Raw genomic sequence first — 57671 nt, 5'->3', positions numbered from 1 at the left:
TGAGGCAATGACGACACCCGTTATGGTTAGATCAGATGTTGTCGTTACAAATCCGCCAAAGGTTAAGATGACTTCAGAAGGCACCGGCGGAAATATATTTTCCAAAGCGATTAGAAGGAATATCCCACCGTACCCAAAATTGTTGATTATCTCAATCAGCCAGTTCTCCATGTGAATCTCCTTTAAATCAAATTCATATTTTCACAAACTATTAATCCATACTTCAAAACCTTGAAGATTTTTTTCTTTTCTCTCCCCTTACACGCAGAGTTTAAAACCACTTTATCTACTCGTCTATTGTTACCCAGGTCTGTGAAAAGAGCAATATACTTTTTGACGGAAATTCAGAGGTGCTTTACCGCTTTAAAGCCCTAATAGAAACAGTCCCTTTCATTACTGCAACGCATTAAAGCGCTAAGAGGGACTGTCCCTCTTAGCGCTTCAGTGTGGTAAAGGCTGCCTGCTCGATCGGCAGCCGGTTCAGCATCACCAGATATCAAGGTCTGCGGCTTGTGTGATCATCCTGTACATTTCCTTCGTCGGCTCCATCGGCTCGACTCCCAGCTCGGCAGTCAGCACTTTTTTACATTTGCCGTACCACTTGATCGCCTGCGGTCTGTTGTTCTTTTGATAGTAACAGTACATCAGCAGCCGGTATGCTTCTTCCCATGTATCTTCCTCCATCAGGATCCTTTCGCACCAATGGATGCACGTTTCGAAGTCCGACAGCCGGACCGACACCTGAGCGAGCATTTCAGCAGCCCGCAGGAACAGGACCTGCAGGCGCTCCCTCTCTGTCAGGCACCAATCGGCAAATCGGTGGTCCGGCAGATAATCTCCCTCATACAGCTTCAAACCCCTCTCCAGCAGCTCCTTTGCCTGAAAAGGGTCTTTCTCTGTCAATCCTTCTGTCACCCACTCTTCAAACAGAATCGTATCTAATTGAAAAACAGCATCAGGATTGATTCCATAGAAAGATCCATTTCTTCTGATAAAATAGGATTCTTCTCTTGCCTTGCGATGCGGCTCAATAGTCTTCAAGAGGGAATTCAAAGAAACTTTGAAACTGCGGTTGGCCGCATCCTCATCCTGCCCAGGCCAGATTTCCCGGAAGATTTCCTCGCGGTCAATCAACTTATTTTTATTTGTTATAAAAAACTCGAATAACTCTTTCGCCTTTCCCCTCTGCCAGTCACTCTCCCCGATGATTCGGCTGCCCAAATGGATCCTGAATTTCCCCAAGGTATCCACCCTCAATGTATATCCTGGATGATTGTCCATGCTGCCTATCCCAAGTTCAGAAATGAACGGACTGTGGATATTATTCTTTTGAGCTTTCACCAGCATGGGGACAAAGTTCTGGATATCGGCCGGTCCAAATGTTGTCCGCCTCTTCAAGAAATACTGATATTCCCCTGCCAGCATCTCATTCAGGAACTGCCTCATTTCACGGGAGAAGACCTCTTCTTTTCCTGTTTCATAGGCAGCATAAGCTTTCCAAAAGGAAGTGAGCATCATGCCGTAGCGGTCTCCGCACCCTTCAAACTGATTCCTTACTTCAACCAGTACATCATAGGCAGTTTCATATTTTTCACAATAGATCCCGGCAATCCCCATACAAAGCTGGATCAGTGTGGATAACCAGACATCTTTCACTTTCTCCGTTTCATACAAACCTTTCTGGCCTGCTTCTATCGCTTTTTCATAAAGCCCCTGATTGCCAAATAGAATGCACAACCCCATATATGGTTCAGCCTTCCCTCTTGGCACATCAATGGTATCCATAATATCAAGGGCCGTGTTATAGCATTTCTCCGCCAGAATTGCTTCATAGCGCTCGATCAGCTGGACGGCATGCCCCATTCTCATCCAGCCGCACGCTTCCACAAATGGAGACTGGATATCCATTCCAATCTTCATTCCTTGCTCGGCGTATTTTTTGCTCTCTTCTGCCCGTCCCCTGAAAGCCTCAATAATCGACAACAGGATTTCCGTTTCTCTATGAGACTGTGACAAGTGAACGATTCCGGTCTCATTTGTGCTGTTCTTTCTTTTTAAAAGAAGATCTCTTGCCTTATTGAGCCTTCCGGTCCGCAAGTAAATCCGCGCCTTCAAATTTCCTTCTTCCAATGGCAGGTTCAAGGCTTCGGCTCTTTCATACCACTTCTCCGCCTTCACGGCTTTTCCGGAATTGAGGAGGTTTTCTGAAAGAAGATGGTACAGTTCCGCCATTTCTTCCTTGCTCTCATTTGAATTTTCCCGTAAGCTTATCGCCCTCTGCAGGACCCGTTCTGCTTTATCCGGCTGGATTGTATCAAGGTATATCCTGGCAATTCCTTCCAATGAAATACTCATCAAATAATGATCCTTTATCTCTTCTCCAATTTCGATTGCCTTTTTGTAGCAGGATTCCGCCCACTCGTAGGAAGAGCGCAGCCTGCTGATTTCTCCTTGATAAAACCAAAGAACCGGATATTCATTTTTTAGATTTTCAGGAATCGGTTTCAGATAATCTAACAGGGTTTGCAGCTTTCCTTTTTGCAGCAGGTCCTTTCCGCTTTGGCTGATAACGTGGGCAGCCCTCTCGTATTCACTCACTTCCAGGTAATGATAGACCGCATTCTCGATATTTTCTTTTTCAAAAAAACGGGCAGCGTCCCGGTTCAGCCTTGCATGCTCCTCGGCATTCTTCCTTTTCAGCTGATTTTGCAAAAACTCCTTGAAAAGGGCATGGTAACGATACTTCCTTGCATCGATCTCTTGAATGAATACATTCTGCTGAGACAGCTTCACCAATATGGAATCCGAATCTGCAATGCCCAGCACGGCATCGCAAACCATTGGAGTGAGTTCATCAAGGATGCTTGTTTTCAGTAGAAAATCCTGATGTCCAAAAGGCTGTTTCGATAATACTTCCAACGCTAAAAAGTCAAAGAGGTCCTGCAAGGTTTCCGAACGATTTTCAAGGAAACTTCCAGAAAAATCTCCATTCCGAAAACTTCCGGCGAGCATGTGCACGGCAATGGCCCAGCCTTCCGTCAGGTGATGAACCCGCTCCAGGTCCCGGCTGTCTATGGTAATTTCATAACTGTCTTCAAGAAGATGTTCAATTTCAGCCGAGCTGAGCATAAGGTCTGCCTGGGTGATTTCAAGCAGCTCACCCTTTACCTTCAGCGATGTCAATATGCCCCAAACAGGCTTGGTGCGGCTGGAGATCACCACATGCAGATTAGAAGGGATGTACTCCAGGAAATGCTTCATCCACTTCTCGATAGTCAAAGATTTCTGAACATGATGGTAATCATCCAGTATGATAACGACCGGGGATTGTAAACCAAGCGTTTCATTCACAACCATCGAAATCAGCGACCACAATTGTTCATCGCTGATATGGTTGTGAATCATTTGAAGTTCAGCCAGGATTGCGGCCCCGAAACCTGGATACTTGGCTTTAACAGCATGGACGAACTTGGTTAGGAACGGAATGATGTCATCATCGTTTGGGGAAATGGAATACCAGCAGGAGTTAATCTTGATGTCATGAGCGAAAAGTGTAAGAGCGGTACTTTTTCCATAGCCTGCCCTTGCATGAAGAATGGTCAGGGGATATTGAGGAATGGAGGCGAGTTTCTTATGTAGGTTGGCACGCCTAATGAAGCTTTCTTTCACAGGCGGCGGCATCAGCTGGCTGTGGATTACGGGTATGACTCCCATCTCTTTTCCTCCTTTCTTATTAATATTTCAGACTTCTGTAAAATTGCAGACCTGTACCTTCTTTTAAAATGGCTCTTTTCGTAAACTTTGTGGCTATTTGATATTAATTGCGAAAGATAGAGCCATAATTAACCCGGAAAATCCTGTTAAACAAAAGAGAATAGAGCTTCTCTCTTCGTTTAGATCGAAAAAGCCTAGTATCCAGGGGGGAAATCCGGCTTTTGGGATTTTTCTGAAAGCAACAATGTATAAGAAAATAGCCTTTAAAATATATGCGCAACTTCGCAGGCCTGTACCGAAAGTTTACTTTCTTGAGTAATTCGATAAAACCCGTTTAAATTCCTTTATAGAGCTATTTGATATTAGTTTTAAAAATATCGCTCTATTCACAGAAACCTTATAAAAAGAATGGGGAGAGGAGAATTTAGATATCGGTATATTTGCAAGTAGATATGAACGTACCATTAAGTCATGGAGCCGCGAAGTTAATGGCATGATTAGCCAGGAAACGTACCATTAAGTCATGGAGCCGCAAAGTTGATGGTATGATTTGCTGGGAAAGTACCATCAAGTCATGGAGCCTCGAAGTTAATGGCATGATTAGCCGGGAAACGTACCATCAAGTCATGGAGCCGCGAAGTTAATGGCATGATTTGCTGGGAAACGTACCATTAAGTCGTTCGAGCCATGAAGATAATGGCATGATTAGCCAGGAAACATACCATTAAGTCATGGAGCCGCGAAGTTAATGGCATGATTTGCTGGGAAACGTACCATTAAGTCATGGAGCCTCGAAGTTAATGGCATGATTTGCTGGGAAACGTACCATTAAGTCATGGAGCCTCGAAGTTAATGGTATGATTTGCTGGGAAACATACCATTAAGTCATGGAGCTCCGAAGATAATGGCATAATTTGCTGGGAAGCATACCATTAGTCACAAATAGAGCTTTTGTAAAATAGAGCGGCTTATTTAGACGCCCCAACTATGGTCGTCTCCGCTATTGCTTCACCAGAAAAAGAACTTACTAACTTTGAACGTCATTGCCATCGACTTTCCTGACTCTCCCTCTCACACAAAAAGCACCCGCCCACATTCTAGTGTGGCGGGATGCTCCGTTACGTCACCTTATCCAGTCTCTTCCTCAACTCATTTTTATCGATTTTGCCCACATGGGTTTTCGGGAGCTCTTCAATGAAATAGAAATTTTTAGGTATTTTGTATTTTGCCAGTTTTTTTCTGCAGTAATTCGCAAGCTCTTCTTCCGTAAGACCGGTGCTGCTGCCAGCCGTAATGAAGGCGACTACTTTCTCTCCCCATTTATCGTCGGGTACGCCAAGGACAGCGACTTCTTCCACAGAATCATAGGATTCGAGCCAGTTTTCAATTTCCAAGGGATAGACATTTTCTCCTCCCGTGATGATCATATCTTTTTTCCTGCCGACGATATAGTAGTAACCCGCTTTATCCATCATAGCCAGGTCCCCTGTCTGAAACCAGCCGTCCCTCCATACTTCCTTCGTCTCTTCTTCTTTGTTCCAATAGTATTCAAAGAGGTGGCTTCCGCGCAGATACAGCTCGCCCACTTCATCAGGTCCCGCTTCATCTCCGGTTTCTTTCACAACCTTCACGGCATTGAACAGCATCGGCTTCCCTACTGATCCTCTCCGCTGAAGGGCTTCCCTCGGGTCGATGTAAAAGTTATTCGGTCCCGCTTCAGTCAACCCATAGCCTTCTTTGAATGCCAATCCCTTGCTGCTGAAAATATCATAGATGCCCATGGGACAAGGGGCACCTCCAGACAAAAAGACCTTCATATCCGGAAACTTAGCGTTCTTGAATTCCTTTGTCCTGGTCAGCATGTGATACATGGTCGGAACAAACAGGACGATGGAGCACTTGTATTTAATAAGATCCTTCACTGCCTGCTCTGGTTCGAAGCCTGGGGATAAAACAACCGTGCCGCCGGCAATTAGAACGGGGATCGACAAAGCATTCAGTCCTCCGGTATGAAACATCGGGATGCATGTCATCGTGGTGTCCCTATCTGTGAGATTCCAGCTGACGATGGTGTTAACGGCATTCCACATGATCGAACGATGAGAGAGTACCGCGCCTTTTGGGTGTCCTGTAGTGCCGCCGGTATAGATCATGGCAAGTGGATCGGACTCCTGCAGAAGCGGTCCGCCCAGCCTATCAGCAGCTGGAAATTGATCCAGGTAGTGATTCGAGTCCACTTCTATTAAATAAAAATCCTCCTGAAGCCCGCTTGCCTGTTTGATGAAACAGGACTGCACCCCCATGATCACTGGTGCTGCGTCAGACACCACAAACTGAAGTTCCTCGGTGGAAAGCCTCCAATTCAACGGCACAAAAACCGCTCCTATCTTTAAACAGGCAAACAGAAAATCGAAATAACTGATATGATTTTCAGCAAATAGTGCAATACGGTCCCCTTTTCCGACCCCCTGTGCCAGAAACAGGCCGGCAAGCCGGGATGCGCGTTCATCCAGTTCTTTATAGGTCCAGGAATCCTGTGTAACGGAATCAATGACGGCGCGTTTTTCTGGAAATAAATCAGACCTGCTCTTCACCCAATCGATTTCATAGCTCACTCCAATCTCTCCTCTTCTACATCATGATTCCTCCATCGACATGAAGAACATGGCCATTCACATAATCCGATTCGCCGCTTGCCAGGAACAGATAGGCATTGGCGATATCCTCGGGTTTCCCGAGGCGTCCCATCGGAACCTGGGCTTTCATTTTTTCAATCACTTTTTCCGGCACTTCGGCCACCATGGCTGTTTCAGTAAAACCAGGCGCCACGGCATTGACATTGATGCCTTTTCTGGCAAGCTCCTTTGCCCATGTTTTCGTCATACCGATCACTCCGGCCTTGGCTGCGGCATAGTTTGTCTGTCCGACATTGCCATAGGTACCCGTTACAGATGAAGTGTTGATGATTTTGCCGCTGCCCTGATTGACCATGTAAGGCAATACGGCCTGCGTGCAATGAAATACTCCCGTCAAGTTCACATTGATGACTTGCTGAAACTGCTCGGCTGTCATTTTTGAGAGCATTGAATCTCTTGTGATGCCCGCATTATTGATGAGAATATCGATGGTTCCGAATCGGTCGGTGACCGTTTTGACAAGGCTGTCAACACTTTCCCTGTCCGAAACATCCACCCTGACAAAACGACTCCTGGATTCGCTTCCTCCGCTTTCTTGCCTGCCTCTTCGTTAAAATCGGCGATCACAACGTTTGCTCCTTCCCGCTTGAACGTTCGGGCCGCTTCAAGTCCGATGCCGTTAGCCGCCCCGGTGATCACAGCTGTTTTGCTTCTCAGTCTGCTCATGCTTTCTGTTCCTCCCTCTCCAAAAATTGCTCCATATGCCGCAAGAGCCCATCCAAATCATCAATCAGCGGTGAATGCCCGCAGTCCTTCATTTCTATGAACTTCACCCTGCCTTCAAAATCCTCAACCAATTCCTTGGTCATTCTCTCTGTGACCACAAGATCCCGGTCTCCCCTTAAAGCAAGAACTGGGATGTCAATGGTGTCGACTTCATGGTTCCCCTTCGTTAATCCGTTATCATGCCTGCTGATATTGAAGATATTCAAAGCCTGATAGACATCGGCTAAATTTCGCTGTGTGCACATATCATCGAGATATTTTTCGTATCTTTCCGGTTCTGGTTTTTCACTGGTATAGATGAGTGCATCCCATATCGCTCTCAGCAGTTGGTGGTTCTTCTGGTCATATGCACCTTGAACAGGGATTGTCTTCCCGCGATCGCACTTCACTTCATCCAGCGTTTTCAACCTTTTTTCAGGATCAGGAAGCCCCTGGTCATTGCTTCCGAAAAACGGGTAGCCCCGTGTAGATGCAGAGGCGACAAGCACAAGCTTGCTGCAGAAGCCTGGATAATCAATACAGAACTGCTGGCAGACGGCTCCTCCCAGCGACCACCCAACCAGGGCAAAGCCGCTCAGGCCCAGAGCATCAGAAAACCCTTTTAGATCATCGGAAAAATCTTTGATGGAATGGATCGGCCTGTGGTAAGAGGAGGCGCCGAAGCCTCTCAGATCAATCGCATATACTTTATATCTTTCATCCATATTCTCAAGTACAAGGTCCCAGTGAGCAGACGAGGTCATGTTGCCGTGAACAAGCACAACCGTTTGACTGCCTCCTTCACGCTCCCTGTATCCAATCGTTTCCCCATTCTGTAATTGCACTTCCTTCAACGTGATTTCCGCCATAATTACCCCTTCCTTTCATCCCCAGCGAATGACGTTTGCTCCCCATGCATAACCGATGCCCGCGCTGACCAGGACAATGATATCCCCCTTTTTCAGCATCCCTCTCTCTTCTGCAAGCTGAAGGGAAATGATCTGGTCCATCTGTCCGATATGCCCATAGTCTTCAAGATAGATAGATTGATCAGGGTGCACCCCCAGTTCATTCAGCACAAAATGATGGGCGGATCTTTTCATGTGCAGAATCGCGACGTAGCCAATGTCATCCTGAGTGCATCCGCTCTTTTCAAGCGCTGTTCTAATCACTTTCAGGAAATTCTCCATCGACTTCTTTTCCAGGCGCGCCTTCATGCCTTCCGGATCCAGCACATCCAATTGGTAGAGCCCTGCTTCCAAGCTCTCTGCAGTCAAAGGGCTTTTCGTGCCGCCAACCGGAACGACCACATCTTCTGAAAAGGATCCATCGGTTATGATATGGCTGCCGAGAATGATGTTTTGATTAGTATCCCTTTCGATAATCATCGCCGCTCCACCTGCTCCGAGATTATACATGAATCTTGTCCTTGGATTCTCGTAATCTATGAAATCCACATTCCTGTAGCCCCCGGCAAGCAGTACCGTTTTAATAGCGGGATCAGCCATCATCATATCCTTGGCCATCTTCACCGCCAGGATCGTCGTCCCGCAGCGAAGCGCCATATCAAAGGCAAACGCGTTGACGGCACCAATCTCCTCCTGAAGCTTTATGGCTGCGGTCCAGAGAGGATACTCTTTGTACTCCTCGCCGATATAGATCACCATATCGATTAAAGCTGGATCCACACCTGTTTTTGCGATGGCATCCCGAGCAGCCTCGATTCCCATCTGGCAGGTATGGTCATCCGGTCCCGGCAGCGGCTTTTCTTTGATTCCCAGTTTCTCTATGACAATGTTCTCCGGCATCCCTGCTTTTTCCGCAAGGTCCGCCGCCGTCATTTTCCGCTGGGGAATGTACACACCCAACCCTTTGATTCCGGCATTCATTTCCGGTCCTCCTCTGATGTGATTTTCAATCCTTCGACTGTTTGTTTCATATGGTTCATCGCATCCTCAAAAGAATCAAAGGATATTTCGTTTTCTCCTTGAACATGCGTCAACTTGATCCTGTAATCCCGCTGGTGAGAGTCAATCACGTGGCAGCGGACTATGAACGATGTGATAAGCTGGTTCATCATATCCCCCTCTAACCGGCTATATTCTTTTCAGATTTCACTGGTTTTTCACGCTTTCTTACCGTTCTTTTTTGAATAACCCTTGCAATGTGCCGGCGATTCCTTTTGGAAAAAAGATCACCGCCAAAATATACACGGTTCCAAATAGAATGATCCATCTTTCAAAAATCCAGTGAACTCCTGAGAGATCCGACAGCCAGTGATGGGCGAACTCGACCAGTGCCGCACCGATGATCGGACCAATCAATGTACCGACTCCCCCGATGATGGTCATCAGCAAGGCATCCAGTGTGACATCTGTGGCAAATACACTTGTATCAACGAATCGGAGTGACAGCATATATAACACCCCGGCAATGCTTGCGACGACTCCTGAAACGACACTGACAATTACTTTGTAATGAAGCACTTTGTAGCCGAGTGACTCTGTCCGTCCCTCATTCTCCCGGATGGCAAGAAGCACCCTCCCGAGCGGTGATTCAGTAAATCGTTTAAGACCGAAAAAGATAAGAACCATCACAACGAGGCAGGTCAGGTAAAGAGTCGTCCGTTCCTTGAATATATCGGGAATTGAAAACGTAAACCCATCTGCTCCCCCAGTTACACTCCGCCACTTTTCGGCGGCTACCAGGAACAGCCCGGCAAGCGCTAATGTGAGCATCGCATAAAAGTGGCTTTTCAAGCGAAGCGTCAGGACACCCACGATGAAGCTGACAATGGCTGCCACCACGACCGCGATGACAATCCCAAGCAGCAGTGTCAACAGTGTCGGTTCCTGCTTATTAAACATGACCGCTGTGGAGTAGGCTCCGATGCCAAAGAACATTGTGTGTCCGAACGAAACAATTCCTGTATAACCGAGCAGCAAATCATAGCTCATTGCGAAAATGCCGAGAATGAAGATTTGCATGATCAGGAACAAGAGGCTTCTTCCCGTCACCATAAAGGGCAGGATCGCTAACAGAAGGGCAATGACAAGATAGATCCATGTACTGTGGTTCATGCGCAATGACTGCATTGTTTCACCCCTTCACCATAAATAGTCCCTGCGGCCTGAAAATCAAGACGACGGTCATAAGAAGCATGTTGACAGCCAGCGACAGCGCCGGTACATAGTAAGCCATGTAGGCTTGAGCAAGACCGACAAGAATCGCTGCCAGAAGTGATCCAGGGAAGCTTCCCATCCCGCCAATTACAACTACAATGAAAGCGAGAATCCCGAACTCCAGCCCCATTTCAGCGTAGATGACACCTGAATACGGAGCCATCAGCATTCCGCCAAGTGCGGCCATGGCTGCCCCTGCCATAAAAACAATTGTGAAGACCACCCGGATGTTGATGCCCAGCGTTTGAACCATTTCCTTGTTCATGACGCCAGCCCTGACAATCAAGCCGATCCTTGTTCTTTTTAAAATAAAGTAAGTAATGGCAAACACGATCAGTCCCACGAGGATGATGAACAATCGGTATTTAATCAAGATGACATCCCCGATCATAAAGCTTCCTGCAAGAAATTCAGGAGGTGCTGCCGCTTTCTGGTCCGGCCCGAATACTACTTTTATCAGTTCAGAAAGGACCAGCATCAGTCCAAGGGTGATCAAAATCTGCTGGGTGTGATTACCGTATACCGGACGGATGATCAGATACTCAGTTACAGCTCCAAGAATGAGACCGGTAATGATCGCCGCAATGATTCCGACCCAGAAGGATTCTGTCAGGTTATAGGCCCAGACACCGCTGAACGCCCCCCAGACGAACAATCCTCCATGAGCAAAGTTCAGGACATCCATCAATCCGAAAATGAGGGTAAGCCCGGCAGCGAGCAGAAAGATGAGCATGCCGGTTGCCAACCCATTGATGGTTAAGCTGAAAAGTAAATCCATGTCTCCACCTCCTAAGCGATTCCAAGGTATTTTTTCATTAAAACTTTATCCTGCTTGAGCTCACTCATCATGCCGTTATGGACCGTCTGCCCATCATCAATGATGTGGAAGCTGTCACCGATTCTGCTGGCCATGATAAAGTTTTGCTCCACAAGGACAATAGTCGTTTTTTCCTTCATCTGCTGAATCGTTTCCATCACTTTTTCCACCACGATCGGTGCCAGCCCCTTACTCGGCTCATCAATCAATAGTAGTTCATTGTCATTGACATAAGCTCGGGCGATGGCGAGCATCTGCTTCTGCCCGCCGCTCAACTGGCCGCCCGGCTTTTTCCAGAATTTCTTGAGATCCGGGAAAAGATCCAGGACCCATTCCAGAAGCTTTGCTGTCGTCTCATCCTCTTTTTGCATGGCCACACGGAGGTTCTCCCCGACAGTTAAATCCGCGAAGACTCCTTGATCTTCCGGGACATAGCCGATCCCCTTCTTTGCGACCATATACGGCTTCCACTTTTTAATTTCTTCTCCTTTGAACTGGATGCTTCCGGCAGTAGCCGGATTCAATCCCATAATCGTCCTCAGGGTCGTTGTCTTTCCCGCTCCGTTCCGGCCCAGCAGCACGGTTACCTCCCCTTTAGGAACTTCAAAAGAAATATCATGTAAAATGTGAAACTGGCCGATATGTGTTTGGACATTATTCAACTCAAGCAAGGTGTTCATCATACAACCCTCCCAAATAAGCAGACTGCACCGTTTCATTCTCCATGATTTCTTCAGGGCTGCCTTGGGCGAGCAGCTCTCCGTGAAACAAGACGAGCACCTCATCCGATAAATCGAGGATCATATCCATCTTGTGCTCGATCAGGACGATCGTCCGCTCTCCCTGCTCCTTGATTTTTCTGATCACTTCCAGAATGGCAGGCACTTCTTCGATGGACATGCCTGCCGTCGGCTCATCAAGCAGCAGGACATCGGTTTCGAGCGCGAGCAGCATCGCGATTTCCAGCTTTCTTTTTTCTCCATGAGCCAGATTGACGGCAATCGTATCTGCTTTTTCTTTTAACAGAACTACTTCCAGCAGATCCAATGCTTTTTCCTTCATTGCTTTATAGTGTGTGTAGTGCGCAAAAATCTGATAGCGGACCTTCTTCTGTGATTGGACAGCCAGCCGCACATTTTCAAGAACGGTCAGGTTTGGGAATACATTGGTGATCTGGAAGGATCGGCCGATTCCCCTCCTGGCCCGTTCGGTCGGGGATAAGGATGTGATGTCCTCTCCTTTATAAATGATATTCCCTTCGGTCGGAGTCAGCTGCCCGCTTAACAGGTTGAACAGGGTTGTCTTTCCGGCACCGTTTGGACCGATAACGGATGTGAATTTCTTTTCCTTGATAGATACAGTGATCCCATTAACAGCACGATGGCCGCCAAAATCGATTGACAGGTTTTCTGATTTCAGAATGTCTTGCATGGAGTTCACCTCGTTTCTTTAGTAAAGGCTGTTATTGTAAGGATTTTTTGAAAAAATGGTTACTTTTTAATGCTGTTAAATTCCTCCGCCTTTTACCTAGCGGGGGTTGGAGTGAAAGACGTGCGGCATCCTGCGGCAATAACTTGCATCTAGTTCAAGCGCCTAGCCCCTCGGAGTCAAATAACTCATAAAATAAAAGGAAAAACTGACTTTTGGTCGTTTCAGAACAATTACCTGTCGGGGCTGAGAAAGGCGCATACATTTTTTATGCAGACCAAGCTGAGGAGGCCGTGCCCCGCACCGCAGAGTCATGGGATTGGAATGGAAATCCATTGCTTTCAACTGCCGCAATCTTTGTGAAAGACTCTAAGAATCGCTACTTCAGAATGCTATTTTTCTTCTCCCCATTTTCACATAGGAGGATTGGAGTGGAAGGCGTGCGACCTCCTGCGGGACTAGCGGGACAGGTGAGACCCCGCAGGCGAAGCCGAGGAGGCTCAACGCCCGCCCCGCGGAGTCGCGCGCCTGGAGCGGAAATCCATTACAGATTATACTGTTTGATAGACAGCATAATTGATATTTTTTATGTCTATTTCTTCTAGAATTATAAAAACCAGCATGCATTTTGGGTGTCTTTACTTTCCCTTTTCCTTTGAGAATGCATACCCTCGCCAAATAATTGGCAAGGGTATCTTTTTAAAGGATTATTGATTTAAGATTGGCGGTTCTGTTTCTTCAGGTGTCAGAACCCGCTTCAGGACTGGTACCGGATAATCGAAACCATCCTTTTCCTCCAAGGTGATGGCGTACAGGGACTGCATAGCCTGATGGTCTTCGGCGCGGAAGGTCATCGTTCCTTTAGGACTCTCAAAGCTCATCCCTTCCATTGTCTCGATTAATTTTGCCGAATCTGTATCACCTTCCGATTGCTTCAGTGCCTCCACAATCGAGATGGCAGCACTCATTCCCCCTGGAGTGAAAAGGTCTGGAACCTCTCCGTCAAAACGTTTCTTATGTTCTTCAACAAGCCAGTCATTGACTTCGTTATCAGGAAGGTCATGATAATAAACGGTGAAACCTTCCATGCCCACAAGCGGTTTCATTGTGGCAAGTGCGGCAATATCAGGTGCACCTGTGGAAATTTTGATGCCCTGTTCCTGTACTTTCATGTCAGCAATCTGGTTCCAAGGGGAGTTGGCTCCTGCCCAGATGACAAACAAGTAATCCGGTTTTGAGTTGATGATTTTCTGGATGTTTGCCGTAAAATCTGTAGCGGCAGGATCTGCATATTCTTCATGCACAATGTCCGCCCCCAAGTCTTTAGCGGCTGTCGCGAAGGCAGCTACACCGTCACGTCCAAATGAGTTATCTGGAGCAAGCGTGACAATCTTGACACCTTCCTTGGCGATGGCCGCGGCACCTGCCACTGCATCCTGGGAAGAGTTGCGTCCTGTCCGGAAAATATATTCGTTGAATTCAGATCCCGTAATACTGTCCGCGACCGCCGGTTCAACCACCATAATTTTCTCGTACTCCTCCGCCAGCGGCGTTACGGCCAATGTATCCCCGGAACTTGAAGAACCGACCAGGAAGTCGACTTTATCTTCTTCCAGCAATTTAAGGGCTTTTTGTCTCGCTACCTTAGGATCTGTCTCCGTGTCCTCATAGATGATTTCAATTTTCTTTCCTGCTACTTCACCGGTTCCGTCTGTGGCAAAATCAATTCCAAGTTCAAAGCCTTTCTTCGTCTGATCTCCGTAGGCTTCAAGAGCTCCTGTCAATGAAGCAAGTACTCCGACTTTCACCGTTTCCTGCGCTTCGTCTCCTCCGCTCCCGCTGTCTGTTTCAGTTCCGGAAGCCTCTTCATTATTTCCGCAACCAACCATGAACACTGCGACAAGCAAAGCCATCAATAATGCAACACCATACCGCTTCCAAGCCATACATGTTTCCCCCTCTTTCAAGATAAGATCAACCGCTGTCCTCATCATAAATAATGGCAGTTACAATTCAGTTACAAATAGGGTGGTCGTGGTCGCTTTAAAAAGTTAAAACAGAAAAAGACTTCCCGGTTAAAGGAAGTCTTTTGCAAATAACTATTGTTAAGCAGGGCAGGATGCAGCACCGGCAATTACCGGACGGGCATCTTTGCGTCCTCTTATTTTTTTAAAATCCCAAACGGCTTTCCGATTGGCAGGAAAACCCGTCCGAAATGAGTATTCAACACGATTGCGGCAGAACCGTAGAATGACAGCAAGGCGATGCACATTTCCGCAACAGCCGCCAGCATATGAGTTGCATCATGGAAGATTCCGAACGAACTCAGGGAAAGCCCGATAAATAAGAAATCGATAAAAACAAAAATGAAGAACAGTACTTTATGTGTCTCCAAAGCTCCAATTGTCATAAAGACACTGAATATCAAATATCCGATGAACGCAAATCCTAATTGCCGGGGATCAGCGTTGGCAGCCAAAGTTTCACCAAAGGCTCCTAATTGGATCAGCCAGGACATGCCTACACCGAACCAGAACAGTCCGAATGCTCCAAAGGCTGTTGTTCCAAAGATATTATTATGTTTAGCATCCAGCAATGCCGCGATTAACTGTGCCAGTCCGCCCAAGAAAAAGGCCCATGGCAGTATGAGAGAAAGTCCTTCTGTTAACCCCAGCTTTTGGGACGATGCCACGAATGTCACCATTGCAAGCCCGAACAGTCCCAGGGCAGATGGATCTGCTGTTGTGATCTTTACATGTGTTTGATTCTGAGTATCCATATTTTCCTCCTAAAAAAAGCAATACTTATGTAATCTACTGGATTTGCTTATAGGAGTCAATGGAATAATTCTGCCAGTCTTGATCTGCTGCTTGGTTTTTTATATTGCGAGAGGCAGTTTTAAATACAGCACTTTTTCACGCTATTCGTACCATTACAGCTGAATCTCTTTGAGATACTGGTACGTTTCCAGGCTATTCGTACCATTACAGCTGAATTTCTTTGAGATACTGGTACGTTTCCAGGCTATTCGTACCATTAAAGCTGAATTCCTTTTAGATATTGGTATGTTTTTCAGCTAATCGTACCATTAAAACTATATTCCTTTTAGATAATGGTACGTTTTCCGGCTATTCGTACCATCAAATCCGAATTCCTTTTAGTTATTGGTATGTTTTTCAGCTAATCGTACCATTAAAACTATATTCCTTTTAGATAATGGTACGTTTTCCGGCTATTCGCGTCATCAATGCTCTAATCCTATTAGATAATGGTACGTTTTCCCGGCTAACAACTTTAAAGTGTTAAAGCCGGCGCTCCGCAAGCCTGTTATATTGTTAATCAAACGTTTGATTAACTTCCATGAAAGCTGATTCCTCCAATAAAAGCCCGCCTGAACCAGATGATGGCGGTTCAGGCGGGCTGCTGATTATTCTTTTTAGATATCCATTTCCCAGCGCTCTTTCTGGGTTTTCTTCAGCTGCTCTTCTGTCTCTTTTGGATGTACTGTACGGAATTTATGGTGATCCGCCGGGATGATTTCGATCATTTTTTCGATCATATCTTCAGGGTCGAACTGGTCTTCGAGAGCTTTTAGCTGTTCCTTGATGTCTTCAATCGGGGTCAGGTATTTATCTTCATCGAACCATTTGAAAATTTCCTCAGCACTTCGTTTGTTGAAGCCTGTTTCAAAGGCACCTGGATTGATGGTTGCGACCTGCACATCGAAATTTTTCAGTTCATTTCTCAGTGTCTTGGCAATACCTTCGACGGCATGCTTTGTGGCGGAGTAGGGGCCGACATACGGTGTTGCTGAAATTCCAGCCATGGAACTCATAAAAATGATTTTTCCGCTTTTCTTCTTCATGAATTTCTGAGCGGCTATCTGAACTGTTTCGAGAGTGGCAAAAACGTTGACTTCAAATAATGCACGGAACCTGTCCATCGGCACCTCTGCCAAAGGTCCGCCTTCGTTGATGGCCGCGTTTGCCACGAACACGTCAAAGTCATATTCCTCGATTTGGGCGCGGTCCCTTGGATTTGTGATGTCCAGCTTGAATACTTCCATATCCAACCCCAAATCTTCTGCTTCTCTCATGAGGTCCGTTTTCTGTGGTGTTATCTCAGTCGTTGCAATGATGCGGTGGCCTTTCTTTGCAAGCCCAATTGCTGTGCCGCGTGCCAGCCCGCTTCCTGCTCCGGTAATGAATATAGTTTTGCTCATTTAAGAATTCCTCCTATTTGAGTGTCCTTTTTCATCTTCCCGGAATCATAGTTGGTGAAACTTTTTGAAGCGCACGGAGTTTAAACGATGGTCATTACAGGGAATATGTTAGAAATTATCTTCAGGAGGAAGACTTATGGAGCTGCATAATGGAAGTCTATATTGGCCGACTACCTTTAGTCATACTGAAAGAAAAGAGGAAAACCCACCTGCTGATGAGAGGTATGATGCAGTGGTCATAGGCGCGGGAATGTCCGGTGTCTTGTGTGCCTATACCTTAGTTGAAGCAGGTTTGAAAGTCGCATTAGTTGATAAGCGAGAGGCAGGCGCCGGAAGTTCTTCTGCCAATACAGGCCTTTTGCAATATTCGAATGATATCATGCTGCATGAATTGATCGATCAGATTGGAGAGAATCGTGCAGTCCATTTTTACAAACTTTGTTTGGAAGCCCTTGATGATTTGGAAGAAGCAGCTGATTCAATACCTTTCAATGTATATTTTAAAAGAAGAAACAGCATCTACTTTGCAAGTAAGGAAGAGGATGCCAGTAAGCTTCTTGATGAATATGAAGCTCTGAAAAAGCATGGTTTTCCTGTGAATTTTTGGACAACCGAGGCACTTACGGAGCATATGACGTTCTCAAAACCGGCAGCACTCGTGACACAGCGGGATGCGGAAGTAAATCCTTACCGGTTTGTTATGGGACTCTTGAAGAACTTGAAGGATCAGGGTGCCCGCCTTTTTGAACATACAGAAGTAACAAGCTGCGTTGAAGAAGAGGATTGTATTATACTCGAGAGCTCCCGTGGAAGCCTGACAGCAAAACATGCAGTATACTGCACAGGATATGAAGCCTCTGGTGCCGGTGAATATGTCAGCGCCAAAATCAACCGCTCATTTGCCATTGCCACTGAGCCCATTGATGACCTTTCTTCGTGGTGGGAACGTGCATTAATTTGGGAAACAGCCAGACCCTATTTTTATATGCGGACGACTGACGACAACAGAATTATTGCAGGCGGTCTTGATGAGGAAATTCCTCAGGCGCCTGAGAGCCGTGAAATTATTGAGAAGTACGGCAAAAAGATTTCTTCTGAAATCAAGAAGCTGTTTCCTGGTCTCGAAATCTCCATCTCTCATGCATGGGGAGCAAGCTTCGCCGAATCGATGGATAACCTTCCATATATCGGCAGGGTCCCTGGGAAAGAAAAAACCTATTGCCTCCTGGGGTACGGTGGAAATGGGACAGTGTATAGTATGCTCGGAGCGAAGATAATAGCAGATTTAATTCAGGGAAATGTCACTGAAGGTGCAGACATCGTTAAGCTGGAGCGATAGAAAATCTACATACAGAAGAAGTATTATCCTTATTCCTATAACACGTTAAAGCACGAAGAGGGACTGTCCCTTTTAATGCTTCAAAGTAGAAAAGAGATGGATCGCTGACAGGCGGTCCACCTCTTTTCTTAGTGTTCGGTATATAAATTAAACGCTTATTTTACAAGATACACCCGAGCTTCGTACGGGCGGAGTTCCACTTTGCTGATGTCTTCTTCACCATCAACGTCATAGTTGCTGATGAACAGCTCTTTAATGCCGCTTTTCAGTTCTGCAGGCAGTTCGAACACTGGGGAATCCTCTGAGAAGTTCAGCATGACGATCATTTTCATACCCTCATACTCTCTTACATACGCATAGATCTTGTCATGGTCCGGCATGATGAGGTCATATGAACCGTATACCATGATTGGGTTTTCTTTGCGCAGTTCAATCAACTTTTTATAGTAATGGAAAACTGAATTTGGGTCCTCCACAGCCTGCTTTGCGTTGATTTCCTTATAGTTCGGGTTTACCTGCAGCCAAGGCGTTCCTGTCGTGAAACCGCCATGCTCACTGTCATCCCATTGCACCGGGGTTCTTGCATTATCCCGGCCTTTTACATGGATGGTCTCCATGACTTTCTCATGATCTTCCCCATTTTCAATGACCTTTTCACGATACATATTCTGGATCTCGATATCCTCGTAATCATTAATAGAATTAAACTTAACGTTCGTCATCCCAAGCTCCTCGCCTTGGTAAATGTAAGGAGTTCCTTTTAGAGTATGAAGGAATGTCGCCAGCATTTTCGCTGATTCCAGGCGGTACTCTTTATCATTTCCAAAGCGCGACACCATGCGCGGCTGATCATGATTGTTAAGGTATAGACTGTTCCAGCCTTCATGCTCCAGTCCTTTTTGCCACTTAGTGAAGCTGTCGCGGAGATCGCTTAATTTCAGGGGACGAAGATCCCATTTACCGCCAGGGCCTGAGTCAAGGTCAACGTGTTCAAATTGAAAGACCATGTTCACTTCTTTTCTGTCTTCGGCTGTATACAGGTTCGCTTCTTCCACGTTTGCGCCCGGCATTTCACCGACTGTCATGACATCATAACCGGAAAGGGCCTTTTCATTCATTTCCTGCAGATAGTCATGAATCTTCGGGCCGTTCATATAATATTCGCCGCCTGGAGCATATTTCCGCCCTTGGGGTAACGCGGCATCCGGCAGGCCGTCCACTTTTGAAATAAAATTGATGACATCCATGCGGAAGCCGTCGATTCCTTTATCCAGCCAGAATTTCATCATGTCATAGATTTCTTCTCTCAGTTTGGGATTTTCCCAGTTTAAATCGGGCTGCTTCTTACTAAATAGGTGAAGGAAATATTCTTCTGTCTGTTCATCATACTGCCAAGCAGATCCGCTGAAGCAGGATTCCCAGTTGTTCGGTTCTTTTCCGTCTTTTCCTTCTCTCCAGATGTAGTAATCACGGTAAGGATTGTCCTTCGATTTTCTTGATTCCACGAACCATGCATGTTCATCAGAGCTGTGGTTCACGACAAGATCCATGATCAATTTAAGCCCGCGCTTATGCATTTCTTTCAACATCCGGTCCCAATCGTCCATCGTGCCGAATTCGTCCATGATTCCGCGGTAATCGCTGATGTCATAGCCATTATCATCATTCGGAGAGTCGTACACAGGTGATAACCAGATGACGTCAATTCCCAGATCTTTCAAATAATCCAGTTTTGAAATGATTCCGTTAATATCGCCTACACCGTCACCATTCGAATCCATGAAGCTGCGAGGATAAATTTGATAAACGACCGCTTCTTTCCACCATTGTTTGCTCATATATTGTGTCTCTCCTTTTCTAGTAAATAATGAATTTATTATATCATGCAAACGGTTGCATTAACAGGCAGGGCACCCTCAAGTGCATCGGAATTCACCTGGGGTGCCGTCCAAACTTTTATCTTTGAGATTGTTACGCAGAGGTTGCGGCCGTTAAAAAATGGATTTCCGCTCCAGCCGCACGACTCCGCGGGGTCTCACCTGTCCCGCTAATCCCGCAGGAGAACGTACGTCTTCCGCTCCAATCTCTCTACATAAAAGGAAGAAGGTAAAACGGCACTTATAAGCTACAACCAAGTAGAGAAATTCCCATGAAGGTACCACCGTCACTATCTATTATAAAAAAGCTATTGTTATCCTCCCCAAAATATTAATAGAAGTTAAGAATTTAAAGAAGATAATCTATGTCTAGACCATTTTTTATACAAAGAGCCTTCTTATAAAGACATTATCAAACCTGATAAATCCGCGCCTCATAAGGAGAGAGCTCCTGTCTCTCGGAATCATCATAGTTTCCTATCAGCAGCTCAGCGTCTTTCAAAGAAAAGAAGGGACTCCAGTCTCTTTCCGCGGTTTCTTCTGAGATGTTCAAGAGAACCAGCCACTTCGTCCCTTCATACTCCCGGAAATAGGCATACACTTGTTCATCGTCTTCCAGGATCGGCTTATAGCTTCCATAGGTCATGACTTCATTGTTTTTCTTAGGTCAATCAGTTTTTTGTAAAAATAATAGATAGAGTTCGAGTCTTGGAGAGCGTTCTCAACATTAATTTCTTTATAGTTTGGATTGATATTGATCCATGGTTTTCCGTCTGTAAAACCGGCATTATCGCGATCATTCCACTGCATTGGCGTCCTCGAGTTATCGCGTGCCAGTGGGAGCAGCTCCTCGAATACCGCCTGAGGATCTCTTCCTTTTCCGACTTCTTCTTTGTATTTGTTTTTCATGGCAATGTCATTGTAGTCTTCAATGGATTCAAATCGCACTCCTGTCATGCCAATTTCTTCGCCTTGGTAAATGTAAGGCGTCCCCGGCAACGTGTGAAGCATCGCGGCAAAACACTTCGCAGATTCTTCACGGTGATTCGTGTCATTTCCAAAACGGGTCACCAGGCGTGTATGATCATGATTATTTAAAAATTGCGAGTTCCAGCCTCTGCCCCACAGTGACTCGTACCATCTTTTCTGAATGGATTTGAATTTCAGCATGTCCCAGTTTTCCATGTAATCACATACTTCAAAATGAAACAGGGTATGAAGTTCCTTGCGGTTTTCTTCCACATACAACGGACCTTCCTCGGCTTTGACAAATGCCAGCTCGCCGACTGTCAGCAGGTCATAATGCTGAAGCACCTTTTCATTCATTTCCTTCAAGTATTCATGGATACCAGGATTGTTGCCAAGATAGGATATATCATAAGGATTTTCTGCATCAGGGAAGCCCTCCTGCTTGGCCAGGATCGCAATCGCATCCATCCTGAATCCGTCGATTCCCCTATCAAGCCAGAATTTCATCACATCATAGATTGCTTCCCTTACCTCTGGATTCTTCCAGTTCAAATCAGGCTGTTCTACCGCGAAAGAGTGGAAATAGTACTGTTCGGTCCTCTCATCATACTCCCAAGTGGAGGGGCTGAAATAGGAACGCCAATTGTTCGGCTCGTCGTGCCAGATGTACCAGTCCCGCTTAGGGTTATCCTTGGAGGCGCGTGACTCCAGGAACCAAGGATGCTGATCGGATGTATGATTGACGACCAAATCCATGATCATTTTCATCCCGCGGGCATGAATCTCATCAATCAGCTTTTGAAAAATTTCCATCGTACCTGCTTTTGACATGACCTCGCAATAATCGGAAATGTCATAGCCATTATCAACGTCCGGTGACTCAAAGCAAGGATTCAGCCAAATGACATCCACTCCAAGATCCTTGATATAATCCAGCTTTTCTATGACACCTTCCAGATCACCATATCCGTCACCATTGCTATCTAAAAAGCTGCGCCAGTATACCTGGTACACAACCGCTTCTTTCCACCATGTCTTATTCATTTCTGACTTCTCTCCTTATCTATACCTTTTTCAATATCGCTAGTATACTATGGAAACGTTTGCGAGAGTAGAGAGAAATTATGGAGAGGTTAACTGCTTTACCATTTTAAACGGTTAAAAGGGACAGTCCCTCTCAATAGTTTAAAGCGGGAAAGCATCCAGCACACAAAAAAGACAGCCCGCGTTAAACCGGCTGTCTCTTCCTTTTCTATTAAGCTTCGGGTTCAAATGTCTGGCAGTCCGTTTCTTCACTTTTCCTCGGTTTGCTGCTGCTATGGCTGCTGACGAAAATCTGGTCAGCCGTGCACTTCCGGCCATCTCTGTTGTATACACAGTTATTGACTTCACATAAAACATCCTGTGCCATAACTGTACACCTCCTTATTTTTAGTAGAACGTATTCTCTAAGAAATAGTTGGAGAAGATTGTACCTTTAAGTGATATATACCCATCTTCAAGATTATTAACCTATTTAATGGGTTTTCAATTAAAAGGGACTTCCTATATGTCAGCTGGTTATTTCTCGATTTCCTCCAAATCTTCAATCAGCCGTTTCATCTCAGCTATTTCCTCACGCTGCGCCTTAATGATTTCCTTTGATAGTTCTTTTACGCGTGGATCATCTATGTCGGCACGCTCACTCGTCAAAATCGCGATGGAATGGTGTGGAATCATCGCTTCCATGTAATCCTGGTCATCGACGGTCGCCTGGCTTCGCAGAAGGGAAAGCGCGGCAATGAAAAGGACGATGCTTCCTGCCGCTATCCCGATGTTTGCCTTCTTATTCTTCAGCATATGAGTCATGAAGGCCAGCATGATGACAGCCATGGTTGCTCCCATTAATAACGCCATAAAGGCCCTTGTTTCACTGAAAAAAATATGGTCGATTTTATAAGTGCTTAAATAATTGAACAGGAACATGACAATGGTCGATGTCAGCACCATCGCTCCAAACCTTAAATAGGGTTTCATTTCTCTCACTCCTTTGAAATCTGGTCTTTTATACTGCTACCCGGATCTTTAAGGAGTATTCATCTGAGAGTTTAACACTTTAAAGGATTAAAAGGTACAGTCCCTCTCAGCCAATTAACGCATTAACGCGCCGCAAGGGACAGTCCCTTGCGGCGCGTTAATATACCTTAGTGAAGTCAAGTTCCATCTTCGCAATGCATAGCTTGTCTTTTACTTCAAGGGCCCTTCTTCACCAAGATGCCTCTTCACTTCTTCAAGCGTCGGCAGGGCACCCATCGCTCCTTTTGTTGAAGCGGCAAGCGCACCGGAAACCGCGGCGAACGAAGCCATTTCAGCGGCTTCTTCGACAGTCAAGGTTTCAATGTCCCCCTCATACCCATGAAGCTGAAAGAGCATGCCGGATACAAAAGCATCGCCTGCACCGGTAGTATCCACAGCCTGTACCTTCATGGCCGGAACATGTATGCGTCCATCTTTAGTAAAAACGTGACACCCTTCAGCTCCCATTGTAATAATCATCAATGGAATGTTGTAAGGCTTCATTTTTACAAGACCAGCTTCAATATCACTTTCACCCGTTATGAACTCCAATTCCTCTTCAGAAATTTTTAGAAAGTCCGCCTGAGCCAGCATACTTTCAATGGCTGCTCTTGCATTTTCCTGTGTATCCCATAACCCCAGCCTCAAGTTGGGGTCATAAGAAACCAACATTCCATTTTCCTTAGCCAGCTTCACTGCATGATGCGTTGCTTCTTTAGCCGGGCTGCTAATCATGGAAATTGAACCAAAGTGAAGGATTTTGTGTGAAATAAAGTCCTTTTCATCAATTTCTCCAGCTTCAAGAAAACGGTCAGCACTTGGATCTATATAAAAGTCGAAGCTTCTTTCTCCGTCTTCGGCATTGGTGACGAACACCACACCTGTCCTTGTGTCCGGGGTCAAGTACATCTGCTCCGTCCCCACACCGTATTCATCCAGAGTCTTTTGTAAAAATTCTCCCAGTACATCCTTTCCTACCTTGCCTAAAAATGATGACCTGGCACCCAGCCTCGCCAGTCCTACGGAAACATTGGCGGGTGCGCCCCCAGGACTCTTTTGATACGAAATATTATTTTTATCCAAAGGGATAAAATCAATGAGCGCTTCTCCAAGCGAGATGATTCCATTTTTCATAAACTCATTCCTCTCATTACTTTTTTATGTACAGGAAGGGACTTGCCCTGAAATGAGACCAACCCCGATTCTACTATTATTATGAATTATTTACATTATACTTTCCAGCCTAGGAAACCGTCCGTACGTTCAGAAACTTTAGCACTCTAACGCTTTATCATACGACCAGGAACAGTCCTCTTTGCGCACTAACGCAGTAAAGCACTGAAAGGGACAGTCCCTTTCAGTGCTTTACTAAAATACTATTGAACCGTATATCCGCCATCCAGCACGACGGCCTGCCCTGTGATTCCCCGGGCTCCTTCTCCGCACAGGAAAATCGTATAATCAGAGATTTCTTTTACAGACAGCAGACGTTTCTGCGGGACAAGCGGGTAGATGACATCTTCGAGCACTTTCTCAAGCTCCACGCCCCTTGTTCTTGCCAGATCACCAAGCTGTCCCCGTACGAGCGGGGTATCTACATATCCCGGACATACAGCATTTACGGTCACCCCGTGTTGGGCCGCTTCCAAGGCTGCCACCTTCGTCAGCCCGATCACGCCATGCTTTGCCGAGTTATAGGCCGCTTTTCCGGCAAATCCTATCAGCCCATTAATGGAGGACATGTTGATGATGCGCCCGAATCCCTGCTTCTTCATGACCGGCAAGGCATGCTTGATCGCGACAAAAGGAGCTGTCAGCATCACCTTTATCAGAAACTCGAATTTCTCTGTAGGAAAATCCTCTATGTTAGAGACATATTGCAGACCGGCATTGTTGATAAGTACATCCAGCCTGCCGAATTTTTCAACTGCCGCTTCTATTGCGCCTATAATATCTTCTTCAGAAGTCACATCGCATTTGACCCCGATGGACTCAAAACCAGCGGCGGCCAACTCCTCAGCAGACGCTTTCACTTTATCCTCCTGCAGATCAGTCAAAACTACCTTGCTGCCCTGCATCGCGAAATCCTTCGCAATCTCATATCCGATTCCCTGGGCAGCACCCGTAATTAACACCACTTTATCCTTCACCATACTGCTTCAACTCCTCCAAAAAGGGTTTTCGCTGAAAATTTCTCCTCAAGAGAAAACCACTCTTTCTAAAAAATTAAATGCCCACACCCAACGAGAATAAGAGAATCGCAATGGCCAGCCCGATGAGCGGGACAATGACCGTCACAGCCCCGACCGCACCATAGGCAGCCGCATGGGTTTCATTACAAATAGAGCGGATGGTTGTCACGACATATCCATTATGCGGAAGCGAATCCAGCGCACCGGAAGAAATCGCGACCGTCCGGTGAAGGGCTTCCGGATTGACACCCATATCCATATAATGCGGAGCAAGGATCGGAAGCGCGATCGCCTGGCCTCCGGATGCCGAGCCTGTCATACCCGCAATAACACTGACCGCGATCGCTCCCCCGATCAATGGAGAACCAGGAATGCTGGTCATCACATCAACGGCTGTATCAAAAGCAGGAACCGCTTTCGCAACGCCCCCGAAACCGACAACAGCCGCCGTGTTTCCAATGGCAATCAAAGCCCCGACGGTACCTTCTGAAACAGCACCCCAGAATCCTTTAAAATATTTGCGGTTTAAAAGATAAGCAGAGATGACCCCGCCCAGAAGCGCAATGATCAAAGCAGATTGTTTTAAAGAATCATGGAAAATAAAAGCGATGACGAGCACTACCAGCAACGGAACAAGTCCCATCAGCGGGTGAGGCAACTGTCTTTCTCCATCAATAACAGGATCTTCTTCCCGCGCCTCAAATTTTTCACCTTTTGAAACGGCCTTACTAATCATTCGTTTCAGCCACCAATACCCGAACGCCGCCATAAACACTGCAACAATGATACTGACTTCCAAGCCTGCATATGGACTGGTACCAAGATAGTCAATTGGAATCCAGTTCTGGATTTCCGGAGAGCCTGCGGAAGTCATGGTAAACGTAACCGAACCTAACGCCAGTGCGGCGGGAATGAAACGCCGCGGCAGGTCAGCTTGCTTAAACAGGCTGAGCGCCATAGGATAAACCGAGAAGGCAACGACGAATAAGCTGACTCCCCCGTAGGTTAAAACCGCACAAGCCAATACGATCGCAAATACAGCGAACTTCATCCCCATTTTATCCACCACAAAACGTGAAACACTGTCGGCAGCACCGCTGTCTTCCATTACTTTTCCAAACACTGCGCCAAGCAGGAACATCAAATACCAGGAAGCAATAAATCCGGTAAAGCCCGACATATAGTTGCCGACCAGATTCGCTTCCCCTTCTCCTACAAGCTGTGGAAACAGCGGCAATCCGCTGAGTACACCCACGAACAATGCCGAAATCGGCCCGACAATCAAGATATTCATACCCCTCATGGTTAAAGCAATTAATAATACAAGTCCCCCGATTAACCCAATCATGCTTAACATGAAAGTTCCCCCTTTGTTTGTAGAACACTAATGTTTTCTGAGAAAATCCATCACCATCTCTGCGTCTCTCAAAGAGCAGGACCAACCTGCCACCGACGCAGATGCTGCATAAAAAATTATGATTTCACTTTGCTAACGTCGAGCTCAGGTCCTGTGGTACTTATGATATCCTCCACAGTGAACCCTTCCATTACTTCCACCAGCTTCAGCCCGCTATCCGTCACATCGATGACTGCCCTTTCGGTGATAATGCGGTCAACCACTCTTTTGCCAGTCAAAGGCAGACTGCAATCGCTTACAATTTTAGGATCGCCGTTTTTGGAAACGTGCTCCATGATGACAATGATTTTCCTCGCCCCATGAACCAGATCCATGGCGCCGCCCATCCCTTTGATCATCTTCCCGGGAATCATCCAATTGGCAAGATCTCCATATTCAGAAACCTCCATTCCTCCTAGAATGGCAACATCCACATGTCCTCCCCGGATCATGGCAAACGATTCTGCAGAATCAAAATAAGAAGCACCCGGAATCGCCGTGACCGTTTCCTTTCCTGCATTGATCAGGTCCGGATCCACCTCATTTTCCCTTCGGAAAGGCCCTATTCCGAGCAGCCCGTTTTCCGATTGCAGCACCACTTGTTTTTGACCTGAGATATAATTGGCGACAAGGGTAGGCATGCCGATGCCCAAGTTGACATAGTCACCATCATTGATTTCTTTTTCAGCTCTCCTTGCAATCCTTTCTCTTACTGCCGCCTTATCCATTGCTTCGCCTCCTTACCTGCTCACCGTTCTTTTTTCTACCCTTTTTTCCTGGACAGACTCTATCATTCTCTGGATATAGATACCTGGTGTATGGACTTCATTGGGATCAATGCTCCCTATTTCAGCGAGTTCCTCCACCTCGGCGATCGTGACTTTCCCCGCTGCCGCCATCATGGGGTTGAAGTTTTGCGCTGTTTTATTGTAGATCAGGTTGCCCGCAGAATCTCCCTTGGCTGCCCGGACGAGGCTGAAGTCAGCCCTCAATGCCTCTTCTAGAACATATTCCTTTCCATTGAAGAATCTCTTGTCCTTCCCTTCGGCCACCACAGTTCCAACCCCTGCTGGAGTGAAAAATGCAGGTATGCCGGCACCGCCCGCACGGATCCGTTCTGCCAGCGTCCCCTGGGGCACCAACTCTACTTCCAGTTCCCCTGACAATACCTGTCTTTCAAATTCTTTGTTTTCACCGACATATGAGCCGATCATCTTTTTGATTTGTCTTTTTTGAAGAAGCAAACCCAGACCCCAGTCATCCACTCCGCAATTGTTCGAAATGACCGTCAGCTCTCTTACTTCTTTTTCTACCAGTGCGAGGATTAATTGTTCCGGAATGCCGACCAGCCCAAAGCCGCCGACCATCAAGGTCATCCCGTCACGAATGTCCTCGACGGCATCTACAGAACGGCTGTATATTTTTTTCACGGCTGCAACTCCCTTCTTGTATAAAAATAGTACTCATCCACTTTAATGCAAGAAGCGTGCCAACTCTCTCCTCCTTATAAAACCTCATGGAAGCTTGTCCTTCTGTCCGGAAATCTGGAAAAAAATCTATTTAAAGACTTGAAAAGTTTTCAAAATGTTCACATTTGTAAGAACAAAACAAAGATGTCCGGAATACTGGACACCTTTCCAGAATTCCGGACACCGCTATTCAATCCTGAATTTATTGATTTTTTCATATAAACTGGACTTGCTGATTCCCAAGGCTTTTGCTGCTGAGCGTCTATCGCTGTGGGATTTCAGTGTTTGTTCAATAACCTTTTTCTCTGTTTCCTCTAAAATTTCCTTTAAAGATTTTTCGTCAAATTTATACGTCTGATCTCCTTTAATATAGGCAGGCAGGGATTCTACCGTAATCATTTCCCCTGAGGTGAAATAGGTGGATGCCTCTATCACATTTTCCAGCTCCCGGATATTTCCCGGCCAGCTGTACTGGTTAAAAATCTGCAGTACTTCCGGCTGCAGCCCCTTCAAGCGTTTACCTGATTTCTCCGCCGACTTGTCCATGAACTTTTTTGCCAGAGCCGGGATGTCGTCCACTCTCTCCCTTAAAGAAGGAACGGTGAACGGAATCACGTTGATTCTGTAATAAAGATCTTCCCTGAACCGCTTTTCCTCCATCATTTTTTCAAGCGGGCGGTTCGTTGCCGCAATAATTCTCACATCCACCTGCTCCGTTCCGGTAGCTCCCACCGGTTCAACCTCCCCCTCCTGCAGGACACGAAGCAGTTTTGCCTGCATATTCAAGGGCATATCCCCTATCTCATCAAGAAACAAGGTTCCTTTGTCAGCCAGCTGGAATTTCCCTTTCTTTCCGCCTTTGCGTGCTCCTGTAAAAGCCCCTTCCTCGTATCCAAATAGTTCGGATTCAAGGAGCTGCTCTGGGATTGCGGCACAGTTCACTTTGATAAAAGGCTGCTGGCTTCTTTCACTTAACTGGTGAATGCTGTGTGCGAACAATTCCTTTCCTGTCCCGCTTTCCCCCCTGATAAGAATGGATATATCACTGGGTGCGACCGTCTGCACCTTTTGCTTCAATTCCAAAAGGCTCCAGCTGTCCCCGCTGATATCAGATAAGGTATATTTCGCGCCATTATTGATATCCTGGATGTAGCTTTGAATTTTGGACAGCAGATTTTTGACATGAGAACTCATCTGCTTCCATTCACTCGTATCACGGAAGAATACGGAACCAAACGCGCCAACGACCTTGCCATCAGCCTTTATGGGAATCCGGTTGGCAATCATGTAATTTCCTCGTATGTACTGAAGATCAGCAATTTCCTCTTTCCCTGTCCTCGCGACGAAATGCATCCTTGTGTTCTCAATGACTTCTGTCACATGCTTTCCGATGGCCTCGTCACGGTTCACTTCAAGAAATTCGCAGTAACTCCGGTTGATGAACAGAATCCTGCCGATGTCATCCACCACCACAAGCCATTCAAACGCATTCTCCAAAATCGTTTCAATCATATCTATAGATACATTTCCTAACAAGCTCTTCATAGGATACTCCTCTATTAAGAAAATTCCGTCATTTTTCTTCATTATCTTATCATATTGCATCCTTGGGAGGAATGCCGCTTTATCCCCCCACCGCATTGAAAGGGACTGTCCCTTTCAGTGATTTAACGCAATAACGCGCCAGGGATTTCCCCGGCGCGCCTGACATTACAGTATTTTACTCATGAAGCACCGGCACCGGACAATTCCCTTTCTTTTACCCAGTCTATAATTTCTTCAGCCGTTCTTGGCTGCGAAAAGTAATATCCTTGTATATGAGGGTTTTCAGCAATGGAGGTAATGTAATCTACCTGATCCACCGTTTCAATGCCTTCGATGACAACCTTTAAATTCAATGAATAACATAAGGTAATTATCGCCCTCAACACCGAAGAATCCTTTTGTGAGGACGGCACACCATCGACAAATGACTTATCAATTTTAATAGTGGTAATCGGTATCTGCCTAAGGTACGACAATGAGGAAAGACCGGTTCCGAAGTCATCCAGCGCAACAGACAGTCCCATTTCCCTAAACTTGTTAACAGCAATGATGGCATTCTCGATGTCGTGAATCACACTGGTTTCGGTTACTTCCAATTCCAGCAGGCTGCTCTCAACCCTATACTTGGAAATAGTCGCTTCAAGGACTAATAACAATTTAGGAGAGGTCACATAAGGACCAGGGATATTGATGGAAACCTGTTGATCAGGGCCCCCTTCTTCTCTCCATAGAGAAAGCTGCTTACAGACATTCTCAATCACCCAGTCTGTGACTTCAAAAATTTTGCCGTTATCCTCTAAAATCGGTATGAACACCCCCGGAGAAATCATTCCAAACTGGGGATGATCCCAGCGCAGCAGTGCCTCCAACCCGGATACTGACCAGTTTTCCGAGCAGACTTTAGGCTGATAGACCAGGAATAATTCATTCCCCAGAAGCGCCCGGTCGATATCCTGGACAAGCTGGCTTTCAAAGCTGTATGTATGGATTTCAGGGTCATACTCTATCACTTCATGTTTGTATCTTATCGATGGATGCTGAAGAACAGCCATGTTATTGGAAAACAACTCTTTGACCCTTTTAATGTGATCAGAATAAGAGACGGCACAGACCGCATCGACAATCACTGGACGGCTGTCCACCATCACCGGATTTCTCAGGAAAGATACGACCTTCTCCAATGCTTCTCGCAGCGTTTCATGCCTGATTTTTTCCGGCGGGAGGATGGCAAATCGATTTCCCTCGATCCGGTAGACCTTTGATTCTGCAGGTAAAATAGAGAGGAGCATATCTCTTATCGCTTCAATAATTTTATCTCCAAAAGCATATCCCTTTCCGTTCGTCCACCTCTCAAGGTTATGAATATGGAGGATTGCCAAACCTGCGGCAGGTTCTATTGAATCCAGGTCCCTTTCGAATTGCCTCTGGTTTGGAAACAGGGTCAATGAATCAAAATAGTTCAATCTATAATCCACATAACGGTCCAGCAAGCTGGCGAGACCCGTCAGGACCATCAGAATGGCAATGCCGATCGTGACAGACAGGATAAGCATAGACATATCCATGTGCATATGGTGGGCATTCCCTGCCAGAGGGGTTGTCGAATAGAATACCACCGCCCCCATACCCGTATAATGCATACTTGTAATGGCCAGTCCCATCAGGATGGATGTAGCCACTTTGATTAACAGCTTTGCCATATACTTCTGTAACGTGGAAAAAATGTAGAGTGCCACGTATGAAACCACTACGGCAATTACAATGGATGCTAAAAATATCCACGGCCTGTATATATACTGAGCTTCCATTTCCATCGCAGCCATGCCGACATAGTGCATAGCAGCTATCCCCAAGCCCATAAAGATCCCGGCAGCAAGATAAGACCAATGAGTAGTATTTCTTCTGTTGGCAAAATAAAAAGCTAAGTATGAGGCGAACACAGCCGGCAGCACCGACAGGATTGTCATGGGAATGTCAAAATGCATGGAAACCGGGAGACTGAAAGCACTCATTCCAATGAAGTGCATGGACCAGATGCCCAATCCCATTGCAATCGATGCCAGGGACAGCCAAAAAGTTCTCGGAAAAAAGCTTGTCTGCTGCATCCTTTGATTCATGGACAGAGCCGTAAAGGATGCACAGCATGCTATGACAATCGAAAGAATGACAATCAATAGAGAATATTCTCCATGAAGTAAATAGATCGTTTCAGAATCAGGCAAGGAGAACATATTTTCATACCTACTTTTCATTATAGTGAAATCAGATTACACCTATAATATCGGCACCATTTAAAAAAATTGTATATGCCGGCTCCTTATTTCACTCTATCCCCCTGAAAAAGGGAAATATCATTGTTCAGCACTCTTTTAACCCTAAATCAAAGAGGCTGGGACAAAACCTTATAAAAAGCTCTTTTCAAAAGAATGTGTCTGAGTATAAAGAAAGGATTTCCGCTCCAGGTGCACGACTCCGCGGGGCGGGGCTGAGCCTCCTCGGCTTCATAAAAAGCGGAAGCGGCCGTTCAGCACCGTACGGATTGTAGGGCTCCTGCATGAGATAAAGGAATCACGAAGAGCGAAAGTGATTCGATGATGACTTATCGCAAGGAAGGAGACCGAAATCCGCTAGGTGCTGGCCGCTGGAGCTAGATTCGCCTGCGGGGTTACGTTCCAGTGGGTACGTAACCTTGGTCTCACCTGTCATCAAAAGTGGAAGCGCCTTGGTCAGCCCCGACAGGCAAATGTTCCTCAGAGAAAAAAAGGCGGTCTTTCCTTTTATTCTCTGAGGGTTGTTTGACCCCGAGGGGCTAGGCGCTGGAACTAGACGACCGCTAGTCCCGCAGGAGGTCGCACACCTTCCGCTCCAATCCGCCTACGATCAGGAACTGGCGGATAACCTAATCTAAAAAATAACATCTTTAAGGTAAGAGCCTAATAACAAAAATGAACCGCATGAGATCAAGTATATAACCTTGATCTCATGCGGTTTTATTTTTGATGATTTCTACTTGCATCAATTAGTTTTCTACTTTTGTCCCAGCCTCTTTGCTCTGCGGATTGAAGCCTCCCTTACCGGCATCCGCCTAAAAGGCCCGCTGATTGATTTCATCATCAATCTACCCCAATGGAAAAACTCAATAAATAAGGGGAGAAATTCCGCTAATTTTAAAAAGATCACCAGAAACAGCTAAATTAAGCGGAGAAATTCCGCTTATTTTTTAAAAAGATGTGATAATGATCCATTTAGCCGTGCTTAAGCAGAAAAAATTCCGCTTATTTTAGATTGTTCATGTCCTTTACAGGGCATAACTCCCTCTATGATGGAATGAAGTGGTCGGGAAACCAACTTTATCCTATCATGAAGTGAGTTTTTTTATACCGCGCTATAAGCTCTCTGGAACCCCCGGCATAGCCAGTGGGTTTCAAGACAGCCCAAAAGGGAGGATGGCTGCAAAGAAGCCATCCTCCCTTTATATACCTATATAGAAATCAACCAGCCGGCAATTTCATTTTATCTTTGAAGGTCGTCAGATAACCACGGACAGTCTCAAGTGTTTTATTGTTCTGCTGGTCTGGGGAGACCGCGGCAATCTTCTCATCACTTGGAGAACCGCCTTGCCCTTCTTCCTCACCCATCCCGCTGTCATCGTTTTCCATGAGTGCCTGCGAAAAGGCACGGCCGCCTTCGATGATCACTCGAACAGAAGAAACAAACTCCTCGCTGGAACAGTCCTTGGGAAGGTAGCCTCTTATGTCCATTTTGACGATTTTTTCGAAATCACCAGCTTTGGCAAATGTCGTCAGGACCATGAGCTTGCATCCGTACTCATGTATTTTTTCGGCAGTATCGATCTCTAAATGAGTATCCAAATCCATAATACAGATATCCGGATGAAGCTCTTTCACAAGAGAAAGCACCTCTTCCCGATCGCTCGACTGGCCGACCACTTCCATATCCTCTTCAAGGCTGAGCAGGGATCCGATAATTCCCAGTAAGAATTCTTGATCCTCTGCAATCACTATTCGAATCATGTATGTCCTCTCCTCATCGGTCCTGCTATAGAAAGACTCTCCTCACTATTTGGAAGGAGAGCCTGGCGAAAGTGGGTGAAATTAAATTTCAGGTTTTGCTTCAGCTGTAGTAACCCTGCGGTTTTGGGCAATTGTTTTGATGCCTTTTTTAAAGCTTACAAAGTTTTTGCTGTCCTCATCCCATAAGCGGAAACGGAGGGACTGCAAACTTGTCGCAAGCGTGATGGTCGGTACATGCTGGAGTGCTGCCGTGTTGTAGTGAGCCTCTTCAAGTCTGTAATTAGGCACCCTAGGGCTTAAATGGTGAACGTGATGGAAACCGATGTTACCTGTCAGGAATTGCAGGACTTTAGGAAGTTTGTAAAATGAACTTCCTTCTACAGCCGCAAGAACGTACTCCCACTCACTGTTTTCTTCAAAGTAAGAATCTTCAAAGGTATGCTGAACATAAAACAGCCAGATTCCGATAGAACCGGAGATCATGAAGATCGATCCCTGCACCAGAAGGAACGACTGCCATCCGAGAACCGTACCAAGAAGTGCTATCAAAGCGACGATGATCACATTGACAAGGTACGTGTTATAACGCTCTTTTTTACGGGCATTCTTTCGGTTGAATCTATTTTTCAAAAGAAACACATAGATCGGGCCAAGCCCAAACATGACGATTGGATTTCGGTAAAAACGATAAGCAAAACGCAGTCTGAGCGGTGCTTCCGCATATTCCTTCACGGTAAGCGTCCAGATGTCTCCTGTTCCACGTTTATCCAGGTTGCCGCTTGTCGCATGGTGGACCGTATGCTCATGTCCCCATTGATCGAATGGAAATAATGTCAACACACCAACCATTGTTCCGACGATCCGGTTGACACGGCGGCTTTTGAAAAAGTTAAAGTGCGTGCAATCATGGAAGATGATGAAACTTCTGGTCAAAAATCCTGCTGCAAACACCATTGGAACCAGCGCAAGCCAGTAAGATACAGATAGGCTCTGGTAAGCCAGGAACCACAATAAGAAGAATGGTCCTAATGTATTGATGATCTGCCAAACACTTTCCTTTGTTGTTGCTTTTTCATAGGGAGCTATTTCTTTTTTCAAAGTTTTGAGGTTTGTCATTTAGTAGAATCCCCTTCGTTTCGAGATAACCATAGTATACCGGGATAGCCGGTTCCTCATAAGTACCAGGTGTCATATGCAGGGTATGACAAGTGTCATATAAGGCGTCTTAAGTCTTGATACGAAAGGGTTTATACTTTTAAAAAAATGTGTGCTTTTTTATAATTTAATGCTTTAGCGCGCGAAAAGGGACAGTTCCTCTTCGGGCGTTGAGCTTTGTGAGGTGGAAAGCGGGAAGTCTCAGACCCAATCAAAAGGGGAGAGGGGCGTTTATTACACCAGCCTTTTTCACAATACCTGTAAGTTGCGAGTTATTATTAGAGGCTGTTTTTAAAAGGCTCTTTTCGCAAACTTTGTTGCTATTTGATACTAAGTCCGAAAAAAATAACCATATTAAGAGGGGAAAAGCTGGGAATACCGAAAAGAAGAGAGCTACTCTCCCTCCATAAGAGATAAAACTTTTAGGGATATCCGAAAGCAACAATATATGCGAATACAGAAGGCTTTTAAAATTAAGGGGAAAAATTTCCCTTATTTATCAAACAGGGACCAAAAACGGCTTAAATAGAGGGAAAAATTCCCGCTATTTACTTAAAAAACGAGAAAAGAGGTGATTTTTCTTGGCTTAAGGGGAAAATTTCCCCTTATATCTACCGAATTCAATTGATTTTAAAATTTAACGGGAAAATCTCCCCTTATCTTTAGATGAATTAGTCGATTACTTCATTAACGATAGGATTCGTTCACTGATCAACCAGGGGACTACTACGTCAATTAATGCGATTAAATTTTGCCAAAATAAAAAACGCACTGAAAATTCACAGTGCGCTGTTTTGAACCCATGTTTTGCAGGTTTTCTAATAATCATCAAGTTCCACAGAACGTCTGGTAAGGCTCATCAGGATTCTCCGGCTGCTTCGCATATTCCTTCTGCTCAGCAGAGTGGGCATAAGGCTCCAGCAGTGCATCCAAGAGTCGCTCCATGACACTGTAGTCCCCTTCTTCCACCGCAGCTTCCAAAGCTTCCTCGACACGGAAATTCCGCGGGATGACAGCAGGGTTGCTGGTTTTCATAAGTTCATGAATCTGTTCCGGCGTCTCTTCCTGCCTGCCCTGTCTTTCCTTCCAGATTGCATACCAGCGGTCAAATTCGGGCTTTCCGTAGAGCTCCGTCTCCTCAGGCTTGTCGAAAGTCAGCGCGGCGAATGTATTGGTGTAGTCCGCTCCATGTTCATGCATCTTGCTCAGAAGAATTTCAATCAGTTCCTTATCTTGTTTCTCTGCATTGAACAGACCGAGCTTGGCCCTCATACCCGCAAGCCATTCAGCATGAAACAAATCTGGAAATTCAGAGATGGCTGCCTGGGCAAGTTCCAGGGACTGCTCCTGATCTTCATGTAACAAAGGCAGAAGTGTTTCAGCAAAACGTGAAAGATTCCACCCGGTTATCGGAGGCTGATTTCCGTATGCATAGCGTCCCTGCCTGTCGATGGAACTGAAAACAGTGGACGGGTCAAAGGCATCCATGAACGCGCAAGGGCCATAATCGATCGTCTCCCCGCTGATGGTCACGTTATCTGTATTCATGACTCCATGGATAAAACCGACCATCTGCCACTGGGAGACAAGCTTTGCCTGACGCTTGATAACTGCCTTCAACAGAGAAAGGTAGGGATTTTCATCCTCCTCAAGCTCAGGGTAATGCCGTTCGATCGCATAGTCAGCGAGAGCTTTCAGTTCATCCGGTTCGGCAAAGTTGGCCGCGTACTGGAAGGTTCCTACTCGAAGGTGGCTTTCCGCGACACGCGTGAGAATCGCTCCGGGAAGATCAGTTTCCCTGATGATTCCCTCTCCTGTCGTCACCACTGCCAAGCTGCGGGTCGTCGGGATACCCAGCGCATCCATCGCTTCACTGATGATATATTCCCTCAGCATCGGCCCAAGAGCCGCCCGGCCGTCACCGCCTCGTGAATAAGGAGTTCTGCCGGCACCTTTCAACTGGATATCAAACCGCTCTCCTTGAGGATTCAATTGTTCCCCGAGCAAGACGGCCCTTCCGTCCCCCAGCATGTTGAAGTGCCCGAACTGATGACCCGCATAGGCTTGGGCCAAAGGCTCCGAACCCTCAGGAAGCTCGTTACCAGCAAACACAGACACCGCGTCTTTCAGTGCTTCAACATCCAGTCCTAATTCTTCAGCCACTTCGACATTCAAAACAATCAACTGGGGCTCAGAAACCGGAGCCGGCTTCTGTTTTTTATAAAAAGCTTCCGGCAGACGGGCATAACTATTATCCAGATTCCAGCCGGCCTTCGTTGGTTTATTGTTATTGTGCATACTATCTTCCTTTGTAATTTGACTTATATCGAACTCTTTCAATCTGTTTCCATCTTAACACAATTGAATTTATTTTCTTCCCGCACCGGTTTATTATGCATTCACATCAGCGCATCACCGTGCGAAAAAGGACTGTCCCTTTTCACACGGTAACGCGTCAGTGCACTGCAAGGGACTGTCCCTGGCAGTGCTTTAAATCGTTAAAGTGACACCTTCTTCACCTTACTATAAATTGGAAGTTAAAAAACTTACAACGTCTGGAATTTCCTTATTCATCGGGGGTATATAGGTACTAAATCAAATGAAGGAGGAATAAGGATGGAACATTTAAAAGCATTAGCCATCAAGTTTGTCATGGTTGCCGTTGTGTTAGGAATTATTCTTACCGGAATTTATGGTGTACCAGTATCTGACATGCTCATTGTCAGTGTCATCTTGACCCTTGGTGCGTATGTATTGGGAGATCTCCTGGTTTTCAAGCGGTTGAATGGAGAACAGAAGAAACGTAACGTCATAGCTACCATGGCAGATGCCGGCCTCGCTTTCGTGGTCCTTTGGTTCCTGGGTACAGCCATGTTCCCTGACCAAAACGTCATAATGGCTTCACTCATCTCAGCGATTGTACTGGCAGCAGGTGAATGGTTCTTCCATAAATACTTGGATAACTCCATTTTTAATGGCAATAGAAGCTACCATTCAGATCCGATTCATAATTAATAAGAGATTTTAATAAGTGGACACACTAAAAACACACTGGATCCTAAGCAAATTTCCAGTGTGTTTTTCTGTGTGAAATTTTACCCTTCCAACACTAACAGCCGCTCTTAAACTCCTACTCTATTGATGGAATCAGTAAAATTCCTGGGAATTTTATGTTAAACTCTAGATTACGCGGCAATATGGCTTGCCGATTAGAGATGAAATTTTTTAGAAAGAAGGAGATTGTATTGAAGCAAACATTTAAGCCTGCAGGAAGGCTATTAAAGGGATTTCTTTGGGGTGATATCGGTTTAACAGTCCTTTTGATGATAAACTTACTCATAATCGGTTTTACCGAACCAGGAGAAGCATTTTTGAATTACGATTTAATTGTATCTCTGGCTCTGGCCATTATTGTAATCATCTATACTATCATTTATCTTGTGTGGCTTTATAGAGTACATAATTATCTGCAGTACGTGGATTCGTCATACCCTATAACACCAGGCGGGGCTTTGGCTCGCGTGATGATTCCCATTTACAACCTGTATGGGATCTGGAATGTCTATTCCACAATGGCCAAACACTTTAAAAAGAAACCATCTATAAGAGAAATCGGTGTGCGTCTCGCAAGATATGTCCCCGTCTACTACCTTCTATTCCTTACTACTGCCATTTTTAATTCGTATTTATCAAGGCAGCCAATAGAAGAATTTAATACTTCATTGTGGTTCATATCTTATACTGCGGACATTGCATTAGTGATTATATATATAATGATCATTAAAATAGTCACGGCTGGTCTACTGAATTTTTCTAAAGAAGAAAATATTGATTCCGGCAGTAACGCGCATTTCTCATAACAAATTATTAAGCCCGCTGTCCATTTAAGGAAGCGGGCTTTAACCACTATTGAATATGGCCGTTTTTCTCTTTCACAATCGCTTCCGCCCGGGCGTACTGCCCTTCATCCACCTGAAACTCCAGTACATGCGGGTTATGATTATCTTCATCATAAGCATTGCTTCTGCTGAACGTATCCCTGATCAAGTCCCATAGATTCCGATTGCTCTCCGGAACCATCTCAACCCTGACATCTCTTACACTCAACGTTTGCAGACTGGCCTTGACATCTTCTGCTTCATTTTCATTTCTAAAATAAGCTTGTACAGTTTTCATCATAACTTCTCCCTTCAGGAAACATATCTTTTTTTCACTTTACCTTTATTTAAGGCAATCAAAACAAATCCATGTACTCAACGAATGTGACCATTATGTTCCTTCACGATAGCTCCGGCTTTTTCATGGTTTTCTTCTGTCACATGAAAATCCAGGACATGCGGGTCATGCTTCTCTCCGCTGAAAAGGTCGGCTGCAACGTCACTTATGCTTCTTCCTCCCGGCACTTTCTCAAGCATCCCGTCTTCCACATTGATTGATTTCAGCTTATTTCTGGCATTTTGTGCTTCTGTTTACTTCCAAAAACGGCTTTGACCGTCCGCAACCTGCTTCACTTCTCTCTGATTTTCCGCTTACCTTTACATTCCTCTTTTTTTCAAAAATGAAACCGCTGCCTATTATTCATTAATAATGCTTTATTTTTTCCGTCTCAGCCTATATAATGGAAATGAAAATTGAATAGTACGTTAACCACAAGGGGAGCGGTAAGCTGAGAGTGAACAATGATTGTTCTGACCCTTTGAACCTGTTAGTTAATGCTAGCGCAGGGATGTGGACCCGACGGACAAACCTGTCTGTCATCCTTTCATGTTCTCCCTTATGGTTGTCGTATCACAACTTGGATAAAGGGGGATTTTTTTATGTCAAAAATGAGATTGACACCAATGATTGAAGCAGCGGTCTTTGCAGCACTTGCGGTGATATTGGATTTGCTGCCATCCATCAGGCTGTCACCGGCGATTTCCATTTCGTTCGCCATGGTGCCGGTATTTATCGTAGCTTTCAGATGGGGACTTCGGGCCGGATTGATTTCCGGGTTTCTGTGGGGGCTTTTGCAGGTTGTACTCGGTGACATCTACTTCCTGACGCCTCTTCAATTTGTCATCGAGTATTTCGTGGCGTTTACTTTTGTCGGGTTTGCCGGACTGCTTTACCGTCCGATCCAGACCAGTTTGAAAAACGGAAACCGAAAACAATTGCTGACGTGGGCTATCGCGGGTGTCATCGCCGGCAGCCTGGCCCGTTACTTCTGGCATTTCGTCGCCGGGTTCATCTTCTGGGGCGATGCCGCACCTGAGGGGCAATCCGCCGTCATGTACTCGCTGATTGCAAACGGAATAACGGTACTTGGCGCCATTGCGTTCTGTTCGATAGTCATCGCATTATTGGCCGGAAGCCTGCCCCGCCTGTTAACAACGAATCAAACTGCTTGTAATGCAGATCGAAAAGCATCATGAATTCCAGGACGAATCTTCTGTTTCAACAGAAGGCTCGTCCTTTTTTGCTGAACTAAAAAGCATATGAGGAAAGTTTCGGCAGTCGAGAAAAACCTTTTATTGAAATTCTTCTCCTTCAAACTCCCAAAGACCAAGCCGTCCTTTCGCCGGAATGAATTCACTAAGAGTCCTCATGCCTGTAACTTCCCAAACATAATTGCCGACTCTGTAATCACCCAGCCATAACTCCTGACCTGAAACAATCCGGCCGTCTTCCAAAATCGCCTGCTCATTGTGGCTTTCTATGACTTTGATACAGTTCTGCAAAGTGCATCTACCAATAATTTTCCCTGTGGGCAGGTTTTCTTTTGTAAAACCATGCCTGGCTAACAAGTTGTGAATGAGCGGCTGCTCGCAGGCGGATTTATCGATTCTTTGACTTGCATGAATGGCAAAGTCCCCTCTGTAATTTGTTCTCCAAGTCCTTGTTTCGTTTTTCGCTTCACCCATGACAAACAAACTGGCCCAGGGCTGGATCATTGATAGAACCTTCATTTTTAGACCTCCTTTTTGGCATTTTTTAAAATAATCTCCGGGTTGGCAAGCTTCAACATAATAGATGCAGGGTTAGTATTGTGCCACCCCGGTCTGTCCGTTTGGGGACATCTTCTCGCTGTGGCTGGCGGCTTCATGTACCCGAGCTAGCATCTTGGGGACATCTTCTCGCTGTGGCTGGCGGCTTCATGTACCCGAGCTAGCTCCTTGGGGACATCTTTCGCCTCTGGCTGGCGGCTTCATGTACCCGAGCTAGCTCCTTGGGGACATCTTCTCGCTGTGGCTGGCGGCTTCATGTACCCGAGCTAGCTCCGTTGGGGACATCTTTCGGCTCTGGCTGACGGCTTCATGTACCCGAGCTAGCTCCTTGGGGACATCTTTCGGCTCTGGCTGACAGGTTCATGTACCCGAGCTAGCATCTTGGGGACATCTTTCGGCTCTGGCTGACAGGTTCATGTACCCGAGCTAGCTCCTTGGGGGCATCTTCCGGCTCCGGCTGGCGGTTTCATGTACCCGAGCTAGCTCCTTGGTACCTTATTCAAATTAATATCATGGATTTTATTTTCAAAAGGCATTAATCCGGAGACATGACCCACAGAGAAAAAAATCTGCATACCCTCAAGCCGGCTGATTGGAGACATTTTATGGCCAGATTACTCGGGTTGATGTCTGCAAGCTAACCATTCGAGCACCGCTTGCTTCTTTTTAAAATATCCCGGGACAGCTGCCTATGTATCTGCATAGGATATTGAAAAGCCATACCTAAAGGAGAATGAGAAATGAATTCACCATATTTTTACCGACCGGTCCATGGGGGCGGAGGACACGCAAGCTGGGGACATGGAGGCGGTTCAGCAACCTGGCATCATGGCGGCGGATATAACCCGGGATGGGGATACAACCCGGGATTTGGAGCAGGCGCACTTACTGGCCTTGCAGTTGGGGCAGCTGTTTCACCGGGACCGTATCCTTATCCTGTCCCGGCTCCGTACCCCTATCCATATCCCTACCCTTATCCATATCAGACACCGTACTACCCGCAAAGCTACTGACAAATGCTTTAACACTTTAAACCACTAAGAGGGACAGTCCCTGGCAGCGCATTAACGCGTTACGCCGCCAAAAGGGACTGTCCCTTGCAATGCTTTAAAGTGCTGAAGCACACTCTCTATTATTTGTTCAGCTGCCAGGTGCTGTAGTTCAAGCAATCACTCATGTATCCACCCTCTCCACCTGGATACACATCTCAGCCAAAAACCTCTCACTCATGTATCCACCTTCTCTCTCTGGATACACATCTCGGTCAAAAGCCGCTCACTCATGTATCCAACTTCTCCACCTGGATACATATCTCTGCCTAAAACCTCTCACTTATGTATCCACCCTCTCCACCTGGATACATATCTCTGCCTAAAACCTCTCACTTATGTATCCACCCTCTCCACCTGGATACACATCTCAGCCAAAAACCGCTCACTTATGTATCCACCTTCTCTCTCTGGATACATATCTCTGCCTAAAACCTCTCACTCATGTATCCACCTTCTCTCTCTGGATACATATCTCTGTCCAAAAAACGTTCACTCATGTATCCACCTTCTCCACCTGGATACACATCTCTGCCTAAAACCTCTCACTTATGTATCCACCTTCTCTCTCTGGATACATATCTCTGCCTAAAACCTCTCACTTATGTATCCACCCTCTCCACCTGGATACACATCTCTGCCTAAAACCGCTCACTCATGTATCCACCTTCTCTCTCTGGATACACATCTCTGCCTAAAACCTCTCACTCATGTATCCACCTTCTACACCTGGATACATATCTCTGCCTAAAACCTCTTACTCATGTATCCCCCTTCTCTCCAAACATGTCCACATGACCGGGATGATCCAGTATAGAAGGGAACCATCCGGCTTCTTTAAAATTCTCTAAGTTTTTCTTAGCATTTTTGGCAGCCAGAAACCCGGTCACCTTTGCCTAACTTCCTCTGGCAAAAACATAGGCACGGCAAAGAACTTAATTTCCCTATGAGATAAGCTCATTGCTGTTCTGCAGTCTTTAAGTCCATCAAACAAAATAAGGATACAAAAGAGCACCCTCGCTCCTTTGCATCCTTTTCACTTGAAATCACTAACCTGTTCCAGCCAGGTTTGCGACCACTTTTCTATATCCCTTATAAGAGGCTCCAATGCCAGCCCTTTTTCAGTCAATGAATATTCAATCCGGACCGGAGTTTCGGGATACACTTCCCGCTTCACAATCCCTTCATTCTCCAAATCTTTCAGCCTTTCTGAAAGCACCCGGTTGCTCACGCCCGTACTTGAACTGATGGCGCTGAACCGTTGAGGTCCTGAAAGTAGCTGGTAAACGATAATGCCCGTCCACCTCTGGCTTAAAATACCCATCGCTTTTTCGAATCTTGGACAAATTGATTTATCCAACCAAATCAACTCCTTATCCTTGATTATACCCAAACTCAGAAGGAAACTAAATTACTTTTGCTCTCAAAGGTGCTTGACGTAATTTGGTTATAAAAATATAATTGGTTACATAAAGTAACCAAAAAAAAACAACATTACTACTTTAACGCATTGAAAGGGACATTCCCTTTCGGTGCGTTAAAGCGCTAAAACTATAAAAAAAGAGGTGTGCATATGAACTTTCATCAAAACCCGCTGACATACGTCGGAAAAGTGAGTTTAAAGGTGCAGAACCTGGAACGCTCATTGGTCTTCTATAAAGAGGTCCTTGGCTTCACAATCCTTGAACAGACTGAAAGGACCGCCAGCCTTTCAGCTAATGGAAAAACAGCTTTATTGACCCTTGAGCAGCCTGCCGATGTTGTCACCAAAAGCGGAAGAACAACAGGATTATATCACTTTGCTCTCCTTCTGCCGACGCGTGAGGACTTAGCCAATTTTGTACAGCATTCTGCGGAGATCGGTCTGCGTCTTGCCTCTTCAGATCACCTGGTAAGCGAGGCTCTGTATTTCTCTGACCCGGATGGAAATGGAATCGAAGTATACGCTGACCGTGCTCACGCCGATTGGGACTGGAGCAATGGCGAAGTGAAAATGTCCGTTGACCCTTTGGATTTCAAAGACCTTCTTTCTATAAAAAGAAACCATCCTTGGAACGACCTCCCAGCAGAAACGGTCATGGGTCATATTCATTTACATGTATCCCAACTGAAAGAGACTGAGGAATATTATATAGAAGGTCTCGGATTTGACGTGGTTTCCCGCTTCGGCAGCCAGGCCCTCTTCATATCCACTGGAGAGTATCATCATCACATAGGCTTGAATACATGGAATGGCATTGGCGCCCCTCCCCCTTCGCAGAACAGTGTCGGGCTCCAATCCTTTACCCTTATGCTGCCTAGCGAGAAAGCACGAAATGAAGCTGCCGGCCGCCTGCGGAGTATCGGCGCAATCGTCTCTGAAGATTTCGTGACGGAAGATCCTTCAGGGAATAAGATCCTATTAGAAATTTCATCCTGACAGCTGAACCAACTTGAAAAGAGTTCAAGCCCTCAAGTTTCTCCTGACGATATCAAGCAATGCATTGTGAAGTGGAGGCTTGGGGCTTTCTATAAAGTCAATTAGTGAACAACAAAATAAAATGGTTCTTTCCTTTTTCTCGAGGAAAGAACCATTTTTTCTTTATACTCTTTCCCCGTCATACAGTATCTCTTAAAAATGGGTTTAACCTCTGCCGCACAGTGGAAAGTAGATTACGTACAACCACAATTCCAATAATTTGAAAGGCGGTTATAAGTGTGGCATTTTTACACAGAAAGCAGCTAGTATTTGACGCTAAGCCAGAAAAAGCCGATCCCTTATTCGCGAAAAAATTACAGGAGTTAATCGGGGGACAATACGGTGAAATGACGATTTTCATGCAGTATTTGTTCCAAGGCTGGAACACACGAGGCAAGCATGAAAAGTATAAAGATTTAATCATGGATACAGGAACAGAAGAAATCGGGCACGTGGAGCTGCTGGCAACTATGGTGGCCAGACTGCTGGATGGTGCTCCTGTCGATGAACAGGAAAAAGCAGCAAAAGATCCTGTCATTGCTGCAGTACTTGGGGGAATGAACCCTCAGCACGCGATTGTTTCCGGACTTGGCGCCATGCCTTCCGACAGTAACGGCAACCGCTGGACTGCCGACTATATAGTGGCAAGCGGAAACCTAATGGCGGATTTCCGCGCCAATCTCAACGCAGAATCCCAAGGACGCCTGCAGGCAGCCCGCCTTTATGAAATGACTGATGATAAGGGTGTCAAAGAAATGCTGTCTTACCTGATTGCCCGTGATACGATGCATCAGAACCAGTGGATTGCGGCTCTTCAACAATTAGCTGAAGAAGAAGGCGGGTTAATCGTACCGACAACTGTCAAAGAAGACAAGGAAGCTGAAGGTTTCTCTCATCAATTATTCAATTACTCTGAGGGAGAAGAAAGCAGTGAAGGCCGCTGGGCAAACGGAGCAAGCCCTGATGGCAAGCAATTTGAGTATGTTGATCACCCTAAGATTGTCGGAGGTCCCCTGGAATTGGAACCGGCACCAAAGCAAATGCACAACACGCCGCCGCCGAAAAAATAAATATAGTGAAAACGGTAGACAGTCCAGGCTGTCTACCGTTTCTAATTTGCAAAGACTATGAGAACAACTCTCCTGCCTGATCAATCCACACTTCTCAAAAACCCGCCAATCACCTCTACATATTCTTCCGGCTCTTCCACATATGGCATATGCGCACTCTGCTCAAACACATGGAACTTTCCACCAGGTGTCAGTGAACTGAAATACTCCGTTGACTTCGGGGTAGCTTCATCATAACGGCCGCAAGTATATAACGTCTGCACCTTGAAATCTTTTAAATCACCAGTACAGTCAAAGTTCTTCAAATTGCCGGTCACATGAAATTCAGACGGACCCCACATATGATTGTACACCTCTGGCCCTCTGTGTTCCCTGCCTTTTTTCAAGAACTCCGGATACGGGTCAAGCCTGCAGACAAAGTGCCGATTGAACACTTCAGTCGCTTTTTTATATTCTTCAGAATCAGTTGTACCGTTGATTTCATTCCTTCTTAACGCTTCCTGAACTTCAACCGCAAGCAATTTGCGATTCTCTTCCTGGTCTTCAGCCCACAGCGGTGCGCTTAAGCACGGACTTGAAAAAATGATGCTCTTCACACCTTCTGGATTTGCCAGATAGTAAGCAGCAGCCAGTGTCGTTCCCCAGGAATGCCCAAGGATATGGAATTCATTCAGGCCAAGCCCGTCTTTCACCTGGGCGAGCTCCTCCACAAACCGGTCAATGTTCCATAAAGATTTATCCGCCGGACGGTCAGACTTACCGCAGCCCAGCTGATCATAGAAAATGACTGGGCGGTCTTCCGCAAGAATACGCAGTCCCTGCATGGAATAATGCGAAGAACCCGGACCTCCATGTAAAATGATGACCGGTGTATTATCCGATTCTTCATTATGTATTTGATACCAAACCTTACCGCCGGTTACTTCGATATACCCTTCATTTATTGACATTCCATTATCCTCCCTGTTCTAAAAAATAATCTATAGTAACAATTCTACCATATCCGCTTTAATCCTTTTGTTAGTGACAAATCAATCGGAACCCATTATAGGCTACGGTCGGGAGGGCTCGTTTTCGCGGGGAGTTGTGTATGAAGTGACGGCCGCTTCGGTCGGGAGCGGCAATCTGTTATTTTTAACTAAAGAAGACAGTGATCCCGTTGGAACACTGTCTCCTTTTTGTACTGTGCGATCGACGGTTTGCAGCAGCATATCGGCGGGAATTCCGAGTTTATCGGCGTTCCTCTCTTTTATCGGCAGAGATTCGCAATTTATCGGCAAAACCTCCTTTTTACCAGCCAGCGATCCTCTTCTTCCCTTAGTAGTTAACCTCCGGCAGTACTTCCTGTTCTTCAAGCAGCTTGAAAACCCGGATATGAAATTCGAACTCTTCATAGCTCATTGTCGTGCCTTGGTGGAAATCATACGAGGAAAAGAAGGACTCCAGTAGTTCGCAGTTCTCATTGTCCAATAGAGTTGTTAGCAGCAGTTTATTTTTAAGCTTCGTGTACATTTGGGAATGCCCATACAGTTTAAAAATTTCTTCCATTTCTCTTTCTGTCATGATTCTCTGACTCTCCTTTTTACAAGATTCAATAGTGTATGCAAGTGCCGGCTCTCCCGTAGCGGTACCTGTCCCGGCAGGTATGATAGCCGGCTGTAAAGAGGCACAGGCAGAACCACCAATTTTGGAACAGAGAGACAGGTGCTTGTTTATAATAAATCGAATGATATTTTTACAGAAAGGAAGCGACAGAATGACAAAAGAGAAAATTCCCTCAGACCTATACGAAGCGCTGCGAAACGCCGGTTTTCAGTTGGAGACTCAGCTCAATGAATATATTCATAAGTATATGAATCAAAAAGAATTTGCCGCTGCGGCATCAGTTTTCAAGAAGGCACATGGAAGGCTGATGGACCTTCTTCAGGAATTCCATGAAACAGCCTCGCCTCATTTGAAGAATCCTACTAAGAAAGATTTGGCGAACGTCGCGCAGCTGATTGTGCAAGTAGAAGAAAAGGTAGATGTGTTGAGCGACCAGGTGGCCGAGTTAACAGAGGCAGTCAGCAAGTTGAATTCCATCTCCATGGACAAAAAGGAACAAACCGAGCCTTTAGAAGTTAAAGAGGAGGCGAATGCCTGGGATACTCTTAAAGAGGCAAAAATGAAAAGGCTGCATGCCCTGAGCGAAGCAGCGAAAAGTTCAATAGATTCAAAGCTTGGCTCCCTTACCTCAGCCGAAAAATTAACTGGGACCCACTTAACACAGCTGCTTGAAATGCTGCAAGGGATGAAAAAAAGTGAGTAACAAGGAGTTCGATTCTCAAAAGGAGATGGAGCGCTGGAAGGGCTTTTTCAGTATTTGGACGGATCCCGAGCCGGAAGTCGGCCCAACACCAAGAACTGCCGTATGGAAAAAGAACAAGGCCGCGCTCTGGCATTATCCTTCAGCTAATAAGAAGTATAAAGTGCCGCTCTTTCTTGTCTATTCTTTAGTCAATAAAGCATATGTCCTGGATATGGCGCCAGGAGCGAGCATGATCGAATCTTTCGTTGAAAACGGGTACGATGTTTACCTGCTGGAATTCGGATCTCCCGGGTACGAAGACAAAGATATTACGGTGGATGACTATGTCCTTGATTATATACAGAGGGCAGTCCGTAAAGCACTGGTCCATTCGGGTGCGGAAGAAATCACGGTCATCGGGTACTGTGTCGGCGGGACCCTTGCCGCCATTTATGCTTCTCTAGCAGAGGAACCAATCCGGAACCTGGTCCTCTGTGTATCTCCTATCGATTTTGCCACCTCGCCAAAATTTGATCAGTGGGTGGAATATATCCGGGAGAATGATATCAACATAGAAAGCTTCATGAATAATAGCGGCTCCATTCCGCCAAAACTCATGAAAATCGGGCTTCGCGCTGCCAGTTCCCCTGTCTATTTCAGCCACTATCTTTCTCTTTTGAATAAAGCCTACGATAAAGAGTATGTTGCCAGCTGGCGGAGGTTCAACAAATGGACCAATGACCACGTCGGTTTTCCCGAAGCTGCCATGGAGCAATTGGCTAATGATCTTGTGAAAGAAAATAAATTCATGAATGGCACACTTACCATCAGAGGAAAAAGCGCCTGTCCCTCAAACATTCATTCCAACCTGCTCGTTGTTGCAGGGAAGCATGACCGGCTGGTTCCTGAAACCCTGAGCAAAGACTTCGTCAACGTGGTTTCCAGCAAAGACAAAACCTACCGTCCCGTAACAGGCGGGCATACCACCCTTGCCGTAAAAGGAAAAGGGCTGCCCCCGTTTCTGGCGGACTGGTTGCCGGGGAGATCGAGCTGACCCCAGCTTCGCTAAAGCAGTAAAGGGTTTGCTTCTGAAGGACAAAACGGAAAAGCACAACTATCATAATTCAATCTCACTATGATTATAGGAAAAAGAGGCTGGGACAAAACCTTATAAAAAGCTCTTTTCAAAAGAATGTGTCTGAGTATAAAGAAAGGATTTCCGCTCCAGGTGCACGACTCCGCGGGGCGGGCGCTGAGCCTCCTCGGCTTCATAAAAAGCGGAAGCGGCCGTTCAGCACCGTACGGATTGTAGGGCTCCTGCATGAGATAAAGGAATCACGAAGAGCGAAAGCGATTCGATGATGACTTATCGCAAGGAAGGAGACCGAAATCCGCTAGGTGCTGGCCGCTGGAGCTAGATTTGCCTGCGGGGTCTCACCTGTCCCGCTAGTCCCGCAGGAGGTCGCACACCTTCCGCTCCAATCCGCCTACGATCAGGAACTGGCGGATAACCTAATCTAAAAAATAACATGTTTAAGGTAAGAGCCTAATAACAAAAATGAACCGCATGAGATCAAGTATATAACCTTGATCTTAAGGGGTTCCGTTAAGGGAGAGAAAATAGCAAATAGCATCATAAATAGCAGGCTAATTCTCAAATGAATTAGACCTGCTTTATTTGTTGTTATAACAATGTTCTCATTCAATTGGGGGGCGAATTAGCACCTCAAATCGCACCTTAATTAACAAGTGCACAATAATTATTGTACAGCTAAAGAATGAGGTGCTAATTAGGGTGTTAAATGACTTTTAAATTTGCATCCTGTTCTTGCGGATATGAGCCTTTATTGAGGAATTGTGTGATACAATTGTAAATAATGGATATTCCATTAAAGGGCAGGTTAGTTGAACAAGGTATGGAAAAATTGGTAAGGTATCTTCATAAAACACAGAAAATTTAGATTTCTGAAATGGGGGTGCTTAATATAAAAAAACTATCAATTGGACACTTCGAAAGAGCTCGGGAGTTTCTTATGGAAAACGGAAGAGATTTAGACAAATTCCTATTTCAAATTTATTTTGAAGGGGATTCAAATTCGAAGGTTCTTTCAGAATTAAAGGATTACCAAGGAAGCGATGGGGGATTTAGAAATTTAGGGGAAGGTGATTCAGCCACATCAAATGTTATGGATACTAATATGGCCTTTCAGTGTTTAAGTGAGGTTGGAGCAAAGCATACGGATGAAATCGTTCAGAAGGGAATCAGTTTTATCATAAGCTCATTCGATGAAAAAAATACTTGTTGGCATCCTAATCCAATGCAAAAGGAAAATGTATGGGCTGATAACCCTTGTGCCGAATTGCTTGGATATTTATATGAGTTTTCTGATTTAGTTCCTGTAAATTTTTTGGAGCGATTAACCGAAAAGGCTTTATCTTCTATGACAACTTATAAAACAACGACTGAAAAACCAGAATTTTATTTTTTATCTGCTCTTTGTTTGTATCGGCTCTCCGAAAGAATAAAACAGCCCTATAAACAATACATCGAGGAACAATTAAAAAATGACATTTTAGACATTATTGAAACTAATCCAGATAAATGGTCAACTTCTTACTGTGCAAAACCATATTACTTCGCAGAGTCACTAATTAATCCTTTATTACCGACTATCAAAACTTATGTGATACAAAGTTTAGAAAATGAGATCTCAACCCAAGCAGAGGATGGGCATTTTATTTTGAATTGGAGTGCTGATGAAGAATCAACTAGAGCTTGGAAAAGCATAAACACCCTGAGTGTACTTAAATTTTTAAGAAATAACCAAATGATAGATTTCAATTAGGATGGAGGAGAGAAAGTGACTCGATTAAACAAAAATCAGTTTGATAAGGCAGCTTCCTTTATTAAAGCAAATGGAAGGAAATTAGATTCTGCACTATTTGAATATGAATTTGAGAATGGAAGCCAGGAGAAGGTATTAACTGAGCTTAAAAAATTCCAGAATGCTGATGGCGGGTTTGGAAATGGGCTTGAACCAGACTTTAGATGTAAGGAGTCGTCTACATTAGCAACAGCCATTGGACTTGATATACTAGCCAAGATAGGTGTAGATGAAACGAATGACCTGGTTAAAAATGCAATAGCATACCTGCTCGAAACATTCATTGAAGATAGAATGGGTTGGCAAATCGTACCGAAAGAGGTGGAGTCAGCTCCTCGTGCTATTTGGTGGAATTATAGTGAAAGTTGGGAATGGGGGAATCCCAGTGCCGAGATAATCGGACTCCTGCATCATTATAAAAAGTTTGTACCAGAAGATTTCCTGGATAAGGTAACTTCATATGCGATCCGTTACATTAATAACTTAGATAAATACGAAAACCACGAACTGCTTAGTATCATAAAGTTATCCGAAAAACTGCCATACAAAGATAAAGACCTAATTTCAATTAAGTTAGAGGAAATGATGAAACAGTGTGTTACAACTGATTTATCACAATGGAATACATACTGCCTTCAGCCTATTCAAGTTGTAAACTCAAAGCAATCAGAATATATTCATTTATTTTCTGGTTGTATACCGAAAAATCTAGATTACTTAATAGCAAATCAAAATTTTGATGGTTATTGGGAACCTACTTGGTCGTGGGGACAGTTTGAGGATGAATGGGTTAAAGCTAAACAAGAGTGGAGAGGTTGGTTAACCCTTGAAAACCTAAGGGTTCTTTCTTCATTAGGTTATATAGAGCTAACATATGTTAACAATTGATATATAAAGCCTCCTCTTGTACGTTTCTTTTTGAACAAACGGGGCAGCATTCCTGTAATAAACTAAAGTTTGTGAACAAATGTACTTAAACTAACGGGGGCTTTAACGGAAGAAGAATATAATATAGAGATAAAAAACCAGAGCCAATTAGGTCTGGTTTTTTTACTGTTAAATGCAGTGATAATTACACTGCTATTTCTGCTGCTAATTTGGGTGTGATTTAAGGTTTTCCCTCCCTTAACGGAACCCCTTACCTTGATCTCAAGCGGTTTTATTTTTGATGATTTCTACTTGTATCAATTAGTTTTCTACTTTTGTCCCAGCCTCTTTTTAGATTTACTTGTTGAATTAACGTCACCCTTTAGCGGAACAAAAGGAGAGCATTATGTATCAATCGGTATATGTTTCGCCATCTTTTAAATTTAAAATTTTATTATTCACTGTAACAGTGTGGTCATCAACCCAATTTACAGCGGCTTGGTCCATTGGGTATTCATTATATATGGTTTTTTCAAACCATAGGGGACCATCCAACTTACCTACCACACCGAATGAAGTAGTGGCTCCGCCGTTAATTAGGTAAAATTCAATTTTAAAATTTTCATCTGGAGAAACCGATGTTTTGATTAGTTCTTCTGAAATAAATAGAAATCGAATTACACCGAGAAAGAGAATTATTGATAATATCGGTGAAAGAATAACTGTAAACCAACTTCGAAACCTTGACAGCCCATTTGTTTTATCTTTAAACCCCATTATTCCTAGTATAAGAGTGAGTATAGATATTCCCCAAAGAAAGTAAGAAGGAGGCGAAACTTTCCACTCAGAGAAAACAAGATTCATTAGAGACAACATAACTAATAAGCAAAAATAAAAAGACCACAAATTATATCTTCTAGCCATAATTACCCCTTTCAGTTCATACCAATGAAAAAATAATTTTAAAACACCTTCATAACTTGTGATATCCAAATTATTAAAGGAGCTTTTTCTTCAATTAAACTTCCAGATTTAATAGAGATAACAAGGGTTGCTGAATCAAATAAAAGAGGGCAGCAAATGTTTTGCGAAACCCCTCATTATAACCGAACTATATAAAGAAAACTCATGACAACGATAATATAAAACAGCCTAAGAAAAAAGTGAAGTTTTTCATTTGCTTCTGCTTTTTTCTATATACCAATAAAATACCTGCTCCAATAGTTTACTTAAATATAAACCCAAGCTTTCTTTCTTATGCATCAAAAAAGATCCCAATGAATAAAATGATCAATCCATTAATAAACGTTATTCCACCAAATGTAAAACCAGCTAAACTCGCTCCTATTCCAGCTCCAGTTGCTGAAGCAATAGATATTATTGTTATAACTAATACAAGAGGGGCACATAGGAACATTACCAATAGGGCGGTTATAATAATACGTTTTTTGTTATACTTTGACACCACAGCAACCACAACATTAAGTAAAATAATAAAGACAAACATTAAAAAAAGTGACATTCCTTCACCCCTTTATTTTCAACAGTTTAAAATAAATGAAAGCCTAATAATTTTCTAAATCTTCAATTAACCTGTGCGCCGAAGTTGCTTTTCTGAAATCAAGGCGGGCGGCTGCTTGTTCAGCAACCCCACTCTTCGCTTGTATTGGGTTTTTCTCTATTAATTTGCATCTTAAAGTCTAATTATCCATACTCAATAGCCGAAAAACACGGGGAACTCTATTCTAAAAAGAACTCCAAAAATGTAATGACGTAATAACCAAAGAAGAAGTTTACTGCCTGGATGATTATGAAAAGGAGCAGTATAATGATAAAGTTCCTTATGGTTGTTTGTCTTAACTGCAGGTAATAACCTATCGCCCATATAACGTAAATAAGCATAATATGTATGTGTTCGGCTGTGTAGGGATCTGGTTGAGGAGCGAAATGCAATCCAAAGTACGCAAAAAAACCTAAAACTAATAGACCAGCAAGTAATACGATATTGGTTATATGAATGGCTCTTCTGATAATCCCACCTCATTTCAATCATTCGAATTACCGTTACTACTTACGCGTGATTAGCGGCTGCCTTGAATACTGTTTATAAAATCTTCTTCATAGGTTTTATCTGTTTAAATACCCTGCTGTAATAAAACAAAGATAAATAGATTCACTTTCTTTATCCTATAATTATTCAAACGATTCTGCTGTAAGAATTAACTCCTCTTTCGTAACTTCTGCTTCGGAGACTTTACCACCGTAGAATGTGAGGTTGTAAGCTATACCCTCTTTATTCCATTTTAAAATTATGGCTCCTGCATCGTTCACGGTATATTTTCCAGTTATATCACCTATTTTTACTTCTTCAAACTTCAATATGGCATCATCCACACTTTTCACATTTACAGCCATTAAACTCATTGAGTTCTTGATTTTATTATCATCCCGGTAACTCATAAAATCTATCATCAGCACAGTATCCTGGTTTGGTGGATGAGTCACTTGTGTTTCTGTCACTTCAAATGGTGTCTTGGCCGGTAATTGAGGCTGAAATGCCTCCTCTTCAAGTTCTTCTTTCAACCTTGAGTGGTCAAAGTCTTCAAGACCGCCGGAAGCCCCGCTGTTCCCACACGCAGTCAGGAAAATTACAGCGATAATCACGAATATTTTTTTCATAAAAATCCCTCCAAGACTAAGACCATCCTTCTAAATAAGTAAAATCCCTGATTCCTTCATATGAAATTCCCCTTTAGATATATTGACGAAAGCCAGACTCTTTAAGTTTCTTAATCTATGTAGATTATTTCAAGATTTTGTATAAGCCTTTCGGTGATTTCAACATTTAAATAGAAAAACCCTAGCATCCAGGTGAATCTAATAAAGATTTCTGCTTTTAGATGAATTTCACTTTCTCTCTATTACGTAAAGGGATTGGAGCGGAAGACGTGCGACCTCCTGCGGGATTAGCGTGCGTCTAGTTTCAGCACCTAGCCCCTCGGGGTCAAATAACCCCAAGAGAATAAAAGGAAAACCACCTTTTTTTCTCTTGAGAACATTTGCCTGTCGGGGCTGATCAAGGCGCTTCCACTTTTGATTATTAAATCTTCAGCTTGTCTTCAAGCAATTTTTTATTATGAAGAATTCCGGAATCCTCCGGCCGGTATTTCCTGGCGATCTCATTATGTTCGTAGGATTTTTCGAAATTCTGTAAATAATAATTGCACTTGCAAAGGTTTTGGTGAGGAATCCATGTTGAATAAGCTTTGTAAGTGAAGCCCCAATTCTCACTTGGCTGCACATAGTCAATGGCGCATTCATACCAGAATACAGCCGCCCGGTAGTTTTTCTCCTTAGCCAGCAGGTCTCCCAATCTGCAGCAGACCTCAGGACGCGGGACATCATATTGAAACGATTTATAGAGCGCCAATCGCTGTTTCTCGAGTTCCCCTATCTTTCCGTAGCAGTCAGCCAGACGGCTGCATGCGGCTATCTTATCTTCTCTCCAGCCTTCTTCCATGTCCAGGCAGGCAGTATAGCTTTCTATCGCTCTTTCAAAGTGACCGTTTTCACTTAATTCATTTCCATAGTAATAGAAATCTCTCGGGGAAAATGAATCGCCTTTTTCGAGCCTTTTTTCATAGATTGCGAGATTCCGTCCAGTGGAGTGGTGCACTCTTTTATGTGATACACATATATCAGTATCTAAGATTTCACCTGAAACCACCAAATACACATGGCAATCCCCTTCCCATTGAAAATTCCTGGAACGCTTCACCAGCCTGTTTCTCCTAAAACTTAGAGTGACATTTCCATACTCATCAAAGCCATAATTGTAGATCATAGAAACCGAGTCGACCGAAGGATCCAAATCCTTCTTCAGCTCCAGGAATTTCTTCTGATCCTCTTCCAAAAGCACATCATCTGCATCAAGCCATAGAATATAGTCCATGGTCGCATGCTTAAACGAAAAATTCCGCGCAGGCTCAAAATTGCCAACCCACTCAAAATCATAGATTTTATCTGTGAATTCACTGGCGATTTCCTTTGACCGGTCCGTTGATCCTGTATCAACTATTATGATTTCATCCGCTATATCCTTGACGGAATCCAGGCAGTTCCACAGTGTCGCTTCTTCATCTTTCACAATCATACATAAACTGATGGTTACCACTTCAGCACCCCTTTGTTCACTTGTCCCCCAGGCTTCCATGTTCCAGGATGCCTCTTAAAGTGAGTAGTTTTCATTGTTAATATATGCTTCTTTACATCAACAGTGTATTACTGCCGGTAAAATGGATGTTCACCCTGCTTGGCTGCACTCCGGAAAATAAGAAAATCGACTATCCCTTAATCCCAACGAGAGCATACTCTGTAACAAGGGATTACAAATGTCCCTGAATTCAACGAGAAAGAGAGGTTCATAGATTTTGAGAATTGTCCAGGTATCCACTGATACTCTCCCAGTCCCGCCGCCAAAATACGGAGGCATCCAGCGTTTGGTCCACTCCTTATCAGAGGAACTCGTGACTAGAGGACACGAGGTCTTCGTATTTGCACCAAAAGGAAGCACCTCTTCCGGAACCGTCATTCCATACCCGCATAGTGGACCCCAGCCCGAATTGATCCAGAAGTTTGTAAAAGAAAATCTACCTGAAAATATTGACATCATCCATGATCATACGCATTTTTCGCTTATCGACAAACTGAATCTTACTGTTCCGACCATCAGTAATATCAACATCAATGCCACTACTTTCCCTAAGTATCCTGTGTATATAAGCAGAAATGCTCTGCAGGTATCAGGCGGGAATAAAGGCTTTTGCATCTATCCTGGAATTGATCTGTCTCAATACGAATTCTCGGAAACCAAAAAGACTACCTCTTATTCTTGGGGGAACTTAAACTGCAAAAAGGGATCCTGCAGGCTTTAGAAATAGCCGGTATGTTAAATATGAAATTAGTGATTGCAGGGCCGGTATATAATAGAGATTTCTATCAAAAGGAAGTAGAACCGATAGTGAGTGAAAACCCTGACATCAGCTATATAGGAGAAGTCGGAGGAAAACAGAAACAAGAATTACTCAAGCATGCACGCTGCCTCCTGTTTCCTATCATTTCAAGGGAGCCTTTCGGTATTGTCATGATAGAAGCACTGGCTTGCGGCACACCCGTGCTTGCCTTCAATAATGGTGCGGTGAGTGAGGTGCTGCAAGGTTTTCCTCAATTGATTTGCCATAAAGTTGAAGAAATGGTTGAAAAGATACGGAATCAGGATTTCCCCTCACCACAAACCTTGCGCCAATACATCGAGAAGCACTTCTCATCAGAAAAAATGGCAGATAGATATGTAGAACTCTATGAAAAGATCATTAACGAAAATCTGCCGCCTCTTCATGGCCCCGATTACATCATCAGTTCATACGAAAAGGAAATGGCAGATGGAGGAATTCCTTCTGCAGAAGGCCGGTTTGAGTATGCTTCAGCCTTGAAGGATAAAAATCAGATAAGCGAGGCGATCCAAGCTTTTACCTCATGTGCAGAAGAAACGGACGGCATATATAAAACAAAAGCATTGTATGAACTTTCCGCTCTTTATCAAAACCAAGGAAACTTGGATAAGGCAAAGGCATCCTGCTTCCACTCCTTCCATACCGGCCTTCCGAGAGCGGAATTCTGCTGCAGGCTCGGATATTGTTTCAAGCAGGAAGAAAGAATAGATGAATCGCTGTTTTGGTTCAAATTGGCGACACAGCTCGAAAAGCCGCACCTTCATGATTCCTTATATGAAGAAGGCTGCTGGAGCTGGGTCCCTCACCTGGAACTCTGTGTCTGCTACTATAAAAAAGGAGACTACGAAGCATCTAATCATCATAATAATTTGGCCGCCCAGTATCAACCAAATAATAAAAGGATTCTTCATAACAAAGAGCTTTTGGAAAAATTATTACGAAAGTAGAAAAGTATTAGCTGACCAGGGAGATTCTGGTTGGGCAGAATAAAAAGCAAAAAAGAGCAGCATGTGAAGCACTCAGTCTTCTCATGCTGCTCTTTTTTTATCATTCATTCTATGGGTCTGGATTTTATTAAGATGGGCCTGTTGCTCCTGTTGGGCCGGTCGGACCTGTTGGACCCGTTGGACCTGCTGGGCCTGTTGCTCCCGTTGGACCGGTTGGACCTGCTGGGCCTGTTGCTCCCGTTGGACCGGTTGGGCCTGCTGGGCCTGTTGCTCCCGTTGGACCGGTTGGACCTGCTGGGCCTGTTGCTCCCGTT

General features: G+C 44.8%; 51 protein-coding genes, 2 pseudogenes and 1 riboswitch (1 of these 54 running past the window's edge). Of the genes and pseudogenes, 14 read left to right on the top strand and 39 right to left on the bottom strand.

The window, feature by feature from the left end; all coding sequences use genetic code 11:
• The 14 genes and pseudogenes from B9Z54_RS02335 to B9Z54_RS02265 form a co-directional block, all read right to left on the bottom strand.
• Positions 1–171 carry the 5' portion of a DedA family protein gene (locus B9Z54_RS02335; RefSeq protein WP_113926918.1) on the bottom strand. Its footprint begins 435 nt before the window's first position, so only the first 171 of its 606 coding nucleotides appear in the window; its start codon is at positions 169–171; its stop codon lies beyond the left edge, outside the window.
• 315 nt (positions 172–486) lie between these two features.
• Positions 487–3714, bottom strand: coding sequence for an AfsR/SARP family transcriptional regulator (locus B9Z54_RS02330; protein ID WP_113926917.1), 3228 nt, complete (start codon positions 3712–3714; stop codon positions 487–489).
• Between the two features lie 1118 nt (positions 3715–4832).
• Entirely contained in the window at positions 4833–6329 is a 1497-nt protein-coding gene (locus B9Z54_RS02325) for a class I adenylate-forming enzyme family protein (RefSeq protein WP_113926916.1), read from the bottom strand.
• A 16-nt stretch (positions 6330–6345) separates the two neighbouring features.
• Positions 6346–7076, bottom strand: a pseudogene (gene fabG / locus B9Z54_RS02320) (3-oxoacyl-ACP reductase FabG).
• Positions 7073–7984, bottom strand: coding sequence for an intracellular short-chain-length polyhydroxyalkanoate depolymerase (gene phaZ / locus B9Z54_RS02315; RefSeq protein ID WP_113926915.1), 912 nt, complete (start codon positions 7982–7984; stop codon positions 7073–7075). The pseudogene fabG and the gene phaZ overlap by 4 nt, the downstream one beginning before the upstream one ends.
• A 15-nt stretch (positions 7985–7999) precedes the next feature.
• Complete coding sequence (locus B9Z54_RS02310; RefSeq protein ID WP_113926914.1) at positions 8000–9004, bottom strand: 3-oxoacyl-ACP synthase; 1005 nt, start codon at positions 9002–9004, stop codon at positions 8000–8002.
• Positions 9001–9192: a hypothetical protein gene (locus B9Z54_RS02305; RefSeq protein WP_113926913.1), complete on the bottom strand. Its 192-nt coding sequence runs from the start codon at positions 9190–9192 to the stop codon at positions 9001–9003. Before B9Z54_RS02305 ends, B9Z54_RS02310 begins: the two co-directional genes overlap by 4 nt.
• A gap of 58 nt (positions 9193–9250) precedes the next feature.
• The gene (locus B9Z54_RS02300) at positions 9251–10210 is read right to left on the bottom strand and encodes a branched-chain amino acid ABC transporter permease (protein WP_205207651.1); all 960 of its coding nucleotides are present in this window, start codon (positions 10208–10210) and stop codon (positions 9251–9253) included.
• Positions 10211–10214: 4 nt separating this feature from the next.
• A complete protein-coding gene (locus B9Z54_RS02295) occupies positions 10215–11075 on the bottom strand; it encodes a branched-chain amino acid ABC transporter permease (RefSeq protein ID WP_113926912.1) in 861 nt (286 codons plus the stop codon).
• Between the two features lie 11 nt (positions 11076–11086).
• Positions 11087–11794, bottom strand: a complete 708-nt coding sequence (locus B9Z54_RS02290) for an ABC transporter ATP-binding protein (RefSeq protein ID WP_113926911.1) — start codon at positions 11792–11794, stop codon at positions 11087–11089.
• On the bottom strand, positions 11778–12545 hold the full coding sequence (locus B9Z54_RS02285; protein WP_113926910.1) for an ABC transporter ATP-binding protein: 768 nt from the start codon (positions 12543–12545) through the stop codon (positions 11778–11780). Before B9Z54_RS02285 ends, B9Z54_RS02290 begins: the two co-directional genes overlap by 17 nt.
• 704 nt (positions 12546–13249) lie before the next feature.
• On the bottom strand, positions 13250–14455 hold the full coding sequence (locus B9Z54_RS02275; RefSeq protein WP_205207659.1) for a substrate-binding domain-containing protein: 1206 nt from the start codon (positions 14453–14455) through the stop codon (positions 13250–13252).
• Between the two features lie 248 nt (positions 14456–14703).
• A complete protein-coding gene (locus B9Z54_RS02270) occupies positions 14704–15321 on the bottom strand; it encodes an acetate uptake transporter (protein WP_113926907.1) in 618 nt (205 codons plus the stop codon).
• A 657-nt stretch (positions 15322–15978) separates the two neighbouring features.
• Positions 15979–16764 carry an SDR family oxidoreductase gene (locus tag B9Z54_RS02265; protein ID WP_113926906.1) on the bottom strand — a complete coding sequence of 262 codons (786 nt, stop codon included), beginning with the start codon at positions 16762–16764 and terminating at the stop codon, positions 15979–15981.
• Between the two features lie 136 nt (positions 16765–16900).
• On the opposite strand from B9Z54_RS02265, the gene B9Z54_RS02260 reads away from it, so the two are divergent.
• Complete coding sequence (locus B9Z54_RS02260; RefSeq protein WP_113926905.1) at positions 16901–18103, top strand: NAD(P)/FAD-dependent oxidoreductase; 1203 nt, start codon at positions 16901–16903, stop codon at positions 18101–18103.
• A gap of 155 nt (positions 18104–18258) precedes the next feature.
• On the opposite strand, the gene B9Z54_RS02255 is transcribed toward B9Z54_RS02260, so the two are convergent.
• From B9Z54_RS02255 to B9Z54_RS02185, 14 genes and pseudogenes are all read right to left on the bottom strand, one after another.
• A complete protein-coding gene (locus B9Z54_RS02255; protein WP_113926904.1) occupies positions 18259–19941 on the bottom strand; it encodes a glycoside hydrolase family 13 protein in 1683 nt (560 codons plus the stop codon).
• Positions 19942–20392: 451 nt separating this feature from the next.
• A pseudogene (locus B9Z54_RS02250) lies at positions 20393–21993 on the bottom strand (glycoside hydrolase family 13 protein).
• Positions 21994–22204: 211 nt separating this feature from the next.
• Positions 22205–22360 carry a DUF1540 domain-containing protein gene (locus B9Z54_RS02245; protein ID WP_113926903.1) on the bottom strand — a complete coding sequence of 52 codons (156 nt, stop codon included), beginning with the start codon at positions 22358–22360 and terminating at the stop codon, positions 22205–22207.
• Between the two features lie 149 nt (positions 22361–22509).
• The gene (locus B9Z54_RS02240) at positions 22510–22965 is read right to left on the bottom strand and encodes a DUF305 domain-containing protein (protein WP_113926902.1); all 456 of its coding nucleotides are present in this window, start codon (positions 22963–22965) and stop codon (positions 22510–22512) included.
• Between the two features lie 210 nt (positions 22966–23175).
• Positions 23176–24138, bottom strand: a complete 963-nt coding sequence (locus B9Z54_RS02235; RefSeq protein ID WP_113926901.1) for an aminoimidazole riboside kinase — start codon at positions 24136–24138, stop codon at positions 23176–23178.
• Positions 24139–24380: 242 nt separating this feature from the next.
• Complete coding sequence (locus B9Z54_RS02230) at positions 24381–25157, bottom strand: 3-hydroxybutyrate dehydrogenase (protein ID WP_113926900.1); 777 nt, start codon at positions 25155–25157, stop codon at positions 24381–24383.
• 73 nt (positions 25158–25230) lie between these two features.
• Entirely contained in the window at positions 25231–26553 is a 1323-nt protein-coding gene (locus B9Z54_RS02225) for a GntP family permease (protein WP_113926899.1), read from the bottom strand.
• Between the two features lie 116 nt (positions 26554–26669).
• Positions 26670–27320, bottom strand: coding sequence for a 3-oxoacid CoA-transferase subunit B (locus B9Z54_RS02220; protein WP_113926898.1), 651 nt, complete (start codon positions 27318–27320; stop codon positions 26670–26672).
• Between the two features lie 12 nt (positions 27321–27332).
• Positions 27333–28022: a CoA transferase subunit A gene (locus tag B9Z54_RS02215; protein ID WP_113926897.1), complete on the bottom strand. Its 690-nt coding sequence runs from the start codon at positions 28020–28022 to the stop codon at positions 27333–27335.
• Between the two features lie 225 nt (positions 28023–28247).
• Positions 28248–29606 (bottom strand): sigma-54 interaction domain-containing protein, encoded by a 1359-nt coding sequence (locus B9Z54_RS02210; RefSeq protein ID WP_113926994.1) that lies wholly within the window; start codon positions 29604–29606, stop codon positions 28248–28250.
• A gap of 179 nt (positions 29607–29785) precedes the next feature.
• Positions 29786–31858, bottom strand: coding sequence for a putative bifunctional diguanylate cyclase/phosphodiesterase (locus B9Z54_RS02205; protein ID WP_240189763.1), 2073 nt, complete (start codon positions 31856–31858; stop codon positions 29786–29788).
• A 1239-nt stretch (positions 31859–33097) separates the two neighbouring features.
• Positions 33098–33640: a response regulator gene (locus B9Z54_RS02195; RefSeq protein WP_113926895.1), complete on the bottom strand. Its 543-nt coding sequence runs from the start codon at positions 33638–33640 to the stop codon at positions 33098–33100.
• Between the two features lie 81 nt (positions 33641–33721).
• The gene (gene desA, locus B9Z54_RS02190) at positions 33722–34756 is read right to left on the bottom strand and encodes a Delta(5) desaturase DesA (RefSeq protein WP_113926894.1); all 1035 of its coding nucleotides are present in this window, start codon (positions 34754–34756) and stop codon (positions 33722–33724) included.
• 867 nt (positions 34757–35623) lie between these two features.
• The gene (locus tag B9Z54_RS02185; RefSeq protein ID WP_113926893.1) at positions 35624–37093 is read right to left on the bottom strand and encodes a protein adenylyltransferase SelO; all 1470 of its coding nucleotides are present in this window, start codon (positions 37091–37093) and stop codon (positions 35624–35626) included.
• Between the two features lie 318 nt (positions 37094–37411).
• Here B9Z54_RS02185 and B9Z54_RS02180 point away from each other — a divergent pair, with 318 nt between their 5' ends.
• Positions 37412–37810 (top strand): YndM family protein, encoded by a 399-nt coding sequence (locus B9Z54_RS02180; RefSeq protein WP_113926892.1) that lies wholly within the window; start codon positions 37412–37414, stop codon positions 37808–37810.
• A gap of 230 nt (positions 37811–38040) precedes the next feature.
• The gene (locus B9Z54_RS02175) at positions 38041–38655 is read left to right on the top strand and encodes a hypothetical protein (protein WP_113926891.1); all 615 of its coding nucleotides are present in this window, start codon (positions 38041–38043) and stop codon (positions 38653–38655) included.
• Between the two features lie 46 nt (positions 38656–38701).
• Here the strand turns inward: B9Z54_RS02175 and B9Z54_RS02170 are convergent, their stop codons facing one another.
• On the bottom strand, positions 38702–38971 hold the full coding sequence (locus B9Z54_RS02170; protein WP_113926890.1) for a hypothetical protein: 270 nt from the start codon (positions 38969–38971) through the stop codon (positions 38702–38704).
• Between the two features lie 77 nt (positions 38972–39048).
• Positions 39049–39222: a hypothetical protein gene (locus tag B9Z54_RS24600; protein ID WP_205207650.1), complete on the bottom strand. Its 174-nt coding sequence runs from the start codon at positions 39220–39222 to the stop codon at positions 39049–39051.
• Between the two features lie 215 nt (positions 39223–39437).
• A riboswitch (TPP riboswitch) is annotated at positions 39438–39539 on the top strand.
• Between the two features lie 73 nt (positions 39540–39612).
• On the opposite strand from B9Z54_RS24600, the gene thiT reads away from it, so the two are divergent.
• The gene (gene thiT, locus B9Z54_RS02165; RefSeq protein ID WP_113926889.1) at positions 39613–40209 is read left to right on the top strand and encodes an energy-coupled thiamine transporter ThiT; all 597 of its coding nucleotides are present in this window, start codon (positions 39613–39615) and stop codon (positions 40207–40209) included.
• Positions 40210–40305: 96 nt separating this feature from the next.
• On the opposite strand, the gene B9Z54_RS02160 is transcribed toward thiT, so the two are convergent.
• Positions 40306–40743: an ASCH domain-containing protein gene (locus B9Z54_RS02160; RefSeq protein ID WP_113926888.1), complete on the bottom strand. Its 438-nt coding sequence runs from the start codon at positions 40741–40743 to the stop codon at positions 40306–40308.
• A 779-nt stretch (positions 40744–41522) separates the two neighbouring features.
• Between B9Z54_RS02160 and B9Z54_RS02155 the strand changes: the two genes are divergently transcribed.
• Positions 41523–41795 (top strand): hypothetical protein, encoded by a 273-nt coding sequence (locus tag B9Z54_RS02155; protein WP_113926887.1) that lies wholly within the window; start codon positions 41523–41525, stop codon positions 41793–41795.
• A gap of 1072 nt (positions 41796–42867) precedes the next feature.
• On the opposite strand, the gene B9Z54_RS02150 is transcribed toward B9Z54_RS02155, so the two are convergent.
• A complete protein-coding gene (locus B9Z54_RS02150) occupies positions 42868–43191 on the bottom strand; it encodes a winged helix-turn-helix transcriptional regulator (RefSeq protein ID WP_113926886.1) in 324 nt (107 codons plus the stop codon).
• A gap of 213 nt (positions 43192–43404) precedes the next feature.
• Between B9Z54_RS02150 and B9Z54_RS02145 the strand changes: the two genes are divergently transcribed.
• Positions 43405–44250 (top strand): VOC family protein, encoded by an 846-nt coding sequence (locus B9Z54_RS02145; RefSeq protein ID WP_113926885.1) that lies wholly within the window; start codon positions 43405–43407, stop codon positions 44248–44250.
• 278 nt (positions 44251–44528) lie between these two features.
• Positions 44529–45359: a manganese catalase gene (locus tag B9Z54_RS02140; RefSeq protein ID WP_113926884.1), complete on the top strand. Its 831-nt coding sequence runs from the start codon at positions 44529–44531 to the stop codon at positions 45357–45359.
• Between the two features lie 80 nt (positions 45360–45439).
• Here B9Z54_RS02140 and B9Z54_RS02135 read toward each other — a convergent pair whose 3' ends face one another.
• From B9Z54_RS02135 to B9Z54_RS02130, 3 genes are all read right to left on the bottom strand, one after another.
• A complete protein-coding gene (locus tag B9Z54_RS02135) occupies positions 45440–46309 on the bottom strand; it encodes a proline iminopeptidase-family hydrolase (protein ID WP_113926883.1) in 870 nt (289 codons plus the stop codon).
• 102 nt (positions 46310–46411) lie between these two features.
• Positions 46412–46639: a hypothetical protein gene (locus tag B9Z54_RS24595; protein WP_162785056.1), complete on the bottom strand. Its 228-nt coding sequence runs from the start codon at positions 46637–46639 to the stop codon at positions 46412–46414.
• 37 nt (positions 46640–46676) lie between these two features.
• A complete protein-coding gene (locus tag B9Z54_RS02130) occupies positions 46677–46922 on the bottom strand; it encodes a hypothetical protein (protein WP_113926882.1) in 246 nt (81 codons plus the stop codon).
• Positions 46923–47115: 193 nt separating this feature from the next.
• Between B9Z54_RS02130 and B9Z54_RS02125 the strand changes: the two genes are divergently transcribed.
• From B9Z54_RS02125 to B9Z54_RS02110, 4 genes are all read left to right on the top strand, one after another.
• The gene (locus B9Z54_RS02125; RefSeq protein ID WP_113926881.1) at positions 47116–47667 is read left to right on the top strand and encodes a hypothetical protein; all 552 of its coding nucleotides are present in this window, start codon (positions 47116–47118) and stop codon (positions 47665–47667) included.
• On the top strand, positions 47660–48700 hold the full coding sequence (locus B9Z54_RS02120) for an alpha/beta fold hydrolase (protein WP_240189762.1): 1041 nt from the start codon (positions 47660–47662) through the stop codon (positions 48698–48700). Before B9Z54_RS02125 ends, B9Z54_RS02120 begins: the two co-directional genes overlap by 8 nt.
• 979 nt (positions 48701–49679) lie before the next feature.
• The gene (locus B9Z54_RS02115) at positions 49680–50492 is read left to right on the top strand and encodes a prenyltransferase/squalene oxidase repeat-containing protein (protein ID WP_113926880.1); all 813 of its coding nucleotides are present in this window, start codon (positions 49680–49682) and stop codon (positions 50490–50492) included.
• Between the two features lie 15 nt (positions 50493–50507).
• Positions 50508–51419, top strand: coding sequence for a hypothetical protein (locus B9Z54_RS02110; RefSeq protein WP_113926879.1), 912 nt, complete (start codon positions 50508–50510; stop codon positions 51417–51419).
• A gap of 390 nt (positions 51420–51809) precedes the next feature.
• On the opposite strand, the gene B9Z54_RS25450 is transcribed toward B9Z54_RS02110, so the two are convergent.
• Positions 51810–52391, bottom strand: a complete 582-nt coding sequence (locus tag B9Z54_RS25450; protein ID WP_240189761.1) for a DUF5412 family protein — start codon at positions 52389–52391, stop codon at positions 51810–51812.
• A 284-nt stretch (positions 52392–52675) separates the two neighbouring features.
• On the opposite strand from B9Z54_RS25450, the gene B9Z54_RS24590 reads away from it, so the two are divergent.
• On the top strand, positions 52676–52978 hold the full coding sequence (locus B9Z54_RS24590; RefSeq protein ID WP_162785055.1) for a hypothetical protein: 303 nt from the start codon (positions 52676–52678) through the stop codon (positions 52976–52978).
• Positions 52979–53591: 613 nt separating this feature from the next.
• On the opposite strand, the gene B9Z54_RS02095 is transcribed toward B9Z54_RS24590, so the two are convergent.
• Entirely contained in the window at positions 53592–54077 is a 486-nt protein-coding gene (locus B9Z54_RS02095; RefSeq protein ID WP_113926877.1) for a DUF4367 domain-containing protein, read from the bottom strand.
• Positions 54078–54498: 421 nt separating this feature from the next.
• Complete coding sequence (locus tag B9Z54_RS02085; RefSeq protein WP_113926991.1) at positions 54499–55572, bottom strand: glycosyltransferase; 1074 nt, start codon at positions 55570–55572, stop codon at positions 54499–54501.
• A 256-nt stretch (positions 55573–55828) separates the two neighbouring features.
• Here B9Z54_RS02085 and B9Z54_RS02080 point away from each other — a divergent pair, with 256 nt between their 5' ends.
• Together B9Z54_RS02080 and B9Z54_RS02075 are read left to right on the top strand one after the other, a co-directional pair.
• On the top strand, positions 55829–56332 hold the full coding sequence (locus B9Z54_RS02080) for a glycosyltransferase (RefSeq protein WP_162785054.1): 504 nt from the start codon (positions 55829–55831) through the stop codon (positions 56330–56332).
• Complete coding sequence (locus B9Z54_RS02075; protein ID WP_113926875.1) at positions 56290–57357, top strand: glycosyltransferase; 1068 nt, start codon at positions 56290–56292, stop codon at positions 57355–57357. Before B9Z54_RS02080 ends, B9Z54_RS02075 begins: the two co-directional genes overlap by 43 nt.
• Before the next feature lie 127 nt (positions 57358–57484).
• Here B9Z54_RS02075 and B9Z54_RS02070 read toward each other — a convergent pair.
• Positions 57485–57671, bottom strand: a 187-nt coding sequence (locus B9Z54_RS02070; protein ID WP_205207649.1) for a hypothetical protein, incomplete at its 5' end; no start/stop codon positions are given.

Source organism: Bacillus sp. P14.5 (genome assembly GCF_003316765.1).
In the GTDB taxonomy this organism is placed as follows: Bacteria; Bacillota; Bacilli; order Bacillales; family Bacillaceae_B; genus Rossellomorea.
This window is presented reverse-complemented; position numbering and strand designations above follow the sequence as displayed.

Bases quoted from the DNA above. Each gene is read 5' to 3' on its own strand.
- B9Z54_RS02285 (WP_113926910.1), bottom strand. From the start codon at position 12,545: ATGCAAGACATTCTGAAATCAGAAAACCTGTCAATCGATTTTGGCGGC.
- B9Z54_RS02145 (WP_113926885.1), top strand. From the start codon at position 43,405: ATGAACTTTCATCAAAACCCGCTGACATACGTCGGAAAAGTGAGTTTA.
- B9Z54_RS24590 (WP_162785055.1), top strand. From the start codon at position 52,676: ATGAATAAAATGATCAATCCATTAATAAACGTTATTCCACCAAATGTA.
- B9Z54_RS02295 (WP_113926912.1), bottom strand. From the start codon at position 11,075: ATGGATTTACTTTTCAGCTTAACCATCAATGGGTTGGCAACCGGCATG.
- B9Z54_RS02170 (WP_113926890.1), bottom strand. From the start codon at position 38,971: ATGAAAACTGTACAAGCTTATTTTAGAAATGAAAATGAAGCAGAAGAT.
- B9Z54_RS02300 (WP_205207651.1), bottom strand. From the start codon at position 10,210: ATGCAGTCATTGCGCATGAACCACAGTACATGGATCTATCTTGTCATT.
- B9Z54_RS02330 (WP_113926917.1), bottom strand. From the start codon at position 3,714: ATGGGAGTCATACCCGTAATCCACAGCCAGCTGATGCCGCCGCCTGTG.
- B9Z54_RS02115 (WP_113926880.1), top strand. From the start codon at position 49,680: ATGGAAAACGGAAGAGATTTAGACAAATTCCTATTTCAAATTTATTTT.
- B9Z54_RS02125 (WP_113926881.1), top strand. From the start codon at position 47,116: ATGACAAAAGAGAAAATTCCCTCAGACCTATACGAAGCGCTGCGAAAC.
- B9Z54_RS02220 (WP_113926898.1), bottom strand. From the start codon at position 27,320: ATGGATAAGGCGGCAGTAAGAGAAAGGATTGCAAGGAGAGCTGAAAAA.
- B9Z54_RS02305 (WP_113926913.1), bottom strand. From the start codon at position 9,192: ATGAACCAGCTTATCACATCGTTCATAGTCCGCTGCCACGTGATTGAC.
- B9Z54_RS02095 (WP_113926877.1), bottom strand. From the start codon at position 54,077: ATGAAAAAAATATTCGTGATTATCGCTGTAATTTTCCTGACTGCGTGT.
- B9Z54_RS02185 (WP_113926893.1), bottom strand. From the start codon at position 37,093: ATGCACAATAACAATAAACCAACGAAGGCCGGCTGGAATCTGGATAAT.
- B9Z54_RS02195 (WP_113926895.1), bottom strand. From the start codon at position 33,640: ATGATTCGAATAGTGATTGCAGAGGATCAAGAATTCTTACTGGGAATT.
- B9Z54_RS02275 (WP_205207659.1), bottom strand. From the start codon at position 14,455: ATGGCTTTGCTTGTCGCAGTGTTCATGGTTGGTTGCGGAAATAATGAA.
- desA (WP_113926894.1), bottom strand. From the start codon at position 34,756: ATGACAAACCTCAAAACTTTGAAAAAAGAAATAGCTCCCTATGAAAAA.
- B9Z54_RS02160 (WP_113926888.1), bottom strand. From the start codon at position 40,743: ATGAAGGTTCTATCAATGATCCAGCCCTGGGCCAGTTTGTTTGTCATG.
- B9Z54_RS02270 (WP_113926907.1), bottom strand. From the start codon at position 15,321: ATGGATACTCAGAATCAAACACATGTAAAGATCACAACAGCAGATCCA.
- B9Z54_RS02245 (WP_113926903.1), bottom strand. From the start codon at position 22,360: ATGGCACAGGATGTTTTATGTGAAGTCAATAACTGTGTATACAACAGA.
- B9Z54_RS02310 (WP_113926914.1), bottom strand. From the start codon at position 9,004: ATGAATGCCGGAATCAAAGGGTTGGGTGTGTACATTCCCCAGCGGAAA.
- B9Z54_RS02205 (WP_240189763.1), bottom strand. From the start codon at position 31,858: ATGAAAAGTAGGTATGAAAATATGTTCTCCTTGCCTGATTCTGAAACG.
- B9Z54_RS02155 (WP_113926887.1), top strand. From the start codon at position 41,523: ATGAATTCACCATATTTTTACCGACCGGTCCATGGGGGCGGAGGACAC.
- B9Z54_RS02225 (WP_113926899.1), bottom strand. From the start codon at position 26,553: ATGTTAAGCATGATTGGGTTAATCGGGGGACTTGTATTATTAATTGCT.
- phaZ (WP_113926915.1), bottom strand. From the start codon at position 7,984: ATGGCGGAAATCACGTTGAAGGAAGTGCAATTACAGAATGGGGAAACG.
- B9Z54_RS02255 (WP_113926904.1), bottom strand. From the start codon at position 19,941: ATGAGCAAACAATGGTGGAAAGAAGCGGTCGTTTATCAAATTTATCCT.
- B9Z54_RS02210 (WP_113926994.1), bottom strand. From the start codon at position 29,606: ATGAAGAGCTTGTTAGGAAATGTATCTATAGATATGATTGAAACGATT.
- B9Z54_RS02235 (WP_113926901.1), bottom strand. From the start codon at position 24,138: ATGAAAAATGGAATCATCTCGCTTGGAGAAGCGCTCATTGATTTTATC.
- B9Z54_RS02290 (WP_113926911.1), bottom strand. From the start codon at position 11,794: ATGAACACCTTGCTTGAGTTGAATAATGTCCAAACACATATCGGCCAG.
- B9Z54_RS02260 (WP_113926905.1), top strand. From the start codon at position 16,901: ATGGAGCTGCATAATGGAAGTCTATATTGGCCGACTACCTTTAGTCAT.
- B9Z54_RS02240 (WP_113926902.1), bottom strand. From the start codon at position 22,965: ATGAAACCCTATTTAAGGTTTGGAGCGATGGTGCTGACATCGACCATT.
- B9Z54_RS02230 (WP_113926900.1), bottom strand. From the start codon at position 25,157: ATGGTGAAGGATAAAGTGGTGTTAATTACGGGTGCTGCCCAGGGAATC.
- B9Z54_RS02130 (WP_113926882.1), bottom strand. From the start codon at position 46,922: ATGACAGAAAGAGAAATGGAAGAAATTTTTAAACTGTATGGGCATTCC.
- B9Z54_RS02135 (WP_113926883.1), bottom strand. From the start codon at position 46,309: ATGTCAATAAATGAAGGGTATATCGAAGTAACCGGCGGTAAGGTTTGG.
- thiT (WP_113926889.1), top strand. From the start codon at position 39,613: ATGTCAAAAATGAGATTGACACCAATGATTGAAGCAGCGGTCTTTGCA.
- B9Z54_RS02180 (WP_113926892.1), top strand. From the start codon at position 37,412: ATGGAACATTTAAAAGCATTAGCCATCAAGTTTGTCATGGTTGCCGTT.
- B9Z54_RS02265 (WP_113926906.1), bottom strand. From the start codon at position 16,764: ATGAGCAAAACTATATTCATTACCGGAGCAGGAAGCGGGCTGGCACGC.